This window comes from Flavobacterium sp. J49 (assembly GCF_011742145.1).
Taxonomy (GTDB): Bacteria; Bacteroidota; Bacteroidia; order Flavobacteriales; family Flavobacteriaceae; genus Flavobacterium.
In genome coordinates, this window is the sequence record NZ_JAAQQU010000099.1 from 57672 (window position 1) to 115342 (window position 57671).

At 36.4% G+C, this 57671-nt stretch carries 60 protein-coding genes (2 of these 60 cut by a window edge); 36 read left to right on the forward strand and 24 right to left on the reverse strand.

Annotation, left to right across the window (positions count from 1 at the left end):
* Positions 1-509: the 3' portion of a YihY/virulence factor BrkB family protein gene (locus HA632_RS04490; protein WP_176306016.1), read on the forward strand. The gene continues 448 nt to the left of window position 1, outside the view; 509 of the gene's 957 nt are visible here — the last part of the coding sequence; its start codon lies off the left edge, out of view; it ends in the stop codon at positions 507-509.
* Between the two features lie 111 nt (positions 510-620).
* Positions 621-3071, forward strand: coding sequence for a primosomal protein N' (gene priA, locus HA632_RS04495; RefSeq protein ID WP_176306017.1), 2451 nt, complete (start codon positions 621-623; stop codon positions 3069-3071).
* A 6-nt stretch (positions 3072-3077) separates the two neighbouring features.
* On the opposite strand, the gene HA632_RS04500 is transcribed toward priA, so the two are convergent.
* Entirely contained in the window at positions 3078-3773 is a 696-nt protein-coding gene (locus HA632_RS04500; protein WP_176306018.1) for a LytTR family DNA-binding domain-containing protein, read from the reverse strand.
* 188 nt (positions 3774-3961) lie between these two features.
* Here HA632_RS04500 and rpsF point away from each other — a divergent pair, with 188 nt between their 5' ends.
* The 7 genes from rpsF to HA632_RS04535 all read left to right on the forward strand — a co-directional run bounded on the left by rpsF (position 3962) and on the right by HA632_RS04535 (position 9568).
* A complete protein-coding gene (gene rpsF, locus HA632_RS04505; protein ID WP_176306019.1) occupies positions 3962-4306 on the forward strand; it encodes a 30S ribosomal protein S6 in 345 nt (114 codons plus the stop codon).
* Between the two features lie 5 nt (positions 4307-4311).
* On the forward strand, positions 4312-4608 hold the full coding sequence (rpsR, locus tag HA632_RS04510) for a 30S ribosomal protein S18 (RefSeq protein ID WP_131476582.1): 297 nt from the start codon (positions 4312-4314) through the stop codon (positions 4606-4608).
* 64 nt (positions 4609-4672) lie between these two features.
* On the forward strand, positions 4673-5113 hold the full coding sequence (gene rplI, locus HA632_RS04515; RefSeq protein WP_171223123.1) for a 50S ribosomal protein L9: 441 nt from the start codon (positions 4673-4675) through the stop codon (positions 5111-5113).
* Positions 5114-5182: 69 nt separating this feature from the next.
* Positions 5183-6169, forward strand: a complete 987-nt coding sequence (locus HA632_RS04520) for a hypothetical protein (protein WP_176306020.1) — start codon at positions 5183-5185, stop codon at positions 6167-6169.
* 73 nt (positions 6170-6242) lie between these two features.
* Positions 6243-6716, forward strand: coding sequence for a DUF6495 family protein (locus HA632_RS04525; RefSeq protein WP_176306021.1), 474 nt, complete (start codon positions 6243-6245; stop codon positions 6714-6716).
* 75 nt (positions 6717-6791) lie between these two features.
* Positions 6792-8789 (forward strand): NAD-dependent DNA ligase LigA, encoded by a 1998-nt coding sequence (gene ligA / locus HA632_RS04530; RefSeq protein WP_176306022.1) that lies wholly within the window; start codon positions 6792-6794, stop codon positions 8787-8789.
* Positions 8790-8869: 80 nt separating this feature from the next.
* Positions 8870-9568 carry a hypothetical protein gene (locus tag HA632_RS04535; protein WP_176306023.1) on the forward strand — a complete coding sequence of 233 codons (699 nt, stop codon included), beginning with the start codon at positions 8870-8872 and terminating at the stop codon, positions 9566-9568.
* Here HA632_RS04535 and HA632_RS04540 read toward each other — a convergent pair.
* Positions 9539-10453, reverse strand: coding sequence for a bifunctional UDP-sugar hydrolase/5'-nucleotidase (locus tag HA632_RS04540; RefSeq protein WP_176306024.1), 915 nt, complete (start codon positions 10451-10453; stop codon positions 9539-9541). The two genes, HA632_RS04535 and HA632_RS04540, sit on opposite strands and share 30 nt — an antisense overlap.
* A 1-nt stretch (position 10454) precedes the next feature.
* The gene (locus HA632_RS04545; protein WP_176306025.1) at positions 10455-11234 is read right to left on the reverse strand and encodes a 5'-nucleotidase C-terminal domain-containing protein; all 780 of its coding nucleotides are present in this window, start codon (positions 11232-11234) and stop codon (positions 10455-10457) included.
* A gap of 48 nt (positions 11235-11282) precedes the next feature.
* Here HA632_RS04545 and HA632_RS04550 point away from each other — a divergent pair, with 48 nt between their 5' ends.
* The 13 genes from HA632_RS04550 to HA632_RS04610 all read left to right on the forward strand — a co-directional run bounded on the left by HA632_RS04550 (position 11283) and on the right by HA632_RS04610 (position 25746).
* Entirely contained in the window at positions 11283-11801 is a 519-nt protein-coding gene (locus HA632_RS04550; RefSeq protein WP_176306026.1) for a hypothetical protein, read from the forward strand.
* A gap of 1 nt (position 11802) precedes the next feature.
* The gene (gene dapA, locus HA632_RS04555; protein WP_176306027.1) at positions 11803-12687 is read left to right on the forward strand and encodes a 4-hydroxy-tetrahydrodipicolinate synthase; all 885 of its coding nucleotides are present in this window, start codon (positions 11803-11805) and stop codon (positions 12685-12687) included.
* 109 nt (positions 12688-12796) lie between these two features.
* On the forward strand, positions 12797-13591 hold the full coding sequence (locus tag HA632_RS04560; protein ID WP_176306028.1) for an outer membrane protein assembly factor BamD: 795 nt from the start codon (positions 12797-12799) through the stop codon (positions 13589-13591).
* Between the two features lie 7 nt (positions 13592-13598).
* Positions 13599-13919: a DNA-directed RNA polymerase subunit omega gene (locus HA632_RS04565; RefSeq protein ID WP_121313610.1), complete on the forward strand. Its 321-nt coding sequence runs from the start codon at positions 13599-13601 to the stop codon at positions 13917-13919.
* A gap of 5 nt (positions 13920-13924) precedes the next feature.
* Positions 13925-15142 (forward strand): bifunctional phosphopantothenoylcysteine decarboxylase/phosphopantothenate--cysteine ligase CoaBC, encoded by a 1218-nt coding sequence (gene coaBC, locus HA632_RS04570; protein ID WP_176306029.1) that lies wholly within the window; start codon positions 13925-13927, stop codon positions 15140-15142.
* Complete coding sequence (locus tag HA632_RS04575; protein ID WP_176306030.1) at positions 15126-16013, forward strand: DUF4835 family protein; 888 nt, start codon at positions 15126-15128, stop codon at positions 16011-16013. The genes coaBC and HA632_RS04575 overlap by 17 nt, the downstream gene beginning before the upstream one ends.
* Positions 16014-16054: 41 nt before the next feature.
* Positions 16055-17707, forward strand: a complete 1653-nt coding sequence (gene recN, locus HA632_RS04580) for a DNA repair protein RecN (RefSeq protein ID WP_176306031.1) — start codon at positions 16055-16057, stop codon at positions 17705-17707.
* A gap of 66 nt (positions 17708-17773) precedes the next feature.
* Positions 17774-18967 carry an enoyl-ACP reductase FabV gene (gene fabV / locus HA632_RS04585; protein WP_176306032.1) on the forward strand — a complete coding sequence of 398 codons (1194 nt, stop codon included), beginning with the start codon at positions 17774-17776 and terminating at the stop codon, positions 18965-18967.
* Between the two features lie 105 nt (positions 18968-19072).
* Positions 19073-21709, forward strand: coding sequence for a T9SS type A sorting domain-containing protein (locus tag HA632_RS04590; RefSeq protein ID WP_176306033.1), 2637 nt, complete (start codon positions 19073-19075; stop codon positions 21707-21709).
* 87 nt (positions 21710-21796) lie between these two features.
* Entirely contained in the window at positions 21797-22801 is a 1005-nt protein-coding gene (locus HA632_RS04595; protein WP_176306034.1) for a glycosyltransferase family 2 protein, read from the forward strand.
* Positions 22798-23388: a dephospho-CoA kinase gene (gene coaE / locus HA632_RS04600; RefSeq protein ID WP_176306035.1), complete on the forward strand. Its 591-nt coding sequence runs from the start codon at positions 22798-22800 to the stop codon at positions 23386-23388. Before HA632_RS04595 ends, coaE begins: the two co-directional genes overlap by 4 nt.
* Positions 23389-23452: 64 nt before the next feature.
* Entirely contained in the window at positions 23453-25036 is a 1584-nt protein-coding gene (locus HA632_RS04605; protein WP_176306036.1) for a sensor histidine kinase KdpD, read from the forward strand.
* Positions 25037-25044: 8 nt separating this feature from the next.
* Entirely contained in the window at positions 25045-25746 is a 702-nt protein-coding gene (locus HA632_RS04610) for a response regulator transcription factor (protein ID WP_176306037.1), read from the forward strand.
* A gap of 30 nt (positions 25747-25776) precedes the next feature.
* Here HA632_RS04610 and HA632_RS04615 read toward each other — a convergent pair whose 3' ends face one another.
* The 8 genes from HA632_RS04615 to HA632_RS04650 form a co-directional block, all read right to left on the reverse strand.
* Positions 25777-26514: an acyl-[acyl-carrier-protein] thioesterase gene (locus HA632_RS04615; protein ID WP_176306038.1), complete on the reverse strand. Its 738-nt coding sequence runs from the start codon at positions 26512-26514 to the stop codon at positions 25777-25779.
* Between the two features lie 15 nt (positions 26515-26529).
* A complete protein-coding gene (gene miaA, locus HA632_RS04620) occupies positions 26530-27456 on the reverse strand; it encodes a tRNA (adenosine(37)-N6)-dimethylallyltransferase MiaA (protein WP_176306039.1) in 927 nt (308 codons plus the stop codon).
* Positions 27457-27538: 82 nt separating this feature from the next.
* Positions 27539-28900 carry an exonuclease domain-containing protein gene (locus HA632_RS04625; RefSeq protein WP_176306040.1) on the reverse strand — a complete coding sequence of 454 codons (1362 nt, stop codon included), beginning with the start codon at positions 28898-28900 and terminating at the stop codon, positions 27539-27541.
* A gap of 85 nt (positions 28901-28985) precedes the next feature.
* Positions 28986-29645 (reverse strand): YggS family pyridoxal phosphate-dependent enzyme, encoded by a 660-nt coding sequence (locus HA632_RS04630; RefSeq protein WP_176306041.1) that lies wholly within the window; start codon positions 29643-29645, stop codon positions 28986-28988.
* Between the two features lie 51 nt (positions 29646-29696).
* Positions 29697-30914, reverse strand: a complete 1218-nt coding sequence (locus HA632_RS04635; protein WP_176306042.1) for a DUF1015 domain-containing protein — start codon at positions 30912-30914, stop codon at positions 29697-29699.
* Positions 30915-30958: 44 nt separating this feature from the next.
* Positions 30959-31846 carry a 3-hydroxyacyl-CoA dehydrogenase family protein gene (locus HA632_RS04640; RefSeq protein ID WP_176306043.1) on the reverse strand — a complete coding sequence of 296 codons (888 nt, stop codon included), beginning with the start codon at positions 31844-31846 and terminating at the stop codon, positions 30959-30961.
* A gap of 20 nt (positions 31847-31866) precedes the next feature.
* Positions 31867-32523, reverse strand: coding sequence for a CPBP family intramembrane glutamic endopeptidase (locus tag HA632_RS04645; RefSeq protein WP_176306044.1), 657 nt, complete (start codon positions 32521-32523; stop codon positions 31867-31869).
* A 5-nt stretch (positions 32524-32528) separates the two neighbouring features.
* Positions 32529-33497, reverse strand: coding sequence for a Gfo/Idh/MocA family protein (locus HA632_RS04650; RefSeq protein WP_176306045.1), 969 nt, complete (start codon positions 33495-33497; stop codon positions 32529-32531).
* 134 nt (positions 33498-33631) lie between these two features.
* Between HA632_RS04650 and HA632_RS04655 the strand changes: the two genes are divergently transcribed.
* Complete coding sequence (locus tag HA632_RS04655; RefSeq protein ID WP_176306046.1) at positions 33632-34273, forward strand: protein-L-isoaspartate(D-aspartate) O-methyltransferase; 642 nt, start codon at positions 33632-33634, stop codon at positions 34271-34273.
* Here the strand turns inward: HA632_RS04655 and smpB are convergent.
* Positions 34270-34722: an SsrA-binding protein SmpB gene (smpB, locus tag HA632_RS04660; protein ID WP_176306047.1), complete on the reverse strand. Its 453-nt coding sequence runs from the start codon at positions 34720-34722 to the stop codon at positions 34270-34272. The genes HA632_RS04655 and smpB overlap by 4 nt on opposite strands.
* Before the next feature lie 153 nt (positions 34723-34875).
* Between smpB and HA632_RS04665 the strand changes: the two genes are divergently transcribed.
* Positions 34876-35526: an outer membrane beta-barrel protein gene (locus HA632_RS04665; RefSeq protein WP_176306048.1), complete on the forward strand. Its 651-nt coding sequence runs from the start codon at positions 34876-34878 to the stop codon at positions 35524-35526.
* Positions 35527-35626: 100 nt separating this feature from the next.
* Positions 35627-35860 carry a VF530 family DNA-binding protein gene (locus HA632_RS04670; protein ID WP_176306049.1) on the forward strand — a complete coding sequence of 78 codons (234 nt, stop codon included), beginning with the start codon at positions 35627-35629 and terminating at the stop codon, positions 35858-35860.
* Here the strand turns inward: HA632_RS04670 and HA632_RS04675 are convergent, their stop codons facing one another.
* On the reverse strand, positions 35861-36421 hold the full coding sequence (locus HA632_RS04675) for a GNAT family N-acetyltransferase (RefSeq protein ID WP_176306050.1): 561 nt from the start codon (positions 36419-36421) through the stop codon (positions 35861-35863).
* 19 nt (positions 36422-36440) lie between these two features.
* A complete protein-coding gene (locus HA632_RS04680) occupies positions 36441-37295 on the reverse strand; it encodes an aldose 1-epimerase family protein (RefSeq protein ID WP_176306051.1) in 855 nt (284 codons plus the stop codon).
* A gap of 99 nt (positions 37296-37394) precedes the next feature.
* Here HA632_RS04680 and HA632_RS04685 point away from each other — a divergent pair, with 99 nt between their 5' ends.
* A complete protein-coding gene (locus tag HA632_RS04685) occupies positions 37395-37676 on the forward strand; it encodes a hypothetical protein (protein WP_176306052.1) in 282 nt (93 codons plus the stop codon).
* Positions 37677-37992: 316 nt separating this feature from the next.
* The gene (locus HA632_RS04690) at positions 37993-38490 is read left to right on the forward strand and encodes a CAP domain-containing protein (protein WP_176306053.1); all 498 of its coding nucleotides are present in this window, start codon (positions 37993-37995) and stop codon (positions 38488-38490) included.
* 66 nt (positions 38491-38556) lie between these two features.
* Here the strand turns inward: HA632_RS04690 and HA632_RS04695 are convergent, their stop codons facing one another.
* The 4 genes from HA632_RS04695 to HA632_RS04710 form a co-directional block, all read right to left on the reverse strand.
* Positions 38557-39153, reverse strand: a complete 597-nt coding sequence (locus HA632_RS04695; protein ID WP_176306054.1) for a PolC-type DNA polymerase III — start codon at positions 39151-39153, stop codon at positions 38557-38559.
* A gap of 1 nt (position 39154) precedes the next feature.
* Positions 39155-41071, reverse strand: coding sequence for a DUF294 nucleotidyltransferase-like domain-containing protein (locus HA632_RS04700; RefSeq protein ID WP_176306055.1), 1917 nt, complete (start codon positions 41069-41071; stop codon positions 39155-39157).
* Positions 41072-41318: 247 nt separating this feature from the next.
* Entirely contained in the window at positions 41319-42845 is a 1527-nt protein-coding gene (locus tag HA632_RS04705; RefSeq protein ID WP_176306056.1) for a DEAD/DEAH box helicase, read from the reverse strand.
* Between the two features lie 76 nt (positions 42846-42921).
* On the reverse strand, positions 42922-43437 hold the full coding sequence (locus tag HA632_RS04710; protein ID WP_176306057.1) for a DUF6155 family protein: 516 nt from the start codon (positions 43435-43437) through the stop codon (positions 42922-42924).
* An 84-nt stretch (positions 43438-43521) separates the two neighbouring features.
* On the opposite strand from HA632_RS04710, the gene HA632_RS04715 reads away from it, so the two are divergent.
* Together HA632_RS04715 and HA632_RS04720 are read left to right on the forward strand one after the other, a co-directional pair.
* Entirely contained in the window at positions 43522-43806 is a 285-nt protein-coding gene (locus HA632_RS04715; protein ID WP_176306058.1) for a DUF3817 domain-containing protein, read from the forward strand.
* Positions 43799-45061, forward strand: a complete 1263-nt coding sequence (locus HA632_RS04720) for a mechanosensitive ion channel family protein (RefSeq protein WP_176306059.1) — start codon at positions 43799-43801, stop codon at positions 45059-45061. Before HA632_RS04715 ends, HA632_RS04720 begins: the two co-directional genes overlap by 8 nt.
* On the opposite strand, the gene HA632_RS04725 is transcribed toward HA632_RS04720, so the two are convergent.
* Entirely contained in the window at positions 45055-45447 is a 393-nt protein-coding gene (locus HA632_RS04725) for an acyl-CoA thioesterase (protein ID WP_176306060.1), read from the reverse strand. The two genes, HA632_RS04720 and HA632_RS04725, sit on opposite strands and share 7 nt — an antisense overlap.
* 229 nt (positions 45448-45676) lie before the next feature.
* Between HA632_RS04725 and HA632_RS04730 the strand changes: the two genes are divergently transcribed.
* The 7 genes from HA632_RS04730 (at position 45677) to HA632_RS04760 (ending at position 52858) form a co-directional block, all read left to right on the forward strand.
* The gene (locus HA632_RS04730; protein ID WP_176306061.1) at positions 45677-46996 is read left to right on the forward strand and encodes an OmpA family protein; all 1320 of its coding nucleotides are present in this window, start codon (positions 45677-45679) and stop codon (positions 46994-46996) included.
* A 203-nt stretch (positions 46997-47199) separates the two neighbouring features.
* On the forward strand, positions 47200-47598 hold the full coding sequence (locus HA632_RS04735) for a glyoxalase (protein WP_176306062.1): 399 nt from the start codon (positions 47200-47202) through the stop codon (positions 47596-47598).
* 240 nt (positions 47599-47838) lie between these two features.
* Positions 47839-48552, forward strand: a complete 714-nt coding sequence (locus HA632_RS04740) for an esterase family protein (RefSeq protein ID WP_176306063.1) — start codon at positions 47839-47841, stop codon at positions 48550-48552.
* A gap of 36 nt (positions 48553-48588) precedes the next feature.
* Positions 48589-49536: a RimK family alpha-L-glutamate ligase gene (locus HA632_RS04745; protein ID WP_176306064.1), complete on the forward strand. Its 948-nt coding sequence runs from the start codon at positions 48589-48591 to the stop codon at positions 49534-49536.
* Positions 49537-49563: 27 nt separating this feature from the next.
* Positions 49564-50673: a carboxylate-amine ligase gene (locus tag HA632_RS04750; RefSeq protein ID WP_176306065.1), complete on the forward strand. Its 1110-nt coding sequence runs from the start codon at positions 49564-49566 to the stop codon at positions 50671-50673.
* Positions 50674-50754: 81 nt separating this feature from the next.
* Positions 50755-51579, forward strand: a complete 825-nt coding sequence (locus tag HA632_RS04755; protein WP_176306066.1) for a type 1 glutamine amidotransferase — start codon at positions 50755-50757, stop codon at positions 51577-51579.
* A gap of 88 nt (positions 51580-51667) precedes the next feature.
* A complete protein-coding gene (locus tag HA632_RS04760) occupies positions 51668-52858 on the forward strand; it encodes a hypothetical protein (RefSeq protein ID WP_176306067.1) in 1191 nt (396 codons plus the stop codon).
* Positions 52859-52937: 79 nt separating this feature from the next.
* Here the strand turns inward: HA632_RS04760 and HA632_RS04765 are convergent, their stop codons facing one another.
* The 5 genes from HA632_RS04765 to HA632_RS04785 all read right to left on the reverse strand — a co-directional run.
* Positions 52938-53486: a hypothetical protein gene (locus HA632_RS04765; protein WP_176306068.1), complete on the reverse strand. Its 549-nt coding sequence runs from the start codon at positions 53484-53486 to the stop codon at positions 52938-52940.
* 54 nt (positions 53487-53540) lie between these two features.
* Positions 53541-54758 carry an acetyl-CoA carboxylase biotin carboxylase subunit family protein gene (locus HA632_RS04770; protein WP_176306069.1) on the reverse strand — a complete coding sequence of 406 codons (1218 nt, stop codon included), beginning with the start codon at positions 54756-54758 and terminating at the stop codon, positions 53541-53543.
* 3 nt (positions 54759-54761) lie between these two features.
* On the reverse strand, positions 54762-56183 hold the full coding sequence (locus HA632_RS04775; protein ID WP_176306070.1) for a M17 family metallopeptidase: 1422 nt from the start codon (positions 56181-56183) through the stop codon (positions 54762-54764).
* Positions 56184-56191: 8 nt separating this feature from the next.
* Complete coding sequence (locus HA632_RS04780) at positions 56192-57334, reverse strand: alpha/beta hydrolase (RefSeq protein WP_217902827.1); 1143 nt, start codon at positions 57332-57334, stop codon at positions 56192-56194.
* 186 nt (positions 57335-57520) lie between these two features.
* Positions 57521-57671, reverse strand: the final stretch of a protein-coding gene (locus tag HA632_RS04785; protein WP_176306072.1) for a DUF2231 domain-containing protein. It continues 347 nt past the right edge of the window; the window shows 151 of its 498 coding nt (coding positions 348-498); its start codon lies off the right edge, out of view; its stop codon occupies positions 57521-57523.

The following is a 57671-nucleotide window of genomic DNA, read 5'->3' on the forward strand; positions in this document are numbered from 1 at the left end:
ATATCATGCTGAAAAGAAAGTTTTTCAGGCAATATTTTGTGTCTTTAGGACTTTCAATTTTATTGTCCTTGCTTCTGATAATAACCGTTGCAGCTATAGTGGTGTTTGAAGTTTTGATTCAAAAAACCAAAATTCAAGATGTCTTGTCAGACAATATTCCCTTGATAGAAATGGGACGTTATGCTTTCGTGATTCTAATGATTTTAACCGCGACTTCTTTGTTGTTCAAGTTTGGAATCAAGCGAGAAGCCAACCGTTCCTTTATTTCGATTGGTTCTGTTTTTACGACAATTTTGATTATTATTTCATCCTATTTCTTCGGGATTTGGGTCGTGAAATTTTCCAAATACAATGAGCTTTACGGTTCTATCGGAACTTTACTCGTGGTGATGTTTTACATTTGGATCAACTGTATGGTATTGCTCTTAGGTTTCGATTTAAACGCTTCTATCAATCATATCAAACGTGAAAAACGAAAAGAATTAGAAGCGCAAGAAACCCAACAGTAGGCTTTTTTTAAATGTAATTCCTGCTCTTCGCTCTATCTCGTCCAAAAAGACGAGATGCCGCTGCGATCAGGGTTAAAACTCAAACTGTCCGCCTTTTTTAAATTAGTTGCCATGTCTTTTTTTATTGAAGTTATCATTCCGCTTTCTCTCCCTAAAACCTTTACTTACAAGGTTTCGGATGCTGAATATAATTTTATTAAAAAAGGAATGCGGATTGCAGTGCCTTTTGGTAAAAATAAAATCTATACTGCCATCGCAATCGATTTGCATCAAAATGCACCCACATTATACGAAGCCAAAGAAATCCACCAAATCTTGGATGAAAAACCCATCGTAAACGAATTTCAAATCAATCTTTGGTTTTGGATTGCATCTTACTATATGTGCAATATTGGCGATGTGTATCGCGGTGCTTTGCCGTCAGCCTTGTTGCTGGAAAGCGAAACGATTATTTCCCAACGCAAAGAAACGATTGTAACCGAAGCCGAATTGTCAGACGATGAGTTCCTGATTTATGAAGCCTTGCAACATCAGAGTTCGTTGAAAGTTCAGAATATTATTGATATCCTAAACAAGAAAACGGTCTTGCCGGTTATTCAAAAGTTAATCCACAAAAATATCATTTCGCTTGAAGAGGAAATTCAGGAAGCATACAAACCCAAACTTATCCGTTATATTCGTTTACACCAAGATTATTCGGCTGAAGAAAACTTAATTGCTCTTTTGGACAGTTTAAAATCGGAAAAAAGAAAAAATGTAGTACTTCAATATTTCCAATTGCATGCCCAAGAAAAGAAGCCCATTTCAGTAAAGCAATTGACCGAAATGGCTCAAACTTCCTCCGCTATCGTAAAAGCTTTGGTGGAAAAAGGTGTTTTTGAAGAATACTATATTCAGGAAGACAGAGTCAATTTTGATAAAAACAAAACAGAAAACAAATTGTCTTTGAGTGAAGCGCAACAAAATGCGTTTGATGAAATCGAGAAATCATTTGAAGAAAAAGACGTTTGTTTATTGCACGGCGTAACTTCCAGCGGAAAAACAGAAATCTATACCAAACTCATAGAAAATTATATAGCCGACGGAAAGCAAGTGCTGTATTTGTTGCCTGAAATTGCTTTAACCACACAATTAGTAGGGCGTTTGACGCAGCATTTTGGCAATAAAGTCGCCGTTTTCCATTCAAAGTACAGTAATAATGAAAGGGTAGAAGTTTGGAGCCAAGTTTTAAATCGTTCCGAAAAAGCGCAAGTCGTCATTGGAGCAAGGTCGGCGTTGTTTTTGCCATTCTCCAATTTGGGATTAATTATCGTGGATGAAGAACACGAACCAACTTTTAAACAGCAAGATCCGGCGCCAAGATATCATGCGCGAGATTCGGCTATAGTCTTGGCAAATGCCCATCAATCTAAGGTTCTGTTAGGTTCGGCTACGCCAAGTATTGAAACCTATTATAATGCAACTTCGGGGAAATTTGGTTTGGTGATGTTAAAAGAGCGTTTCGGCAAAGTGCCAATGCCCGAAATTGAATTGGTTGATTTAAAAGACAGTTACTTCCGTAAAAAGATGAAAGGTCATTTCAGTTTGACACTCATCGAGCAAATTACCGAAGCATTTGCTAATAACGAACAGGTTATTTTATTTCAAAACCGTCGTGGTTTTTCTCCGGTTTTAGAATGTATTACTTGTGGTCATGTACCGCAATGTCCGCAATGTGATGTGAGTTTGACGTATCATAAATACAAAAACCAATTGCGTTGTCATTACTGCGGTTACAATATGGCCAAACCTTCTAATTGTCATGTTTGTTCGAGTGTAGACTTGGAAACCAAAGGATTCGGCACCGAACAAATCGAATTGGAATTGGCCGAATTATTTCCGAATAAGAACATCAAACGCATGGACCAAGACACGACTCGTGGGAAATACAGTTTTGAAAAAATCATTGACGGATTTAAAAATCGTGAAATTGATGTTTTAGTCGGAACGCAAATGCTCGCGAAAGGATTAGACTTCGACAATGTATCTTTGGTGGGTATCATGAACGCCGACAATATGTTGTATCATCCCGATTTTCGTGCGTTTGAAAGAAGTTACCAAATGATGACACAGGTTTCCGGGCGATCGGGAAGAAGTGAAAAAAGAGGAAAAGTAATTATCCAAACCTACAACCCGTTGCACAATGTGATTCAGCAAGTCACCAACAACGATTATGAAGGCATGTATAAGGAACAATTGTACGAACGGAAGATTTATCACTATCCGCCATTTTATCGTTTGATAAAGTTAACGTTGAAGCATCGAGATTTTGACAAATTGAAAGAAGGTTCGATGTGGTTGTATCAAGTTTTAAAACAAAACCTATCCATTCCTGTTCTTGGTCCGGAAGAACCGGCTATTAGCCGAATTCGCAATGAATACATTCGTACCATTATGGTCAAAATTCCTGCTGACGCGTCATTACAAAGCACAAAAAAAACTATCCAGAAAGTCCTGAATAGTTTTGAGGTGGTATCGCAATACAGAACCATTAAAGTTACTGTAAATGTCGATTTTTATTGAGTAAATTTAAGCAATAGCTAAAGCTTTAATTAAATCTTCTTTTTTGTTACGGCTCAAAGGAATCTTGGTAACTCCGATTTCGGCAAACTTACTGTTGAAACGTTCCACTTTATCAATATTAATAATGTAAGACTTGTGAACTCTGATGAACTTGTCTTTTGACAAATCCTGTTCGAACGATTTCATAGTAGAAAGTACCAGATTACTGTCTTCTTCCGTTACTACTTTTACATAATCTCCATAAGCTTCAATCCACTTAATTTTATTGGTATAAACTTTAAGTTTTTTCAAGTTACTCTTAATAAAGATGTGTTCTCCTTCTTCTTCTTGATTTTCTTTCTTAAGCATATGGAAATCCATCGCTCTTCGAACAGAAGCATTGAAACGATCTAAAGCTATTGGTTTTTGTAGGTAATCCGTAGCATCATAATCGAACGCTTTCATAGCGTATTCTGCTTTTGACGTGATAAAAATAATTTGGGGTTTTACTTTTAAGCCGTCTAAGAAATCAAAACCACTGATAACCGGCATCTCAATATCGAGGAATATTAGGTCAACAGTATGAACCGACATGCAATTTTTTGCTTCAATTGCATTAGAAAAATCACCTACTAAATGTAGATTCGGGTGATTATTTACTAACTTTGCAATGATCATCCTTTGGATCGAACTATCATCAACAACAACACAATTTAGTTTCATAATATTATTTATTATAGATTTGGTGATGTAAAAGTATATAGTTTTTTTGGAACCACCAAGCATTTTATCGATTTTTTTTGCTTTTAAACGATATTTTTTACTTTTAGACGATTTCGGGGCTGTTGTGATTGTATTTCGAAAAAGATTTTATATCTTCGCGCCCAATTTAAAATTTAACAAAATTTATTATGAATCATTACGAAACTGTTTTCATCTTAAATCCCGTTTTATCTGAAGTTCAGGTAAAGGAAACAGTAAGCAAATTTGAAGATTTTCTTACGTCAAAAGGAGCAAAGATGGTATCCAAAGAGGATTGGGGCTTAAAAAAATTAGCTTACGAAATCCAAAACAAGAAAAGTGGTTTTTACCATTTATTCGAATTCCAAGTATCAGGAGAAGCCTTGATTGCTTTTGAAACTGAGTTCAGACGTGACGAAAGAGTGATGCGTTTCTTGACTGTAAGTTTAGACAAACACGCTATCTCTTGGGCGGAAAGAAGAAGAGCTAAATTAAAAGAAACCTCTAAAGCTTAATCATTATGGCAAATTTGCAACAATCAGCTTCAGGAAAAAAAGACGGAGATATCAGATATTTAACGCCTTTGAACATCGAAACTAACAAAACTAAAAAGTATTGTCGTTTCAAAAAATCAGGAATCAAATATGTAGACTACAAAGATCCTGACTTCTTATTGAAATTCGTAAACGAGCAAGGTAAAATTTTACCAAGACGTTTAACAGGAACTTCATTAAAATACCAAAGAAAAGTGTCAGTAGCTGTTAAAAGAGCTCGTCACTTAGCTTTAATGCCATACGTGGCCGATTTATTAAAATAATAATTAAACAATAGTTGTTGGTTTTCGTAACAGAAACCTAACTTCTCTAATAAAGGACAACAACATGGAATTGATCTTAAAACAAGACGTTCAAAATTTAGGATTTAAAGATGACGTAGTGACAGTAAAAAACGGTTACGGTCGTAATTATTTAATCCCGCAAGGGTTTGCTCAATTGGCAACACCTTCTGCAAAAAAAGTTTTAGCTGAAAACTTAAAACAAAGAGCTTTCAAAGAAGCTAAAATTGTAGACGATGCTAAAAAATTAGCTGAAGCCTTAAAAGCTTTAGAGATTAAAATCACAGCTAAAGCCGGTGGAGAAAAATTATTCGGTTCGATTACAAACATTGACATTGCTGCTGCATTAGAAGCTGCCGGTCAACCAATCGACAGAAAATTCATCACTAGCGGAGTTGTAAAACGTACTGGTAAATATGCTGCTACTGTAAGATTACACAGAGAAGTGGTTATCGAATTGCCATACGAAATTGTAGCTGAGAAATAATATTTCAACATACAAAACTGAAAGTCCCGATGTAAGTCGGGACTTTTTTTTATCTTAGAAAAAGTGACTATGACTACAGCGGTTAAAATTGACTTATTAAATATCGTATTGATTTTTTTGTCATTGTTTGTTTCATTGATTATTCCTTTTGAACTTTTTCTTTTTTCTTATGCGGTTTTAGGACCATTACATTATATGACTGAAATCAATTGGCTTCATCAAAAAGATTATTTTGTCAGAGATAAAAGATACATCTGGATATTGTTGGGCTTTACAGTATCAATAACTGTAATTTCCCTTTTAAAATACTTAAAGATTGAGACTTTTTTTTCAGGGTATTTATTTTCTTATTCTAAATGGTTGATCAATCTCTTAATCGTTTCCAGTTTGTTTTTTTCGATTGGCCTGATTTTGTTTAAAGAGACAAAAAAAATCATTGTATCATTAATTGCTGCTATTGTACTAGGAGGACTTTTTTTAAAGTTTATTCCTTTTTCATTCGTGATGGTTGGTGTTTTTTTACCGACTTTAATCCATGTGTATTTGTTTACTATGTTATTTATGGTCTTTGGGGTTTTAAAAACACCTTCAATTTATGGTGTTGCAGCGATTATAATGTTGGTTTTTGTGCCTTTTTTTATTTTTTATAATCCATTTGTATTTCCATGGCAGATTTCTGAATCGGTTAAAATTATTTTTTTAGAATCTCGATTTAAAAATGTTATTGTTTCGTTTAACCAATTGTGGAATGAAATTCCGATTTCAGAATTCAACTTTAATTCCGGATTAATACTCAAAATCCAATCCTTTATTGCATTTGCTTATACTTATCATTATTTGAATTGGTTTTCGAAAACCTCCATCATAGGTTGGAATAAAAACCTCTCTAAACCTAAGTTTTTATTGATTTTGATTCTTTGGATTGCTTCAATAGCATTGTACACTTACAGCTATAAAGTGGGTATTATCGCCTTGTTTTTTTTAAGTATGTTTCATGTAATTGTTGAGTTTCCATTGAACATTGTTTCCATTAAAGCAATCTTTTTTAAAAAGTAAGTTATTCTATTAATCTCCAAAATAATACATTTGCACCTTTTATTAAAGTCATTAACGTCTGAAAGTTTAAATAATGAAATACAAAAGACTAACCAAAGAACAATTCGAAGCTTTACATCAGGAATTCAGTAACTTCTTAGCCACACAATCCATAGACAAAGCCGAATGGGATTCGATAAAAACCAATAAGCCGGAAGTAGCCGAACAAGAACTGGACGTGTTCTCCGATTTGATTTGGGAAGGCGTTTTAACCAATGCGCAATATTTAGAGCATTTCTCCAAAAATCACATATTCCTTTTTCACTGTCAGGAAAAATTAATTCAGTCTATCGTTTTGAAAGCTTTAGAACCGGATGTCAATTTTATGGAAAAAGAAGGTTTGCAATGGCTAAGTGATAACTTATTCACTGATACCGTTGAAATCCATTTGGGTAAAAAAGAATACGAACAAGAGCGAAACACAGCTATTTTTGATTTGATTAAGCAAGGTGCTATTTTGAGCGACGGACAATTGTATCTGCAAATCAACGGAATAATTCAGTCATAAAAGTTTATTCCTTTTTCAAAAATATTGGCTATTTTAGTGCACACAATTTGCAACTAGTATAGCCAATTTCTTTTTATGGATATTCCCAAAATCATTCAGGATTTACGTGACGAACTCAACCAACACAACCACAATTATTATGTGTTGGACAAACCAACCATTTCCGACTTTGAATTTGATCAAAAACTAAAACAACTCCAGGAACTCGAGAATCAACACCCGGAATACTTCGATGAAAACTCTCCAACACAACGTGTTGGCGGAACGATTACCAAAAATTTCCAAACGGTAGTACACGATTACCGCATGTATTCGTTGGACAATTCCTATTCTACAGAAGATTTAATCGATTGGGAAACCCGAATCCAGAAAGTTTTAGGCAATGTACCCTTGCAATACACTTGCGAATTAAAATACGACGGTGCTTCGATTTCCATTACATATGAAAATGGCAAACTCAAACGAGCCGTAACTCGAGGTGATGGTTTTCAAGGCGATGATGTGACCAATAATATCAAAACCATAAAATCGATTCCGCTTAAATTAAAAGGAAGTTATCCTGACCGATTCGACATTCGCGGCGAAATTATTCTGCCTTTTGAAGGTTTCGAAAAAATGAATCAGGAACTGATTGAAATTGGGGAAACACCTTATTCTAACCCTAGAAATACGGCGTCCGGAAGTCTAAAGTTGCAAGACAGCAGCGAAGTGGCCAAAAGACCTTTAGAATGTTTGTTGTACTTTATTGTGGGCAATAATCTCAACATCAAAACCCAATTTGAAGGTTTGGAGGCCGCACGGAATTGGGGCTTCAAAGTTCCAAAAGAAGCACGGTTAGCCAATAGTTTAGAAGAAGTATTCGAATATATTAATTATTGGGATGAACACCGACATAACTTACCTTATGAAACCGATGGCGTTGTAATTAAGGTGAATAGTTTTCAACATCAAGATGAATTAGGCTATACTGCGAAATCTCCGCGTTGGGCAATGGCTTATAAGTTTAAGGCCGAACAAGTTTCTACTAAATTAAATTCGATTTCGTATCAAGTTGGACGTACCGGTTCGATTACACCTGTGGCCAATTTGGAACCGGTGCAATTGGCCGGAACTATAGTCAAAAGAGCTTCTTTGCACAATGCTGATCAAATAGAAAAATTAGACATTCGCATTGGCGATACCGTTTTTGTGGAAAAAGGAGGCGAAATTATCCCCAAGATTATTGGGGTCGATTTGACGAAAAGAAATCAAAGTTCTGAAGCAACACTGTATATCTCTCATTGTCCAGAATGCCATTCGGAACTGGTCAGAACTGAAGGCGAAGCCAATCATTATTGCCCGAATTTTTATGGTTGTCCACCACAAATTATTGGTAGAATTCAACACTACATTTCGCGCAAAGCTATGGACATTGAAGGTTTGGGAGGAGAAACAGTAGCTTTATTGTACAACAATGGTTTGGTAAAAGATTACGCCGATTTGTACGAACTCACCGTTGAGCAAATTTTACCTTTAGACAGAATGGCTCAAAAATCGGCAGAGAACTTAGTCAATGGTGTTCAAAAATCTAAAGAAGTGCCTTTTGAAAGGGTTTTGTATGCTATCGGAATTCGCTATGTTGGAGAAACCGTGGCCAAGAAATTAGCCAAACATTACAAAACTATTGATGCGCTTCAAAATGCTTCTTTACTCGATTTGATTTTGGTAGATGAAATAGGAGAGAAGATTGCCCAAAGTGTTATTGAGTTTTTTGAAAATGAAGAAAATGTCCGCATCATTGAACGGTTGAAGCAATTTGGCGTTCAAATGGAACTCATAGAAAAGCACAATCCCAATGCTACCGATAAATTAGCTGGCAAAACCTTTGTAGTGTCCGGTGTCTTTGAAAAATTTTCCCGTGACGATTTGAAAAAAGCCATTGAAGATAACGGCGGAAAAGTAGGCAGTTCCATTTCGGCCAAGACTGATTTTGTGGTCGCCGGTGATAATATGGGTCCGGCCAAATTGGAAAAGGCGAACCAACTAAAAGTCCCAATTATATCAGAAGATGACTTTTTAGCAATGATTTCTTAGCAAGGGTAAAGATTAATTTTTAAGTGATTTAATCATTTATTAGTATTTTGTCTTAATTTTAATATTTCTAAATGATTTTCATGTTTAAAAAAGATAACATATTAAAATCACTGACCTTTAGCTATTTTGTCATAGCTTTTTTTGAAATTGTTTCAGAATACTTTGTCTATACACCTTTTATTTGCTCTCTGAAACCATTAATTCCATTAATGTTGGCCGTAATCTACTTGATTCATTCAGACCATAAAAACCCAATATTTGTCATTGCTTTGTTGCTTTCTATGGTGGTTAATATTTTCTTTATACCCGATACGCCAATTTATCTTTATTACGCCTTAATTGTCTTTACAGTTCATAGGATTGTAGTCATTTATCTTATTTTTACGCTGCAAAAAGTAAAAGATTATATTCCACTGATTATAGCCACGACGCCTTTTCTGTTGATTTTTTTCTATTTATTTATAGAAACCAATGAAATTCCGGCCAATAGTTTTTACTTCTTAATTTTTCAAAATATACTCATCGCCATATTTGCCGGCATTGCGCTTTCAAGCTATGTCATGAATGATAACAAGCAAAACTCTGTGCTATTGATATCAGTGTTGCTGTTTGTAATGTTGCAGTTTACGGTCTTTATAGAAAAGTACTTTTTGGTTAACGAGTTTCAAAAACTGTTCAGACCATTAGCCATGACTTTTAATACGCTGGCTTTCTTTTCTCTTTACAAATATGTGGTAATTGCCGAAAAATCAAACCAAGATGGATTTTCCGCTAGTTGACAGAGATTTGTCATCGTCAAAATAGAAATCGATTCTGCCTAAGTTAATCCCGTAACAGCCTACTTGGTTCACTAAAACATCTTTGCCTTCTACATTCTTAAGAACCGTAGGTTTGTCTAAGAAAGTGTGGGTGTGCCCGCCTATGATTAAGTCGATGTCTTTGGTTAAAGTTGCAAGTTTGGTATCGCAAATTTTCTCCGGTTCGTCTTTGTATTTGTAACCAATGTGGGAAAGACAAATGACCAAATCACATTTTTTTTCGAGTTTTAAGATGCGCGCCATATCCTGTGCCACTGCTAATGGATCATTGTAAACGGTTTCCTTGTAGTTTTTTTTATCCACCAAGCCGTCTAGACCTACGCCAAGTCCGAAAACACCAACCTTTATTCCGTCTTTATCTAGCACTTTATAAGGTTTCACATGGCCATGCATCACTGTGTTTTTAAAATCGTAATTGGCCGAAACAAATTCAAAATTGGCATGTGGTAATTGGGCATACAAACCCTCAATTCCATTGTCAAAATCGTGATTTCCAATGGTTGCCAAATCATATTTCATCATGCTCATTAATTTGAATTCCAATTCACCACCATAATAGTTAAAATACGGTGTTCCTTGAAAAATGTCTCCGGCATCCAGCAATAATACATTGGGATTTTCTTTACGTATGCTTTCAATCAAAGCCGCTCTTCTAGCCACGCCTCCTAAATTTGGGTTTTTCGGATGATTGGCCGGAAAAGGATCAATATAACTGTGAACATCGTTCGTATGAAGCACCGTAAGATGTTTGGTACTCAAAGTTTTGAAACTACTCAATGAAAGTCCGCCAAGTCCTAATAAGGTCGAACTAGCCGCAGTTTTTTGGATAAATTCTCTTCTTTTCATCTTACAATTCTTTGTTGATTCTGATGTCTTTATTGGCTATTATCGTTTGGTTGGCTTTGAAATAATCAATAATGATGTTTCTAAGTTTATAGTCTAAGTCATATTTTTCAATACTTTTTTTAAAGAAAAGCATGTTGTCACCACCATTGACCAAATAATCAGAAGTCACGACATAATAGATTTTATCGTTTTCCAAAGCTTTACCGTTGACGGCTATGTTTTTAGGTTGATTGTCTTTGCCAATAGTGAAAGTCAACCCTTTTAACGGATGAGGCTTTTTTTCGGAAATAATATAGTTGGCGATTTCCAGGATTTGTTCTCCCTTTAAACCAACTACAATCGCACTGTTTTCAAAAGGCATAATTTCAAAAGCATTTCTCGCAGTTACATCACCTTTGGAAATAATTGTTCGGATTCCGCCATGATTGAGCAAACAAATGTCTATTGATTTTTTCTCTCTAAGCTGAAAAATGCGATTTGATTTATCAAAAGTAATATCGGATAAAAAATTACCCATAGGCGTTTGCCATTCGCCCGATTTGTCAATGGTTTCCGGAGCTTTGGCCAATACTAAACTCAAGTCTTTGTCGATATTGTCGCGATATGGTTTGATAAAGTTTTCAATTTCAGCGACTTCCGAATTCTTGTCTGTGACCGCAATTTCTTTACCTTCAATACGGGTGATGTGGTATTTTTTTTCCGCACAGGAAATAAGGCTTGTAAATGTTAATAATAAAACAAAAAGTTTTAATACAACGTTATAGTTTTTTAGTTTTACCATCGCTTTTGGCGCTAATTTTAGTAATTTTGTATTTCAAGTAAAAGTAGTATGTTTTTAAATTACTTAAAGGATTTTTCAACAAAAAAAATAGTTAAGAATAGTTTATCAAATGTTAAACATTTGGCTTCTGATGGCGTAATTAAAACTGTCGGGATTGTATTCGATGAAACTTACTTTTACGAAAGAGAAGCTTTAGTTCAAGAACTAATTAAGAACGGAATTGCCGAAAATGACATTAAAGTGCTGGTTTTCAAAAACAAAATTAAAAAGAATGAAGTTTTTGATTATCCTACTTTCAGCCACAAGGATTTGAGTTGGCACGGTACTGTGGATAAAAAAGAAGTTAAAGATTTTATTACTGAGCCGTTTGATTTGTTAATCAATTATTACGATACCGAAAAAGTGGCTCTTTTGTTGGTTTCACATCAGTCAAAAGCCGGCTTTAAAGTAGGTTTTGCTTCCATCGATAAAAGGCTTAATCATTTTATGATTAATACCAATGCAGAAAATTACAAAGTCTTTATGGACGAACTGTTCAAATATTTAAAAATTCTAAACAAAATTTAAAATGCAATCACTAATTGGCACCGGAGTTGCCCTTGTTACCCCATTTAAAAAAGATTTCTCTGTAGATGTTGAGGCGCTCAAAGCGATTGTTAACTTCCAAGTGGATAACGGAATTGACTATTTAGTCGTTCTGGGAACCACAGCTGAAACCGCTACTTTGTCTAAAGACGAAAAGGAATTGGTAATAAAGACAATTGTAGAAGCCAATAAGGGACGATTGCCTTTGATTTTAGGGGTTGGAAGCAACAATACTCAGGAAGTAGTAGCCGAATTAAAATCGAGAGATTTTTCCGATTTTGTGGCCATACTTTCGGTTTCTCCTTATTACAACAAACCAACACAAGAAGGCATTTACCAACATTTCAAAGCGATTGCTGAAGCGTCTCCGCTTCCGATTATTTTGTATAATGTACCAGGAAGAACGGCGAGCAATATGTTGCCGTCAACGATTATTCGTTTGGCCAATGATTTTAAAAATGTAGTGGCTGTAAAAGAAGCGGCAGGTGATATTGTTCAAGCTATGAAATTGATTCAGGGCAAGCCAAAAGATTTCTTAGTGATTTCAGGAGATGATATGATTACGTTGCCAATGGTTTTAGCCGGAGGTTCGGGTGTTATTTCGGTAATTGCAGAAGGTTTTCCAAAGCAATTTTCAGAAATGGTGCATTTAGGTTTGAACAGAAGAGTAGAGGAAGCCTATAAATTGCATTACCTTTTGGCCGATTCAATTGACATGATTTTTGAACAAGGTAATCCGGCCGGAATTAAAGAAGTCTTCAAATCATTGGGCTTATCAGAGAATACCGTTCGCTTGCCCTTGGTAAACGTCGATGAAAACTTAGCCAAACGCTTGCATGATTTTACCAATAAAATTTCAAAAATGTAGTTTTTTCACAGTCGAAAAAAATATTTTGTAGTAAACAATTAATAACTAAATTTGCAGTTGCTTTTTTAATCACAAAATGTCTTTAAAATCAGCAACATTAAACATTATAATGAAGAAATTTTTAGCCCTATTTGCATTCATAGTATTTTTTTCGTCGTGTAGCGAATACCAAAAAGCATTAAAATCGGAAGATATTGCTGTCAAGTTTGATATGGCAACCAAAATGTATGATGCCAAAAAATACGGTAAAGCGATAAGACTTTTTGAACAAATTGCTCCGGCCTACAAAGGCAAACCGCAAGCAGAGAAAATGTTTTACATGTATTCACAATCACTTTATAAAACCAATCAATTTTATTTAGCGGGTTATCAATTTGAAAGTTTTGCTTCAAGTTATCCCAAGAGTGAAAAAATTGAAGAAGCTTTGTTTTTAGGTGCTAAATGTTTTTCAAAATTGTCTCCGGTTTACAGTTTAGACCAGGTTGATACTTATAAAGCGATTGAAAAACTGCAAAATTTTATAGACGTTTATCCTGAATCACAGTATTTGGCAGATGCCAATGCTATAGCCAAAGCATTGAGAGAGAAATTAGAGAAAAAGGCCTACGAAAATGCCAAAATCTACAATACTATTTCTAATTACAAAGCGGCCATAGTTGCTTTTGATAATTTTATTATTAATTATCCGGGTACACCTTACAAAGAAGATGCTTTGTTTTACAAGTTGGATTCGGCTTACAATCTAGCCATCAACAGTGTGCCGTCTAAAATGGAAGAACGTTTGAAAGAGGCCAAAGCAGCTTATGCCGGATTAATTAAGCACAAAGCTGATACAAAATACAAAGCAAAAGCCGACGAAATGTTGGCTAGAATTGATACAGATTTAAAACAATTTACTAAATAAAAAAGTCATGGATTTAAAAAAGACGAATGCACCGGTTAACACAATCACTTACAACAAAACTGTAATTGAAGAGCGTACCGGCAATGTTTACGAGGCAATAACGATAATGGCTAAAAGAGCAAACCAAATCAACTCTGAAATCAAAAAAGAATTGACAGAGAAATTAGAAGAGTTTGCCACTTATAACGATAGTTTGGAAGAAATCTTTGAGAACAAAGAACAAATCGAAGTTTCTAAATACTACGAGAAGTTACCAAAACCACACGCATTGGCTGTTCAAGAATGGCTTGATGACAAAATTTACTACAGAGATACTACAAAAGACTAATTCAGATGTCTGTTTTAAGCGGTAAAAAGATTTTACTCGGCGTTTCGGGAGGAATTGCCGCCTACAAGACAGCCACATTAGTCAGATTATTTATAAAAGCCGGTGCTGATGTCCAAGTGGTCATGACACCGGCTTCTAAGGATTTTGTAACACCGTTAACACTTTCCACACTTTCCAAAAATCCTGTTCATTCCACTTTTTACAATGAAGAAGATGACAATGCCCAATGGAACAACCATGTTGAGTTAGGTCTTTGGGCCGATTTGATGCTGATTGCTCCGGCAACTGCCAATACGCTTTCCAAAATGGCGAATGGCAATTGCGACAACTTATTAATAGCTACTTATTTATCGGCCAAATGCCCGGTTTATTTTGCTCCGGCTATGGATTTGGACATGTACAAACATCCTTCAACGCTTTCGAGTTTTAATTTGTTGAAACAATTTGGCAACATCATGATTCCGGCTGAAAGTGGTGAATTGGCGAGTGGTTTATCCGGTGAAGGCCGAATGGCTGAACCAGAAAATATTATTGCCTTTCTAGAAAATGATTTAGAAAGTCAATTGCCATTGAGAGGAAAAAAAATCATGATTACAGCAGGTCCAACTTACGAAGCTATTGATCCGGTTCGGTTTATTGGAAATCATTCTTCCGGAAAAATGGGCTTTGATATTGCCAAAAGTGCAACCAAACTAGGCGCAGAAGTAATTTTGATTTCGGGGCCAACCGATTTGACGATACAAGATTCTAAAGTTAATTTGGTAAGAGTAACTTCAGCTCAAGAGATGTATGAGGCTTGTCATCAATATTTTAATGGTATTGATGTAGCTATTTGTGCCGCAGCTGTGGCGGATTATAGACCCAAAGTTGTGGCTGACCAAAAGATTAAAAAAACAGAAGTAGCTTTTACCATCGAATTAGAAAAGACCAAAGATATATTGGCGTCTTTGGGTCAAATCAAACAAAAGCAATATTTAATTGGCTTTGCTTTGGAAACCGAAAATGAAATTGAAAATGCGAAGCTGAAAATTCAGAAAAAAAACTTAGATTTGATTGTTTTAAATTCGCTACAAGATAAAGGTGCCGGTTTCGCAACTTCTACAAATAAAGTAACATTTATTGGCAAGGATTTTGTGATTGAACCCATGCCATTAAAATCAAAAGAAGCAGTAGCGGATGATATCATGACTAAAGTAATAACACATTATGAAAAAAATAGCTAGTTTTCTTTTATTGTTTTTGGTTGGCGTAACCCAAGCGCAACAATTGAATTGTTCTGTTCAAGTCAATTCAGATAAAATAGCCAGTACCAACAATCAGATTTTTAAAAATTTAGAGAAATCTATCAGTGAGTTCGTCAATAAGACAGATTGGACTGGGGAAAGCTTCAAGCAAAATGAAAAGATTAACTGCTCTATGGTTATTATCTTAAATACTTATGATTCCAACCAATTTTCGGCTACAATTCAAGTAGAATCTTCCCGACCAATCTTTAATTCAACTTATTCTTCACCGGTTTTTAATTACAACGACAAGGATTTTTCTTTTCGCTATGTAGAGTTTGAAAATTTGCTTTTTAATCCGTCGAATTTTGACTCCAATTTGGTGTCTGTTTTGGCTTTTTACAGCTATATGATCCTTGGTTTTGATGCGGATACATATACGCTTTATGGCGGAAAACCTTGGTTTGATGTGGCCCAACAAATATTAACTGTAGCCCAACAAAGCGGTTATAAAGGTTGGAGCCAAGCCGATGGCAATCAGAATCGGTTCTTTTTGGTTAACGATATGCTTTCCGGAACTTATGATGCTTTCAGAGATGCGATGTACCAATACCACAGAGAAGGTTTGGATAATATGACCAAAGATTTGAAAGCTTCTAAAGAGAAAATTTTGGAATCCATCTCTACTTTAAGCGGAATTTACAAAGTGCGTTCCAATGCTTTTTTGACCAGGGTGTTTTTTGATGCCAAAGGTGATGAAATTGTCTCCATACTTTCCGGCGGCCCTAAAGTTTCAATATCAAGCACTATCGAAACTTTGAATAAAATTTCACCGCTCAATTCAACTAAATGGGCAACTATCAAGTTGTAATTAGTATATTTACTACTTAAACTTTACTTCATTTTTCGCCCATGATTACTTCGCTTTCGATTGAAAATTTTGCCTTAATTGAAAAATTGAACATTGATTTTTCTAAGGGTTTTTCAATTATTACCGGGGAAACAGGAGCCGGAAAATCAATACTTCTCGGCGCTTTGGGATTGGTGCTCGGCAAAAGAGCCGATTTGACTTCTCTTAAAAATAAGGAAGAGAAATGTATTGTTGAAGCCAATTTTGCCCTCGCAAAATACGATTTACAAGCTTTCTTCGACGCCAATGATTTAGATTATGAAGAGGAAACCATCATTAGGAGGGAAATTTTACCTTCAGGAAAATCAAGGGCTTTTGTCAATGACAGTCCGGTGAACTTGCAACAGTTACAAGACTTGAGTTTCTACTTAATCGATGTGCATTCGCAACACCAAACCTTAGAGTTGTCGGAAGAAGAATACCAGTTTAAAATCATTGATGCCATTGCAGATAATCAGCAATTCCGGATAGAATATGCGTTTGTTCTCAAACAATATCGTTCGGCTAAGACAACTTTGGAGACTAAAAAAAGCAGTTTATCAGCCATTCTAAAAGAGAAAGATTATAACGAGTTTTTATTTAACGAATTGCATTCGGCCAACTTAAAACCCGGAGAACTGGAAGAATTGGAAAAGACTTATGAAGCGCTGAACAATGTTGAATTTATCAAGGAAAATCTTTCAACGCTTTTAACTTTGGCCAATGAGGACCAATTTGGTTTGTTGAAAAACCTTAAGGAGTTTAAATCGATATTGCAAAAAAATGCCGGTTTCTCAACCGAATACGAATCGCTTTTCGAACGCGCCAATTCAGTCCTGATTGAGTTTGATGACATAGTCAAAGAACTGAATCGCGAATCGGACTTGGTTTTTAATGATCCTGAAAAATTAGAACTCCTCAACCAAAAACTGCAACTCATTTACGGTTTGCAAAAGAAACACCAAGTACAAACGGTTGAGGAATTGATTGACATTCAAAATGAATTGGAAACTAAAGTGGTTTCTGTAGTGACTTTGGAAGAGGAAATTGTGAAATTGGAAAAAAGTCTCAATGATTTTGAAATTCAATTGGATGCTTTGGCGGTAAAAATATCACAAAGTAGGAGTGAAGCCATTCCGAATCTTAGTCAAAAACTAATCGACATTCTGAATTTATTAGGCATGCCCAATGTTCGATTCAAGATTGATATAACGCCATCGTCAACCTATTATAACAACGGAAAAGACAGTCTGCAGTTCTTGTTTTCCGCCAATAAAGGAACCGATTTTGGATTGCTGAAAAAAGTGGCTTCCGGCGGTGAAATGTCCCGAATCATGTTGGCAGTAAAATCTATTTTATCTCAATATTCCAAATTGCCGACGATTATTTTTGACGAAATAGACACAGGAGTTTCGGGCGAGATTGCTAATAAAATGGGAGAGATTATGCGTGAGATGAGTCAATCAATGCAAGTATTCGCGATTACGCATTTGCCACAAATTGCGGCTAAAGGCAATACACACTATAAGGTTTTCAAAACTGTTTTGGGTGAGAATACAGTTTCTGAATTGAAATTGTTAACCAATGAGGAGCGAATTATTGAGATTGCCGAGATGCTTTCGGGCAAAGATATTTCAGATTCTGCACTGAATCATGCCAAGGCATTACTGAACTAACCGTTTTAATTTATTATTTTTGTACCACTTTAATTTTAATATACAGACAACTTAATTTCACAGAATATGATTATAGAACCAAGAATGCGCGGGTTTATTTGTTTAACGGCTCATCCTGATGGATGTGCTCAAAGCGTTAAAAATCAAATTAGTTATGTAAAATCTAAAGGATCGATTGAGGGAGCTAAAAAAGTATTGGTAATTGGTGCTTCAACCGGTTTTGGTTTGGCGTCAAGAATTACAGCAGCCTTTGGTTCTAATGCCGCGACGATTGGTGTTTTCTTTGAAAAAGAACCTGCTGAAGGAAAAACCGCTACTCCGGGTTGGTACAATTCAGCTGCGTTTGAACAAGAAGCCCAAAAAGCCGGTTTGTATGCCAAAAGTATTAACGGCGACGCTTTTTCAAATGAAGTAAAACAAGCAACAATTGACTTAATCAAAGCCGATTTGGGCCAAGTAGATATGGTAATTTACAGTTTGGCTTCACCGGTTCGCATGCATCCGGTTACCGGTGTTTTGCATCGTTCGGTTTTAAAACCTATTGGCAGTACGTTCACCAACAAAACAGTTGATTTTCATACGGGTAATGTAACTCAAGTTTCAATTGAACCCGCCAATCAAGATGATATCGACAACACTGTTGTTGTTATGGGTGGAGAAGATTGGTCGATGTGGATGGAAGCCTTAAAAAATGCAGGTGTTTTAGCAGAAGGAGCCACAACTATTGCTTATTCTTATATCGGACCGGAAGTGACTGAAGCGGTTTACAGAAAAGGAACAATTGGTAGGGCCAAAGACCACTTAGAAGCCACGGCCTTTGAAATTACAGACAGTTTAAAATCTTTGGGCGGAAAAGCTTATGTTTCTGTAAATAAAGCTTTGGTTACACAAGCAAGTTCGGCTATTCCGGTTATTCCGCTTTATATTTCTTTATTGTATAAAATAATGAAAGCAGAAGGAGTTCATGAAGGTTGTATTGAGCAAATTCAAAGACTTTTTGCAGACAGACTTTATACAAACGCTGCAGTTCCTACCGATGATAAAGGTAGAATCAGAATTGATGACTGGGAAATGCGAGAAGACATTCAAGAAAGAGTAAAGGCATTGTGGGCAACGGCTACTACAGAAAATTTATCGGAAATTGGAGATTTGGCCGGCTATAAACAAGACTTTTTAAATTTATTTGGCTTCGGATTTGACGGCGTTGATTATGCTGCTGAGGCAAATGAGATGACTCAGATTCCAAGTATTGTTAATTAAAATGTGTTAATTATTTTGACGAAAAGATATAAAAACTCACAAATATTTGTGGGTTTTTTTAATTTAATATATCTTTATAGACAATTAACTTTTAATCTTTAACAAATGAAAAAACATTACTTATTGTTATTTGCCTTATTTTCGGTCTGGCAAATAAACGCCCAAGTACTGAACCAAAATGCCGGTTGGCCTAACCCTGCTTGGACAGTTACAGGAACTTACAACAATTCAGCTTTAGCATTTGAAGCTAATCCTACAACTACTGCAAATTTTGCTTTTGATGACGATGATGCCGGTAATCCCAGCGCGGATAATATATCAGCTGAGTCACCGATAATTAATTTAACACCTGCATTTACTGCAGGGGAAACTTTGTTGAAAGTAGATGTTCAGTACGGCTATAGATATTTAGCTCCTGATGTTTTACGTTTTGAATATTGGAATGCAGATACGGCAACATGGGTTGCTTGGGGAGGAAATATACCCGGTAATAACACTATTGTTACCGATAACTTTTGTAGCATTCCAAAGACAAACTATACAACAACCATCCTTAACATAGCGTCTTTTACCCCAACTCAGTTGTCTGGATTCAGATATCGTATTGCTTATGATGATAATCCGGCAGGTGGTTCTTGGAACTGGGGTTTTTGTTTTGACTCACCGGTTATACAATCGATACCACCACCTTGTTTGACCGGATTTAACTTTCCTTCCGGAGTTTTTACTCCGTCTACATGTGATGGTTTAACACCTAATCAAGTGTCTGATGAATCATGGGCAGGGGATTATTTTAATGTAGCAGTAACTAATGGGCAAACATATAAGTTTACCAGTTCAGTAGCTACCGATTATTTTACTATTAGTACTGATAATGGTGCTTCCGCTGCTGCTTTTGGAACACAACCACTTACTTGGGTTTCAACAGTTACCGGAACTATTAGAGTGCATATCAATACTAATCCGGCTTGTGGAACTCAAGACGCCATAAGAACAACCAATGTAATCTGTGGCGTTTTGTGTTTGAACGCAAATTTATACCCAGGAGAAACATTAACAGTTGATACTTGTGATGGTACTACTGTCAATGTGCCTATCGATGATGCATGGGCAGGAGAATATTCAAATGTTCAAGTGTTTTCAGGTAATACCTATACTTTTTCAACTTCTATTGCTACCGATTATATAACAATTTCCTCTGCAGATGGATTAACTGGTTATGCTGTGGGAACGGGAAGTGTAGTTTATACACCGACCGCCAATGGCATAGTAAGATTTTATATTCATACCAATTCAACTTGCGGAACAGAAAATGTATCAAGAGAAAGAAGAATTGTTTGTTCTACAGCTGCTGTTCTTCCGGGTTGTGCCTCGAATCCGGTTCCTGCAAATGGAAGTACTACCGTTCCTGCTTTTGCAACTTTTGATTTATCATGGACAGCACCTACAACCGGTGATCCTGCAACTTCATACGATGTTTATACGGGAACAGCTGCAAATAATTTAATATTTGGAGGAAACTTTACTGCTACTACAATTCCTGCTGTTGGACCTGTTGGACAATACAGTTTTACAATCTATTGGCAAGTTATTGCCAGAAATGCAGCCGGTCAGGCGATCGGGTGTTCAGTTTGGAGTTTTACAACTGAAGCTCAACCAACCGATACTGTTGATTATGCTAACTTACAATGGCCACCAACCGCTACGATTACAGAAGGTGGTAATACAACTGTTTACGGAAGAGTTTATGAGCCAGGTCTAACGGATACTACTTCAGGTCAAGCACCAGGAGTACTTGCTTGGGTTGGAATTAGTCCGGAAGGAGAGAATTCAAATCCAAATACATGGAATACGTGGATTCCTGCTACATTCAATGTTGAAGCAGGTAATGACGACGAGTATCAAGCTGTGATTGGAACTACTTTAGCACCTGGAACATATTACTATGCTACAAGATTTACTTTAAACGGCGGTCCGTTTGTTTATGGTGGAATTAACGCTTCATCTCCATACAATGGTAACTTCTGGGATGGAGCTACTTTTGGTAGTGGTGTTTTGACTGTAACACCTGCTCCGGCTCCGGCTAACGACGAATGTTCGGGAGCTATTGTTTTAACTGCTGGTAACGTGTTTGAAGATTATGATGCTGTTGGAACCAACTTAGGAGCTACTGACTCGAATGTACCAGATCCGGCATGTTCTTTCTATGACGGTAGAGATGTTTGGTTCAGTGTTGTAGTACCTTCTGCGACGTTAACAGTTGAAACACAAACCGATGATGATTCTATTACAGATACCGGTTTAGAAGTGTTCTCAGGAACTTGTCCGGGAGGATTGACTTCAATTGCTTGTAATGATGACGCAGGAATTGGTTTCTTTTCATTGCTTAATTTAACTGGATTGACAGTGGGTGAGACCTTATACTTCCGTATATTCTCTTATGGTAATGATGAAACCGGAACTTTCAGAATTTCAGCTTATGATCCTTCTTTAGCCAGTACAAGTTTTGATAGCTCAAGTTTCTCTTACTATCCTAATCCGGTTAAGAACGTGTTGAATTTGACTTATAGTCAAGCAATCACAAATGTTGAAGTGTATAACTTGCTAGGTCAAAAAATGAGTGCTAATACTATCGGTACCAATCAAGGTCAAGTAGACATGTCTAACTTAGCCAGTGGTGCTTATATGGTAAAAGTAACTGCTAACAATCAAGTTAAAACCATTAAAGTGATTAAAGAGTAAATTTTATTCTTTTATGATAGTTTAAACCACCTAAATTTTAGGTGGTTTTTCTTTTTTATAAAACTTATCTTTGTTAAAATTTAGGCTATGCATTTTTCAATTGTAATTCCGGTTTACAACAGACCTGATGAAATCAAAGAGCTCTTAGAAAGTCTTGTGCTTTCTGACTATTATAAACCCTTCGAAATTGTAATTGTAGAAGACGGTTCCTCCATACCTTGTGATAAGGAAATTGATGCTTTCAGAAACAAACTCAATATTTCCTATTACTTCAAAGAAAATAGCGGTCCCGGTGATTCCAGAAATTTTGGAATGCGTATGGCAAAAGGAGATTACTTTATCATTTTTGATTCAGATTGTATAATTCCAAAACAATACTTAACCGAAGTAGAAAAGGAGTTAACTTTGAATTATGTTGATTGTTTTGGTGGCTCTGATGCTGCCTTAGACTCTTTTTCTAATATCCAAAAAGCCATCAACTTCGCCATGACCTCGTTCTTAACGACCGGTGGTATCCGTGGCGGTTCAGAAAAGCTGAATAAATTTCAACCGAGAAGTTTTAATATGGGAATAGCGAAAATAGCCTTTGAAGCCTCAAACGGATTTGGAAATATACATCCCGGTGAAGATCCTGATTTATCTATACGATTATGGAAATTGGGTTTTGAAACAAGGTTGTTTCCCAAAGCTTTTGTTTATCATAAAAGAAGAATTGATTGGGATAAGTTTTCTGTTCAAGTCAATAAATTTGGTAAAGCAAGGCCCATTTTAGACAGTTGGTATCCCGAATACAGTAAGCTGACTTTTTTCTTCCCAACCATTTTTATTCTCGGATTTTCAATTTCAATTTTTCTTTTTCTGATGGGTGTAACCTTCCCAATTTTGTGTTATGCTTTTTATTATATCCTGATTTTTGTCTTTGCTACATTGCAAACTAAAAATCCCGAAATCGGATTCTTATCTGTAATTGCAGTTACAAAGCAATTTTTTGGTTATGGTAGGGGATTTTTAGAATCATATATTAAGATCAAACTCCAAAAACAAAAGCCTGAAGTGGCTTTTCCTGAGTTGTTTTTTAAAGTAAAATCATGACAAAAGTAATAGGATTAACCGGTGGAATAGGCAGTGGAAAAACTTTGGTAGCCAATTATATCAGGTCAAAAGGAATTCCTGTATACATTGCTGATGAAGAAGCCAAAAAAATAATGGAAACGCAAGAAGTTGTCCAATTGGTTGAAACTGCATTTGGTGATAGTGTCATTTCAGATAAAAAAATTGACAGGACAAAATTGGCCCAACTGGTATTTAACAGTCCCGAAAAACTTCAAAAACTCAATACTATTATTCACCCAATCGTTAAACAAAACTTCGATATTTGGTTGAAAAATCATCAAAATTTTCCTTTTGTAATAAAAGAGGCCGCTATTTTATTTGAAAGTGGAAGCTACAAATATTGTGACAGTATTATTACAATTACCGCGCCTTTTGAGACTCGATTACAGCGGGTTATCGATCGTGATAAAACAGATCGAGAAAGTGTTTTAAGCCGAATGAAAAACCAATGGTCTGAAGAACAAAAAATAGCAAAAAGTCATTTTGTAATTCACAATATCTCGGTGGAAGATACTAAGAATCAAGTGGATAATATTCTTAATTTATTAAAAAATCAACAATATTAACTTGAGATGTTAATGTTTGGTTAATGTATTTATTGTATAAATGTTAAAATACTAAATTTGTTTAATGAATAAATTGTTTTTTCGCTTACTGGTCATTTTGATGAGTTTATCCTTAATCGGTATAATTCTTGTTCAAGTGTATTGGTTTGATAAGTCATTTGAAAACAATGAAGAACAATTCAAGTTTCATGTCAAACAAGTTCTTGGAAATGTTGCCGAAAAATTACAAAAAAATGAAGCCTATACGTATTATGAAAAATATAATAATGTTATAGACAGCACCGGTAAAGCACCGGATAAAAGTGATTTTTTAGAATTTGGTTATTACCAAAGAGATTCCAGAACCAATGAAACCATTATCTATTCTAATAGCATTATATCCGAAGATTACGGAATTACATCATCGTTCTTTGATAAAAAAATCGATAGTTTAAGAGAAATTAAAAACTATACAGCCAAGAGAAAAACTGAGATTTATACAGACGATATTGATAATACATCAATCAAGCAATCGCAATCACCTGACATCAAAATTGAAAAAGAAGGCAGAACCGAATTGTTAGACAATGCGCAATTTGAAATTTTCTACAAAGACATCGCCGCTTTGAGACCAATCCAAGAAAGGGTTAAAAACGAAATGTTGCAAAAGTTATTGTCTGATGAACTCAATCAGTATGGTGTTAAAACACCATTTGAGTACAACATTTACAGCAATGGTTTAGCGACCAAAATAAAGTCGGAGCGGTTCAGATATGAAAAGGCTTCAACTTATTCTATCCCGGTTTTTATTGATAATGACGGTAATAATAAGTACCAATTGTTGATTACTTTTCCACAGAAAAAGAAATTCTTATTCTCAGAATTGATAGGGATTTGCATATTGTCAATTGTATTCACTTTGATTATTATCATCGCCTATTCAAGTGCGTTAAACCAATTGATAAAACAACGTCAGATATCTGAAATCAAAACCGATTTCATCAATAACATGACACACGAGTTTAAAACACCTATTGCCACCATTAATTTGGCTTTAGATGCGATAAAAAACCCTAAAGTCATTGAAGATAAAGAAAAAATCTACCGTTATCTTCAAATGATTAGGGATGAAAATAAAAGGATGCATGCCCAAGTGGAAAATGTATTGCGCATCTCTAAATTGGAAAAAAGAGAGTTAGAAATCAATAAGGAATCCAATGATATCCACAGCATTATAGAAGATGCCATCGATCACGTAAATTTGATTATTGACGATAGAAACGGAAGTATAACAACTCATTTTGACGCCACAAGAACAACGGTTTTACTGAACGATGTTCACTTTACCAATGTTTTTGTTAATATTTTAGACAATGCAATAAAATATTCTCCCGATAATCCCGTTATAGATATATATACGGAAAACGTGAAGGAGTTTGTAATTGTCAAAATTAAAGATCAAGGTGCCGGAATGACAAAAGCAGCACAAAAAAGAATATTTGAAAAATTCTACCGCGAACATACCGGTGATTTGCATAATGTAAAAGGTCACGGATTAGGATTGGCCTATGTTAAACGAATTCTTGACGACCACAATTGTCAAATTTTTGTAGAAAGTGAAAAAGGAAAAGGAAGTACATTTATAATAAAAGTCCCACTCATAAATTAAAAATTACTATGGAAGCAAATAAAAAAATACTTTTAGTCGAGGATGACCAGAACTTCGGAATCGTATTAAGAGAATACCTTACACTCAACGATTTTGATGTTACACTAGCCAAAAACGGTATGGAAGGGTTCGAAAAATTCAAAAAAGACAACTATGATTTGTGCATTTTGGATGTCATGATGCCATACAAAGACGGTTATACTTTGGCAAAAGAAATCAGAGAAAAAAACAAAGACGTCCCTTTAATCTTCTTGACTGCAAAGTCAATGAAAGAAGATGTTATGAAAGGATACAAAGTTGGGGCTGATGATTATTTGAACAAACCTTTCGACTCTGATGTTTTGTTAATGAAAATCAAAGCAATTATCCAAAGAAAATCTGCCGAAACGAAGAATGAACCGGCCAAATTTGAATTCCAAATCGGTAAGTTCCTTTTAAATTCTAAGTTACGCTATTTAAAATTCGGTAATGATGAACCCATTAAATTGTCACCAAAAGAGTCCGATTTGTTAAAAATGATGGCGATTTACGAAAATGATCTTATGCCGAGAGAATTGGCCTTAACCAAAATTTGGAGAGAAGACAATTACTTCACTTCAAGAAGTATGGACGTGTATATTGCCAAATTGCGTAAATACCTAAAAGAAGATCCAGATGTTGAAATCCTTAACATTCACGGAGAAGGTTTCCGATTGGTCGTAAAAAAATAAAGTAAAAAGCTTCGAGAAATCGGAGCTTTTTTATTTTAAGTGCAATTGTAGTGCAAAATTGGCTTTTTCCTCTCGCTGAATGGCAAAAATGATATCGTTATTTGAAACTTTCTTTTTGATTTCAATTGTATCGTTGAGTGAGAGTTCTTTAAGATAGTTCATTTCAAAACTATCGATTTTTTGATTTTGAACAATTGTAAAATCAACGACATCCAAACACCATTCTAAATATTTCACACTATTGGCATGGTTAACAATGTCTAAATCAGACAGCTTCACTTTGTAATGACCAACTGTTTGCATTTCGTGTTGGAAATCTATCTTGCCAAAAGCTTTACTTGTTGCTCTATCAGGATATTTTTCAAAATGTTCATGTGGTAAAGCCAAATTTTCAGGACGTCGGGTTTTAGTGTTAAATACCGCCCAAAATGTTTCACATCCTATAATTTTCTCGTCTCCAATGTACATTTCCAAACAACGAATAGAACGTGAATTTTCCAAAGAGTTGATCCAAGTCTTAACCGTTACCATATCGCGCCATCTAGGCAAACGACTGATTTCAACTCGCATTCTGCTCAAAACCCAAGCCTGATGGTGTACTTGCATATCGCTAAAACTAATGCCACCTAATTCCGCATGCAAACCGGCCGTCAATTGCAGAATGTTGCATAAGTCGGTGTATTTCAAATAACCGTTCGGATAGCATTGCAGAAATGTGATTTCCCAATTCTGTTCCAATTTTGATGTAAAGTTTGGCGCTATGGGCATATAAATAATTATGAATTATGAATTATGAATTATGAATTGTAAATGATTGATTATTTCTTTTGGAGCAGTTTTGTAGTCAAACCACATTGCGTTTTCGGTTCGTTTGAACCAAGTCAGTTGGCGTTTGGCAAAGCGTCTTGTGTTTTTCTTAATTTCTTCTATGGCGAATTCCAACGTGGTTTTTCCGTCAAAGTAATCGAATAATTCTCTGTAACCCACGGTTTGCAAGGCATTCAAGTGTTTGTTTGGATATAATTTTTTGGCTTCCGCCAACAAACCTTCACTAACCATCAGGTCAACCCGTTGGTTGATTCGGTCGTACATAATATCGCGCTCGGCTTCTAAACCGATGACAATAGGAGTGAAGTGACGGCTGTTTTTCTTTTGTCCAATAAAACTCGAATATGGTTTTCCGGTACCTAAACAAACTTCGACAAAGCGTTTCATCCGTTGCGGATTTTGCAATGTTTGTGGGTTTTCTGTAGTTAGTTTTTGGAAATATAGAGGGTCAAATTCTTTTAATTTTTGCTGCAGGTAATCAATTCCAAACTCTTCAAAATCAGCATTTATTTGCGCTCTAAAGGATTCGTCTATGTCTGGAAAATCATCGAATCCTTTTAATACCGCATCCACATACAAACCCGAACCGCCAACCATAATTTGGATATTGTTTTGGGTAAATAAATCGTCCAGTTTAGCAATCGCTTCTTGTTCAAAATCGCCTACCGAATACGATTCAAAAATAGATTTGTTTTGGATAAAATGATGTGTGGCTGATTTTAGTTCTTCCTCATTTGGAACGGCTGTACCAATGCACATTTCTTTAAAAAACTGTCGGCTGTCACAGGATAGAATGTCACAACCGAAATGCCGGGCCAAAGCAATGCTCAGGGAAGTTTTTCCGATGGCTGTTGGTCCTATGATGGTGATTAGGTAATTCAATGCACTTTGTTTTTTTAGCCCCGATAGTAGTGGAAATCCTCGAAGAGATTGCAACGGATAGCGGGAAATAGCTCCTGATAAATTAAAACTTTACAATTCGGATTACTTTGTGACGTCGCAAATAACCTTGGATTATCGTTCTTGTATCGCGGTTGTTTTGCATCGGGATGATTAGGTTTTTCAGTATTTCGATGTTGTTAACTTGGTAATTCAAATCGAAGAAGCAATAGCCTTTGTAAATGCCGTTTTCGATGAGTACTGCGCTACGTTCGTTGGTGTTTCTGCCACGATCAATAATGACCATATTGTTGTTGTCAAACTTCATTTCGTTGATGAACTCTTCTACGCGTTCGTTGTATTCCTCCGGCGGTTCTTGGTTCAAACAAGCGCCTTTACACTCTTTGATTTTCAATTGGAAGCAACCGTTTTTAGTATCGTATAATCCATTTATCTTTTGGCACAACTGGTGTTCTGCGGTGACTTTATGCAACAAATTTTTACCTTCTTGAACCGAAGTAAAAGAAGTAATTTCTTTTTTTCGGCCATCGGCTTTTTGGATTCTCAATGCCAAATAACCGTTTTCGTCTTTTTCGGCATACAAGGCATATTGAAATATAGTTTTGCGTTGCGAACGGTTGTAAATAGGTTTGTTGATTTTAATTTCTTCACTTTCTTTGAGCAAGGCAATCAATTCGCTTCCGGTTTCTTCGTAAGTGACGGCAAAAACTTCACGTTGAATTTTTTTGCATTTGCCGGTTGTTCCGGTGAAATGTTGGTTGATGCGCTTTTTGATGTTTTTGCTTTTGCCGATGTAAATCAAATCGCCTTTTTCGTTGTGGATGTAATAAATACCGGTACGCGTTGGCATACTCTCTACGATATCCAGCAATTTAGGTGATAAACCTTTTTTGATTTCGGCTTTGATTAAACTGATTAGGATTTCTTTTTCGACGTCTTTGTCCAAAATCATTTTGAACAATTTCACAGTCGCCAAAGCATCACCGCTGGCGCGATGTCTGTCGGTAACGGGAATTCCCAGCGAGCGAACCAATTTCCCTAAGCTATAAGAAGCTTGCCCCGGAATTAATTTTTGGGATAATTCAACCGTACAAAGTGTCGGTTTGATATAATCATAACCTAGTCGGCTGAATTCAGTGCGCAAAATTCTATAATCAAATGAGGCGTTGTGGGCGACAACGATACAGTTTTCAGTAATTTCTATGATGCGTTTGGCGACTTCATAAAACTTTGGTGCAGAGCGCAGCATAGCGTTGTTAATCCCGGTTAATTTTACCACAAAGGGCTGAATTGGTTTTTCGGGATTGACCAAGCTGATGAACTGATCCACAATTTCGTGACCGTCAAATTTGTAGATAGCGATTTCAGTAATGCCTTCTTCATTAAATTGACCTCCGGTAGTTTCTATGTCGAGTATGGCGTACAAAATAGTTGTCGGTTGTGTGTTGTCAGTTATCGGTTGTAAGTTGTTTTTAAATCTAATTTAATCTTCAAATTGACACATTTTCAAATTATCTGTTGCCAAAGATACTACTTCCAATCCGAACCATGGTGCTTCCGCAGTCGATTGCCAATTGGTAGTCGCCACTCATGCCCATGGAAAGCGTTGTCAGTTGTCGGTTGTTGGTTGTCGGTTGTTGGTATTTATCAAAAATAGTTTTTAAATGTTCGAATTCTCGTTTGATTTGGTCTTGATTATCGGTGAACGTTGCCATTCCCATTAAACCAACGATTATAATATTTTGAAAGTTCTTGAATTCATCGGAATTCAGTAATTCTTCCAATTCCTTTTCGTCTAAGCCGAATTTGGTTTCTTCTTCGGCGATGTGAATTTGCAGTAAACAATGGATGTTTTTTCTCCAGCGAACGGCTTGGCGGTTGATTTCTTTGAGCAATTTCAAACTGTCAACACCGTGAATCAGTTTCACATAAGGCACCATATACTTCACCTTGTTGGATTGCACATGGCCAATCATATGCCATTCGATGTCCTTTGGCATTTGCTGCCATTTTTCGGTCATTTCCTGGATTTTATTTTCCCCGAAAATGCGTTGGCCGGCATTGTAAGCTTCCATCAAGTCGGCTACGGGTTTGGTTTTAGAAACCGCTACCAAGGTTACATTGTCAGGAAGAGAGGATTTTATTTCGAGAAGGTTTTGCGCTATTGACATTCAATTGTTTTAATTTTTTTTACTTCGTATTTCGTAAATCGTACTTCTAACTTACAATTCATACACCATCAATCCGCTTCTGAACTTCGGTTCTATATATGTACTTTTGGGCGGCATAATCAAATTGTTATCGGCTAAAGCTTTGATTTCAGAGATATCTGATGGGTAAAGCATAAAACCGACTTCAAATTCGCCTTCGTCAACCAATTCTTTTATGGTCAAAATAGATTGTTTACCCGGTATGTATTCGATGCGTTCGTCGTTTCGCAAATCTTCTATGCCTAATAACGGTTGCAGTACTTTGTCATACAAAATCTGTGCATCCAAATTTTCTAAAATGGAAGGTTGGCTTTTCTCTTGCTTGTAAAACAACGCATAAAAACTGCCGTCGAGATACATCCCAAACTCAAACTTGCTTTGCGGTTTCCACAATTCTTGCTCTTTGTCTTTAATGATAAAGTTTTCGGAAAGTTGGGTCATAAAATCTTCTTTAGAAAACCCATTCAAATCACGAATGATTCTATTGTATTCATAGATTTTGACATTGCTTTCAGCAATCAGGAAACTCATAAAATAGTTCAGTTTTTCGTTGCCTAAATGTTTGTCTTCATCATATAACAATTCGGCTGAAGCCGAGCGGTGATGCCCATCGGCAATATATAATTCTTGAATATTTTCAAACTGTTGGGTAAGCCAATGGATTTCTGCTTCGGTTTCAATTTTCCAAAGTTGGTGTTGCTCTTTGTTGGTAGTGGAATAATTGTAGATTGGAGTGCTTTTTTTCTTTTCGGCTATCCAAGCATCCAACGATTCATTGTCGGGATAGGTAATCAAAACCGGTTCGGTATTAAAACCTGTTTGGTGCAAATAATCCTTAAAATATTCCACACGATATTGCAAAGTGTCTTCGTGTTTTTTGATGACGTTATTCTTGTAATCTTCGATTGAAGTTCCGGCAACTATTCCTGTGAATGACTGTGATTTGGTTTTGATTTCATATAAAAAGAAAGCCGCTTGGTCTTCTTCCATAAAAATCCCGTCATCTTTGAAATCTTGGTATTTGTGCGCGACACCTTTAAAGCGTTTGTCCAAAGTAATTTTCTGCGAATACATATAAGCAGGATGAATGACATGCAAAAACGAATACGGATTAAAACTCAACCAAGCGGCAAGCTCGGCCGAACTGTAATCATCGTAGTTTCGGCAAGTGACCAACGCCACTTTATCGGGCGTAGGACGAACGGCTTTGAAAGGGATTATTTTGCTCATTTTTTTGGGCTGTTAGCTCTTAGCTTTTTTGAAATTTGCTGATGCTAAATAAATTGTTTTGATACTTTCTCAGCTTTTTTGGACTCTGAATAATCATAGAAACCTTCTCCTGATTTTACGCCTAATTTTCCGGCCATTACCATATTGACTAATAACGGACAAGGGGCATATTTCGGGTTTTTGAAGCCGTCGTACATCACGTTTAGGATTGAAAGACAAACATCCAATCCGATAAAATCTGCCAGTTGCAATGGCCCCATAGGATGTGCCATTCCGAGTTTCATCACCGTGTCAATTTCGCTTACGCCGGCCACACCATTGTATAAAGTTTCGATGGATTCGTTAATCATTGGCATCAAAATTCTGTTGGCTACAAAACCCGGATAATCGTTGACTTCGGTTGGTGTTTTTCCTAATTTGACCGATAAATCCATGATGATTTTGGTCACTTCATCTGAAGTATTGTATCCTCGGATGATTTCCACCAATTTCATAATCGGCACCGGATTCATAAAGTGCATTCCGATCACTCTTTCCGGATGAACGACTTGTGCTGCGATTTGGGTAATTGAAATGGAGGATGTATTGGTCGCCAAAATTACGTTGTGGTCGCAAATGTCGCTTAGTTGTTTGAAGATATTGAGTTTCAAGCCTACGTTTTCAGTTGCAGCTTCAACCACTAAATCACAACCAACCACACCATCTTTGATATCGGTATAAGTGATGATGTTACCGATAGTTTTGTGTTTATCGTCTTCAGTAATTGTACCTTTGGTTACCATTCGGTCCAAATTGGCAGCAATCGTTGCCATACCTTTTTCCAAAGATTTTTCGGAAACATCAATTAATTTTACGGTAAAACCGCTTTGGGCAAATGTATGGGCAATTCCGTTACCCATGGTTCCTGCGCCTATTACAGCAATTGTTTTCATTATATTGGTTTAGTTTTTGTTTATTTTCCAAGTAAATTATAAAATTCGATATGGCCTGTATAACTCAATGTCAGGAATAAAGTGTCGATAAGACCATGAACAAGAATATTGATCCAAATGTTTCTGTATTTGTTATAAATCAAGGCAAAGGCAATTCCAAAGATAAAAGTCATTACTAACCCTGAAATGCCTTGGTATAAATGTGGTAACGAAAACAAAACCGCGGAAACAAGAATTATGATTGTCTTTTTATTTCCGATAATCCGTTCCAATTGTGCAAAAGCAAATCCCCTAAACAATAATTCCTCTCCAATAGCTGCGCTTAACCACATGTTGAACAACCATTTGACATAAAGTCCCGAATTGCCTTCAATTATAGAAAAAGCACTATAATCTGCAGGTTCGTCAAAAACCCAACTTACCGCGGGTTGAAAAACAAAATCCATCAGTAACTCCAAAACAACATAGCAGATGGCAACAATCCTGAATTCTTTTAGCCCTAGTTTGTTAAAGTTCAAACTTTTTAAATTACTGTCCTGCCAAAAAGTAACCCCAAGTATATAAAGGATAATGACCCCGAAAGTAAAGGGAAACTTAGTTAGCGGATTATAAATCAATCCGAACGCCACTGCCAGAAACAGCAATGAAAACCATTTATTTCGAAGCCAATTATTCATTTAGGTTAGGCATTTTCCATAGAATCAATGATCATATAAGCCACACGCAAGGCTTCGGTTCCGTCTTCTAAAGTGACAATAGGAGTAGTATTGTTATTGATAGCATCAGCAAAAGTTTCCAATTCGTCTAAAATGGCATTGTTGGGAGAAACTTCCGGATTGGCAAAATAAATTTGTTTCTTTTCACCTTCCGCATTTTGCAAAATCATGTCAAAATCGCCCGGTACTTCCGGAGCTTCTTTCATTTTTACAACTTCGCATACTTTGTCTAAATAATCCACCGAAATGTAAGCATCTTTCTGGAAGAAACGCGATTTGCGCATGTTCTTCATCGAAATGCGGCTCGAAGTAATATTAGCCACACAGCCGTTTTCAAATTCGATTCGGGCATTGGCTATATCGGGTGACTGACTCAACACCGAAACGCCGCTGGCATGAACCGCTTTTACTTTAGATTTGACCACACTCAAAATCGCATCGATATCGTGGATCATCAAGTCTAAAACCACCGGAACATCAGTACCGCGCGGATTGAACTCTGCCAAACGATGGGTTTCAATAAACATTGGGTTTTCGATTTGATTTTTCACTGCGGTAAATGCAGGATTGAATCTTTCTACGTGGCCTACTTGCCCTTTGACATTGTATTCTTTGGCCAAGGCTATAATTTCCTCCGCTTCGGCAACAGTTGTAGCAATGGGTTTTTCGATAAACACATGTTTGCCGCTTTTGATGGAGACTTTGGCACATTTATAATGTGAGAGAGTGGGTGTAACGATGTCAATTACATCAACCGCATGGATTAATTTGGCAATAGTATCAAATTGCTTGTATCCAAATTCGGCTTCAATTTTGGCCCCGTTTTCATGGTTTTCATCATAAAAACCTACCAATTCGTATTTTTCAGATTGTTGTAGTAATCGCAAGTGTATTTTTCCGAGGTGACCGGCACCTAAAACGCCAACTTTGAGCATAAAGATAAATTTTATCAAAAGTAGCATTTTAGTTTAAAGTTTAAAAGTTTAAGAGTTTAAAAGTTTATTGGAATTTGGAATTTGTTTATTGGAATTTTTACTTCTATTTTTACCAAAATAAATCTCAACCTACTTTGAAAGATACCAGCAAACATCAAGGACTTCGAAATCAACTGGCTAAGCTGTTGGAAGAAAAAGGAATTACCGATAAAAGTGTTTTAGACGCCATTCGAAAAATTCCCAGACACTTGTTTTTGAATTCGAGTTTTGAAGATTTTGCTTATCAAGATAAAGCCTTTCCTATTGCCGCGGGACAAACCATTTCGCAACCTTATACCGTTGCATTTCAAACAGAATTGTTAAAGGTAAAAAAAGACGATAAAATCCTGGAAATCGGAACCGGATCCGGTTATCAAACAGCGGTTTTAGTGGCTTTGGGAGCCAAAGTATATTCGGTAGAGCGACAAAATGAATTGTTTAAAATCACTTCAGCTTTGCTGCCAAAATTAGGCATTCGCCCAAAACATTTGTCCTTTGGTGACGGTTATAAAGGATTACCCAATCACGCTCCTTTTGATAGTATCATCGTAACTGCCGGCGCACCGATAATTCCGAAACCCTTAATGGCGCAACTGAAAATAGGAGGAAGATTAGTCATTCCGTTAGGCGAAGGTGAACAAGTAATGACCATGTTAATCCGTAAAAACGAGACCCAATTCGAAAAACACGAGTTTGGCGAATTCCGTTTCGTGCCTTTATTAGAAGATAAAAATTAGAATGATTTTTTAATTCGGTCTATATCGCGTTTGACATCTTGTTCTTTAAGGCTTTCGCGTTTGTCATACGTCTTCTTTCCGCGGCAAAGTCCGATATCCAATTTGGCTATACCTTTTTCATTGGTAAACAATTTCAGCGGAATAATAGTCAATCCTTTAGTATCCATTGCTCTTTCGAGCTTTTTTAACTCTCTTTTATTGAGCAACAACTTGCGTTCGCTTTTGGCCTTATGATTGAACTGATTGCCATATAAGTATTCGTCAATTTGGGTATTGATGGCGAATAATTCGTGGTTGTGAAACTCACAAAATCCTTCAGTGATATTGGCTTTACCCAGGCGAATCGATTTGATTTCGGTTCCGGTTAAGACAATACCGGCCGTGTAAGTTTCGATTATCTCGTAATCGAACTTAGCGCGTTTGTTAAGTATGTTTATCGTTTTCAACATTGGATGGCAAATGTACTAAACTAATGCTTAATTCTGAACTCATATTGGGACGAAATTATCAATAAAAAAAATGTTTAAACTATGATTTATATCAGTTTTTCCGCAAAATCTTACCGCTAATTTTGGGGTATAATTTTAAACTAACAAATCAAAATGAAAAAATTATTATTAGTAGCAGGTTTGGCTTTTTTTGGTTTAACTGCTCAAGCACAAGAACAAAGTAAAGGATTACAAGGCGCATGGTTTGCCACATCACAATTTGGTTACCAACAAACAAAATCAGGTGATGTAAAAAGTACTAACCTTATGGTATTACCAATCGTTGGAACCTTTGTAACTCCATCAGTAGCTGTTGGAGCAGGTATAGGTTACCTTAATGTCAAAGCAGATAATGCACCTGTTGGTGGTTCAACCGTAGATTTGAATTCAAAACTATATGTTATCCAACCTTTGGCACGTAAATATTGGAATGTTGCCGGAAACTTCTATTTCTTTGGGCAGGTTGCCACACCAATTATAACCGGTAAAGAAGAAACAACGAATTTAAAAATTAACCAATTTGGCGCAACTATGTCGGGAGGTTTTGATTTCTTTGTTACTAAAAACTTCTCTGTTGAGTTTTCCTATAACCTTGTAAATTTCAGTCAAACTACATTGAAGAATGATGGCGGCGGAAAAACGACAGTGACTGATTTTTCTATAGCTCATGTAGCTAATGTTGAGTCAGCTTACAATAACGCTTTGTACGGAAGTGGTGGAAGTTTGACCACACCTTTATCATTCGGATTTAAGTTTGTGTTTTAATTAAATTAATAGTTATAGATTTTTCCGATTTGCGTCGGAGTTTAAACCGCCATTCTTGATTGATTGGCGGTTTTTATTTTGAAATCTTTACCTTTGCCTCATGGAAAGAGTACCTTCAAAAGATCCGCTTCACGGTGTTACGCTTCAAAAAATAGTGGAGCAATTGGTTGATTATTATGGTTTTGACACTTTGGGTGAACTGATTAAAATTAAGTGTTTTAACAGCAATCCGAGTGTTAAATCGAGCTTGACTTTTTTGCGCAAGACTGATTGGGCTAGGAAAGAAGTGGAAGCATTGTATATCAAGACACTTCCGAAGTTAGATTTAAACTAACTATTTCTTGAAATTTCTTCTCAGTAAAGAATAAATAACGGTGTCCCAAAATTTCCCTTCCCACAATTCGTTCTCTAATATATGGGCTTCTTTGACAAAACCATTTTTTTGTAAAACCTTTTCAGAGGCTGTATTTCCGGGATCGATAACGGCTTCAATGGAATGCAGGTTCATTTGTTCGAAGCCATATTCGACTACAGCTCTAATCGCTTCTGTGATGTAACCTTTGCCGTTGTATTCGGGTAACGACATATAACCGATTTCGGCACGATGATTTTCGGGCTGTATTCTGTAATGGCCTATGATACCAATGATTTTAGGATTTCCTTTGATGGTAATTCCCCAATTGATTCCGGTATTGTTCTCGATTTTTTCATTCATCATGGCAATGTGTCCCAAAGCATCTTCTTTGGTTTTGGCCAAAGGTCTCGGTATGTATTTCATGATATCAGGATTACCGCGAAGGGCTAAAACTTCCTCAACGTCATTTTCGTCAATTCGGCGTAAGAGTAAGCGCTCGGTTTCTATATTTTGAAAGGGATGGAAATTGATGGTTAGCATACATTCGTTTTTTGTAAATTTATATAATTTCAAGGCTAAAACTATATTCCTTGCAAAAATTACTTTCTACAAATTGAATTCCTTCTTTTTCCAAGATATTTCCATTGGCATGTGTAGTATCGGCGTAGCCCAACCAAGGTTCCAGACAAATAAAAGGCGCATTTGTTTTGGTCCAAATACCAAAATTTGGAAAGTCTTTAAACTTGAAATTCAAAATGGGCAGATTGTTTTCAAGAATTTTAATATGTTTTGATTTCAAACACTTGAAGACTAAGGCATCCTTTTCAAATAGGGAATAGGTGAGTGGTAATTGGTTGTTTTTCAGTTCAATATTTTGAGTTGTTTCAGAAAGTAAATCCTCTTCCAGTTGGTAACAAATTAATTTTTCGCCTGCTTCAAATAGCAAACTATAGTTTTCAAATTTGTTTTTTAAAGCAAAAGCCGGATGTCCGCCGATTGAAAAAGGTATCGTTTTTTGGTCTTTATTGATAACTTTATAAGTGACTATTAATTCTGATTTTTTTAAAGTATAAATGAGTTGTAATTCAAAATGAAAAGGAAAAATGTTAAAAGTCAACCCATTGTCTTGTAAAGAAAAAACTACTTTATCTGTTTCTTTCTGAATTAATTGAAACTCAAAATCTCTGGCAAATCCGTGACGATTTAAAGAGAACATTTTGTCTAGGTATTGATACGTATTGTTCTTTAAAGTACCAACAATCGGAAATAGGATAGGAGCGTGTTTTCCCCAAAACTCGGGATTTCCTTCCCAAATGTATTCTCTTTTGGTTTCTATAGATTGTAGTGAAATAAGTTCAGCTCCTTGGTGATTAATTTTGGCTGAGAGTATTGAATTTGAGATAGTTGTCGTCAAAGTAGATTGGGTGTTTTTTTAGTAAAAGTTTGGTTCACAAATATATTTTATTAATTTTATTCCACCCATTAATCTATTTACAAACTTAATCTATGTATTATGAAACCCAACTTTGAAACCATTGAGAAAGAGACGATACAGCTTCTTTCGTTTCCAAAATCGGATGTGTTAGAAACACATGAAGAAATTCAACAGCGTCATTTAGATTTGTACAGAGCGTTGGCCTTAGGTAATTTGGAGCACTCCAAAATCAAAATTTATTTTGAAGACAATCAATCCAAAAAAGTGGTAGAAACTACCGTTTGGGCTTTGACCGATCAAAGGGTTATCTTAAAACAAGGACATTCAATTCCGATAAACCGCATTTATAAATCAGCCTAGTACACCTATTATTTTATGATACAAACCATTCTTCGGAGTGGTTTTTTTGTTTTTTAACATTTATAAAAACAATCGACGAAATGCACAAAAGTAAGAATATATCTTATTAAAAAAACAAAAAGATGTATTTCATCGATTTTATTTGTGTTTTAATCGATGTTTTATCTAATATTGCTTAACCAAATCAAACAATACGTTCTTAAATTAAAAATATATAAAGTGTTTGCCCCACATCTACTTTATTAAAAACTGTCAAATTAATCGAAATAAAGTGTTTGCCCCACATCTACTTTATTAAAAAACTTAACCTACTACTATGAAAGCAAAAATGTTTAGAGCATTGTTGCCGTTAGCAATCGTGTTCACTATGGTATCTTGTTCTTCTGATACAGAAGAAACCACCGCAGCCGACAAACAAGTTGTAACTACTTACAATTACAACGAAACCGAATCAAAATTAGTTGTACTAATCAATGATTATCGCGCAAGTTTGGGACTCAATACCCTTGAAGTAATCAATCATATTTCTTACAAATCGGAAGAGCATAACTTTTATATGATTGATAACAATGTATTTAACCACGATTACTTTCAACAACGTTCTGATAATTTAATCAGAGTTTTAGGCGCTGAAAAAGTGGGCGAGAATATTGCCTACAATTACCAAACGGCTGAAAGTGCATTTGCAGCTTGGTTAAGCAGCCCAGGACACAAAGACAACATTGAAGGTGATTACACGCACTTAGGAATATCAGTTACAACCAATCCGGACACCGGAAGAAAATATTACACCAACATGTTTATAAAAAAATAGTTTGATTATTGTTTTGTTTGATTTTGACAGATCGCTAAAAACCCGCCTCTAAAGCGGGTTTTTTAATTATTTAAAACCTAAGCGATTTTTTAATTTTAAAAATAAAAGAGCAATGGCATATGCATCATCTGACGCCGAACTCTTTTCACTCAAAGGAAGTTTGTAATGCTTAACCAAATCATCAATGGAAAAAGATTTATTGGTAATATCCATTAATTTTTGATGCATAATTTCGATGTCTAAGGCTTCATTTTTCAACTTACCACAATCCATTTTTTCCAAAGCTTCGTTGATGAGTTCTATATCAAAATGAATGCGATGGCCTACCAATACCGCATTGCCTATGTATTCCACTAAAGCTTGAATGGCATTGTACTCCGCTAACTTGGGCAGCTTGCTTTCAATTAGAAATTCATTGGATAAGCCATTATCATGAAGGTATTTATATTGTAGTATGACCACCTCAAAATTATCCCCTATGACCACTACATCATTCACTACTGCAATAGCGCCAAAAGATAAAATCACATCTTTCTTGGGGTTCAAACCGGTAGTTTCAGTACTTAAAATAACATACCGATTGGATTTAGATTCAAACTTTGCCAAGTAAGTTTTCCAAAATTCAGGATGCTCTTTATTGATATTTTTAATCCAATCCAGCATATCAGGAGAATTGTGTTAATTGAAATTTATCTTTAATCAGGTCTTCCAGTTCACGCATAGGAGACAAGGCATTTTTGAGTTTTTCACGGTCAACTTTAGTCAGCTCTTCAATATTGACAAAATCTCCTGAACTGTCATTTTTTAAGCCTTCAAGCGTTCTGAATTTAGACAATATCAGAAAGGCATCGGCACAATTTAAATAGATTTCTGAAAACTTCGGATCAACCAAAGCCAATTGTTTGAAACGAGAATAGGTATTGTTAATGCCGCGCAAGTTCAAACTGACAGCAAATAATCTGGCGCCGTCGACCAAAGGCATGATGGCTCTGTTTTTGATGTCAAATTTACCTTTGTGTTCGCCTTCTTCTTCCAGATTGAATTTTTTAAAGAAATTAAGCGGTGGGTTTTTGCGCAAAGCATCATTACCCAAATAGTCAAAAAACAAGGCGTTATTCTTGGTGTTTTTGAAAATTAAATCGGAAATGGCATCTTCAATTTTGCCTTCACCAAAAGCAATTTCATAGTCAAAAAAGATACTGCTGATATCATTCGATTTTTCACCCGGTGTTTTCATCCAATTGTTGTATTGTTTCATCCAATCACTCAATGACTTACACCAAAGCATATTGCTGGCCATGTGACCATTTGGACAAAATTGATAACCCACTTTTTCCAAAATAACTGTAGTTCTTTTGGCCAATTTTAAGAAGTAATCTTTGACATCTCTATATTTTTCAGGAGCAACATCTTCAAAGACCAAAATACTGTCTTGGTCAGTTAACAACAATTGCTCTTTTCGGCCCTGACTTCCAATGCTTAACCAAGCAAATCTCGATGGAGGAGAACCCAGGTCTAAAATGGCCAGTTCAACAGAGCGTTTGATGATGGCAGTTATAATTTCTCCCGTTATATTGTATATGTGTGGTAATGGAATGTTTTTCGCAATAGAAGTTTGAATCAAATCGGTTAGTTTTTCCCGCACCATTTTTAATTCTTTAGGCGATAAAGAACGTTTGATTTCTTTAATTAAAACTCCGGGGTTATTGGCTTGTGCTACAATCAAATCGTGCTCTGAAATGATTCCTTTTACTTCTGATTTATCAGAACCGTCCAGCGTTACACACAAATGGCTGACATTGTATTTCAACAATAACAACTGAGCCTCAGCTACCGAAACATTTTCGGGTACGGTAATTACCGGTGCCGACATGATTTTGTCAACAGTAGTAGAAATAGGAAAACGTCCGTTGGCAATTTTAGTTCTAAAATCGGTGTCAGTAACTATACCAATAGGGTTATTTTGTTCTAAAATGATAGCACTGTCAATGAGGTTTTCGGTCATTAACTGTGCTGCATCTTTTACTGCGGTATTCAGCGCAATCTTGAGCGGTGTTTTATTGTAAGCCAAAGATTGGAAATATTGAATCTCGTTGGTTTGATTTTCTGTATAAACGTTGTCGGTAATAAGTTTTCCACGATTTTCTTTATCAAAAGGGTTGCGGGTATTGGTGGCAAAACTCTCCAATAAAAAGTCTAAAACCTGCGGATTCTGAGCTACAAAAGGTTTGAATACACTAATTGGAATGGCATATACAATGCTGTCCTCACGAGCTTTGGCAGTCATCATATAGTTGTTTTTAGCAAAAAACGGACGCAATCCGAAAACATCACCGGCATAACACTTGTTGAGTAAGGTTTCCTCAGCATCAGCAACAACAGAAAGATTAATCGCACCGGAAGCCACTACATAAAAACTATCGTGAAGTTTGTCGTCAATTTGAAACAAAACTTTATGCTTGTCTAAGTTAACCACGCCAATGCTGGTCGCAACTTGAATCAGTTCATCATGGCTCAAATAATTAAACGGCGGATATTCTTTTAAAAAGTTGGCAATATTTTCAGCAATAGAATTACTCATGGCAATAATTTAAATAAATCTGTTTGTTTTTGACTTCACAAAAATAGTAAAGGTTTAGGCAAGATAGGGTTGATTGTTAAAAACATTTGAAAACTAAAAACAGTGGATGTGGGTTTTGGTTTTGAAACATTCTATTTTACATAATATAAATTATAGTTCTAAAAGTAACAAAATTACATCTTTCAAAAATAATATCGTAAGTTCTTAATATTCTACAATATAGAATGCCTCATTTAAATTATACATTCTAAAAATTTAGTTCTCTGAATTTCTTTCCTATGGCTAAACTCAGTTTGGCTTTATAATCTTCGATTAACCATTCGCGATAATTCTTGCTGGTTTTGCCCAGACAATTTACAAACCGTTTGACACGACTTTCAATATCATCAGATAATAACTTGGATAACATTCGAGCTCCGTTTAAATCGGTCGAATTCTCAACACACATTACGGCATGTTGGCTAATTGATTTTTCCAACACTTCTTTGGAACGCAAATTCAAAGCCGTATTCTTTTTGAACTCTTCTTCGATATCCATAGACACATCGGCAGTTTTGGCAAACATTTTCCGGATGGCTTCCGGCATCGTATATTTAAAGTTAAACTCAATCTCGGCATCATCACGCAGACTTTCCAAATAATATTCGGGAGACTTAAAAATATGCTGCCAATCAACCGGATCATTCCATAATCCAAATCGCAAAGCATTGTTTCCTAAGTCGATTACAGTAAACTCATCTTTGTGCGGCAGTTTACGCGAACCACGACCAATCATTTGGAAATACAATGTCAATGATTTGGTAGCACGATTCAGAATAATACTTTCTACTGTAGGTTCATCAAATCCGGTGGTTAAGATACCAACCGACGTTAAAATAGCATCCGGTGTCTTTTTAAACCATTGCAAAATATCTTTTCGATCTTCTGCTGACGTAGTATTGTCTAAATGTTTAATGGGAAAACCGGCTTCTTTGAAAGTATCATAAACATATAAGGAAGTATTGATCCCATTGTTAAAAATCAAAGTCTTTTTTCCTAAGGATTTTTCGGTGTAAGCATGCAATAATTTCTCCTGCATCACCATATTCATATACAAATCATCAGAAGATTTTACGGTGTAATCGCCATTGATGCCCACTTTGAGTGAAGTCAGCCCAACATCATAACTGTAAGTCGTTGCTTTGGCCAAAAAACCTTTATCTATAAGCGATTGAATCGTGTCACCCACAATTAATTCGTCATAGTTTTGATGCATTGGCAACTTAATATTCGAACTCAAAGGCGTCGCAGTAACACCTAAAATAAAAGACTTTTTGAATTGACTGAGTAATTTTCGGAAAGAATTGTAATGGGCTTCATCTATAATCACCAAACCAACATTGTCAATCATCAGTTTCTCATCATTTAGACGGTTTTTAAGTGTTTCTACCATGGCCACAAAACAAGAATATTCATCTTGATCCGGCAACTCTTTGATGTTACTGTTGATGATTTTGTTTTTGACATCAAATCCTTTAAGCATTTTAGAAGTTTGCTTGCAAAGCTCAATTCGATGGGTCAATACGACTACTTTTTTATTGTGTTGGGATAAATATCGTCGCACAATTTCAGAGAAAATCACCGTTTTTCCGCCACCGGTTGGCAATTGGTACAGCAAGTGATGATCACTCGGCGCATTGTCCAATCGGTCAAAAATTTTGTCAATATCGCCCTTCTGGTAACTGTAAAGTTCCTTTTTTTCTTCAATTTCGACATTAAAATCTTTCTGAGACATAGCGATTTGTACAATTTTGCAAAAGTACAGCTAAAAAAGAGTTATCCGGCAATTTAATTTTCTAAATAACAAAAAATTAATATTCAAGCCTTTCTACAACGGCCATAAACTCATAATAATTAACCCATTTTTGAGTAATAGTTTCCTCTTTCACAGCCACTACTCTACTTTTAAAATCGGTCAAAATTCCCTTTTCAATCATAAAGCTTACGGCTTGTTGGTAAGATGTCAGCATGCTTTTGAAAAAGAGTTCCTGTTTGACCACTCTTTCCGCCGAAAATGTCTGGGCAATCTCTAGGTTGTAAAGCATTAAATCGGCAATGATAAACGAATCAACACCAAGCGATATAAAGTGTTTGATGAATTTCTGAGCCACAGAACGACGCATTTTGGGTTTTTTCCCTTTTACCGGAAAGTATTCGTTAGAGATTTTGAACTTTGCTTCCCGAACAAGCTTGTCTTCATTGGGATTGAAGGCAAAATCATAATATACTTTTACGCCGCTGAATTTGTCATAAAGCTCAATAATTTGTTCTTCGAGTTGTTCTTTGGAAAGTTCCGTTAGGTATTTTTTTAAATCTCTTTTACTCATGGTGCAATTATATGAACAAAAGTAACCGCTTTTTGGTTGGTTTAGAATGTTATTACTTAATTTTGCGGATAAATTCTGAAAATCATGACCAAGCTTTTTAAACTTACTGCCATTGCAGAAGGCATTTCTTATCTGGTTTTATTCTTTAACATGTTAGTCATCAAACCCTCAAATACGGATTTGTATAAAACTTTGTTATTTCCCATAGGAATGGCGCATGGCTTGTTGTTTATTGGCTATGTAGCCTTGGCTTTTGTCATTTATAAAAGTCAGCATTGGAGTTTAAAAGAATTGGCCATCGTTCAATTGGCTTCCCTATTGCCTTTTGCCACTTTTTATGTGGAAAAAAAATATGTGACAAATGCATAAAATCTTCGAAAAAATATTTGGTTGGAGTTATCCTTTGTTCAAAAGATGGGATTTTGGCGAAACGCTATCTTCTTACTTGAGCTTAGCGATTAACATCCTTATTTTAGGTTTTATCGCCTACACTATCTATTTGGTTTTTAGGTATGCTTTAGTGAGAATCCTAATCATAATTGCCCGAAGAACCAAAACAAGATTTGATGACTTATTAGTTTCCAATAAAACCGCAAAATATACTGCTCATCTGATTCCGTTATTGTTTATCTACAAATCGGTTCCAATCATTTTGGAAAACTTTGTCTATTGGGAAGGCATTTTCGGGAAACTGGTTGGCATTTATATTGTGTTGTTGAGTTTGTGGATTATCAAAACCATACTCAATGCCTTTCGAGATCATTTAAAATCAAACCCTTCTTTTAGCGATAAGCCTATTGACAGTTACATTCAAGTAATTATGATAGTGCTTTGGACTTTTGGTTTCATCATCATAGTCTCCAAAGTTTTTGACATCAGTACCAATGCAATGTTGGGAACTTTTGGAGCCATTTCGGCTATCATTATTTTGATTTTTAGAGACACCATCTTAGGTTTTGTGGCTAGTGTTCAAGTGTCCTTAAATGATATGGTTCGGATTGGTGATTGGATTACATTTGACAAGTTTGGTGCGGATGGCGATGTAATCGAAATCAATTTAGCTACAGTAAAAGTTCGAAATTTTGACAACACTACGACAACGATTCCAACCTACAGCATGATTTCTGATTCCTTCCGAAACTGGCGTGGTATGCTGGATTCCAGTGGAAGAAGAATCAAAAGACACATTCTTATCAAAGCCAAAAGCATTCGTTTTTTGGATGAAAAAGAACTGGAAGAATTAAAACGAATCCAATTGGTAACGCATTACATTGAGCATCGTCAAACCGAGATTGACAAGTTTAATGCAACACGCGGCATTGATAAGTCTTTGTTAATTAACGGTAGAAATATGACCAACTTTGGGTTATTCCGAAAATACATTACCCAATATTTGAGCCAATATCCGGGTTTGAATAAGGATATGATTTTGTTGTGCCGTCAGTTGCAACCTACGGCTCAAGGGATTCCGCTGGAGATTTATACTTTCTCTAACGATAAAAGATTTGAGAACTACGAATATATTATGGCCGATATTTTTGACCATATCTTTGCTTCGATTCCTTATTTTGACCTGGAAATTTACGAAATGCCTTCAGGCAAAAGCGACTTTGTAGATCAATAACCGGTCAATCGGTCCTGTATATACTCGATTTGTGTTTTTCCATGTGGTTTTGGTTTACCGTCTGTTCCCAGACTTACCATAGTAATCGAATCAATAGTAATAATGATTTCTCGAGTCATCATATTTCTGACCTGACAAGTCAATGTCAGCGACGATTTACCGAATTTCACCACATCTATTCCAATTTCTACAATATCACCTTGTTTAGCCGAACTTCTGAAATTGATTTCCGACATGTGTTTGGTTACTATTTTGGGATTTTCGAGTTGGATTATCGAATACAAGGCCAATTCTTCATCAATCCAAGCCAAAAGTCTACCGCCAAATAAAGTACTGTTAGGATTTAAATCTTCGGGTTTTACCCATTTTCTGGTATGAAATCTCATAGGAAATAATTTGTTAAGCAAAATTAATGAATTTCGTTAGTGCTATACCATTTTTGGCAATTCATTAACCGAAAACGTTTTCAGGCATTAAGGTCACATTGATTAATTGTAAAGTTTACTCAAACACCGAAACACTTCTGCCATTAAAGGGGAAAAAAGTTGATTATTAACTGTAAACATTTATATTTGCATACATTTAACATTTAATTGTAAATTAAATTATTCAAGTATGAAAAAAAACCTACTGACCCTATTTGCATTTTTATTCATTTATGCTGCCCATTCACAAGTTGCTGTAGATACAACCGGAATCATCGGTGATAGTTATAATAAGTGGTCCATTGAACTTTCAGTCGGACAAGGAAAAGGTGTTAAGCCATATGCTGATGGCTATTTTTCCAGTAATCCGGACAAAGTTTTCGGAGGATTACAGCTTAATTCCTTTGGGATTGGAGCTCGATACATGATCAGCCCGAAATTTGGTTTAAAATTCGACTTCAACTATGAAAATTTCAAAAACCAAAGCGGTAGCGAAAGCTTAGAGTTTGAAATGGTTCAATACCGAACCGGTATTCAAGGAGTTGTGAATGCTGTTCGTTTATTCGGAATTGAAGAAGCTGCCGGAAGATTTGGTTTGTTATTACATGGTGGACTTAACTTTGCTTACATGCAGCCACAAACAGAAGCTCCGGGTCACAACAAGGGAAGACATGAATGGAATGGTGGTTTAATTGTTGGTTTTTCTCCACAATTCAGATTAACCAATTCGTTAGCTCTTTTTGCCGATTTGAGCACCATGAATAATTACAGACAACATTTTAATTGGGATGGTTCTTATGCTGAAAGCACAAACAACCTTTCAGGACAACAAATATTAATGTCATTTGGCTTGTCATATTCTTTCGGTAGAGAGAAAATCCACGGAGATTGGGCAATTATCCAAGACAAAAAAGACAAAGAAATAGCAGAATTAAACAACAGAATTGGTGAAATCGAAACCTTGATGAACGATAGCGATAAAGACGGTGTGCCTGATTATTTGGATGTTGAAAACAATTCTATTGCCGGAGTGGCTGTTGACACCAAAGGTAGAATGGTTGACAAAAACACTAATGGGGTTCCGGACGAGCTAGAAAAGTATATTGATAGCTCTATCACCAATAATAACAGCAGCAACAATACAGCATTGTCTAAAAACATCTTAGAGCAGTTGATTAACGAAGGTTACATCGCAGTTTATTTTGATAAAAACTATTCACAACCAACACCGGCATCGGCCGATAATATTGGCTTTGTATTAAACTATTTAAGAAACAATCCTTCAGCCTCAGTAGAGATTTCAGGTTATGCTGATGAAGTTGGAAAAAGTGCGAATAACAAGAAGTTAGCATCAGCCAGAGCCGAAAATGTGAAAGCCATTTTGGTTAAAGCCGGTATCAATCCTTCAAGATTAAACGCTAAAGGAGCAGGAATCGACAGTTCGGTTGACAAGAATTCTGAGTACGCCCGACGCTTAGTTCGCAAGGCTGTGTTCAAGATAACTAATTAACAATTAATTATTGATAACTATAAAATGACCTCTGTTTTGCGACAGAGGTTTTTTTATAACTTTAAATAAAAATGGAAGCAGAAGATGTTTCCTTCGGCAGTTGTTTAGCTTGTGTGACATTAAGAGAAAAGCGACCATTGAAATTCAGGTACACAGACTTTAGTTCGCTTCAAACAAATAAAAACCACTAAAAAAATCCCACTATGGAAGCCAGAGACAATAATGTTCTAGAATTAAGAGGAGAATCTTTAGGAACAATCACCAATCAGTCCTCACTCGAGGAAGTTTTTCAGAATAAAACCCTCCGCCCTATTTTAAAGTTACAGAATGATTTATTCATTCAGGTTTTTATCAATTATGCTCTAAAACAAAAAAACGTTTTCTTCTCATTAACACCCGAAAAGAAAATGGCCTACATTGAAAATGTTATCCAAAGAGATATCAAATTCAGAAACTCCTTAAAAGGAATGGTCATCGCCTTTTTTACCTTAGAGGAATATGCAGAATACATTCAAAATTCCTCTAATCTCAACAAACGCATGATGAACATGTTGATTGAAAGATTAAAAAGTCAAATCCAATTAATTGAAATCAATCCCTGACAACTAACGCTAATCATAAAGAATACGCCATTTTAACTATTGTTTACAATGTTTAATGGCGTTATTTTTTTGACTTTTCTTAATGATAATTAAATTCTCTATTTGTATTTCCTTCTTTTTTTGGATAATTTTCAATAACTAAATATCAATAAATATTTTATCGTAAAACTTAATACAATTCAAAGATTTACGTATTATACAACGAATTTTTCATTATAATTGTTAAAAAGAATAACAATTATGAAAGAGGAATATTTTAAGTGGTATTCACCTAATTTAAGCCGTGAAATCCAAATGTTGGTTTTCGGACATGCAGGATATCCGGTTATCCTCTTCCCTACTTCAATGGGAAGTTTCCACGAAAATAAAGACCAAGGATTAATCGAAAGTGCCCGCTGGTATATTGAACAAGGATTGATTCAAATCTTTTGCCCGGACAGTATTGACAAAGACAGTTTTTACAACAAAAATATCCATCCGGTTCATCGCATCCAAAACCACGTTTGGTATGATAAAATGATTTGCCACGAAATTGTAGAACGCGTCAAAAACAATACCTATGCCGGAAAAGTAGCGGTTGCCGGTTGCAGTTTTGGCGGTTATCACGCCGCTAACTTTGCTTTCAAACATCCCGGTTATGTAAGTCATATGTTTTCGCTGAGTGGTGCTTTTTCGATCAAAAGTTTTATGGATGGTCATTGGGATGACAACGTGTTTTATAACAGCCCGGAAGATTATCTTCACGGATTAAACGACGGAGAATTATGGAACATGGATATCATCCTCGGCACTTCAAATTGGGATATCTGTTTTGATGCCAATTTAAAACTGAGTAAAATTCTTTCCCAAAGAGACATTCCCCATTGGCTGGACATTCGACAAGAACGGGAACACGATTGGCCGGTTTGGCGCGAAATGTTTCCGCACTATTTATCCAGAATAAAGTTTTTTTAACAACAAGAAGTAAGTCAAAACATAAAATCAAAACACATGAAAAAGATTGGTATTTTATTCGGAATGGAAGACACTTTCCCCTATGCATTTATAGAAAGAGTCAATTCAAAAAACGAAAAAGGCATCGTAGCCGAAGCGGTAACTATAGACAAAGTAGTGCAAAACAAAGGTGGCGAATATGCAGTGATTATTGATAGAATTTCACAAGATGTTCCTTTCTATAGAGCGTTTTTGAAAAATGCAGCACTAACCGGAACCAATGTTATCAATAATCCGTTTTGGTGGAGTGCTGATGATAAGTTTTTCAACAATTGTTTGGCTGATACTTTGGGCGTTCCGTTACCCAATACAGTTATTCTACCTTCTGCAGAACATCCGACGGATACGACATCCAAATCCTTCAGAAACCTGAAGTATCCAATGGATTGGGAAGGAATCTTTGATTACATAGGCTTTCCTGCTTATATGAAACCTTATGCCGGCGGCGGTTGGAAAAACGTTTACCGATTGGAAAACAAAGAAGAATTCTTTGAAAAACACCGTGAAACAGGACAATTGGTTATGCTTTTACAAGAGGAAATAGTATTCCAAGACTATTATCGCGTGTATTGTTTGGGCGGAAAAGCGGTTAGAATCATGCCTTACGAACCCAGAAATCCACACCATTTAAGATATGTAGTCGAGAATCCAAATACCGATAAGAAACTAATGGCTACGATTAAAGATTACACGCTTCGCCTTTGCAAAGGCTTAGGCTATGATTTTAACACGGTGGAATTTGCGGTGCGTGACGGAATACCATATGCTATCGACTTTGGCAATCCGGCTCCTGATGCTGAGTATACTTCGGTTGGTGCCGAAAACTTCGAATGGGTGGTGGAAGAAGCGGCCAAAATGGCAATAGCTTTCGCCAAAAAACAAAAACCGGGTAAAGTCAACCTAACTTGGGGCGATTTTATCAAAAACGCCGTGAGTGAGAAATAATAACTTTCTTTTAATTAAAAGTAAAAAATGAAGAAGAAATTACCCGTATTTACCCTGGGCGTTGAAGAAGAATACCAAATTATAGATCCGCAAACCCGTGATTTACGCTCTCATTTGTCCAAAATTGTTGATGGCGCCAAAATCATTTTAAACGAACAAGTAAAAGCCGAAATGCACCAGTCTGTGGTGGAAGTCGGAACCAATATTTGTAAAAATGTCAAAGAAGCCAAAGCCGAAATCCGTTTTCTCAGAAGTAAAATAGTAGAACTCGCAGCCAAACAAAACCTAGTAGTTGGTGGCGCCGGAACTCATCCGTTTTCACGTTGGCAAGACCAACCGATTACCGACGATCCAAGATACCATCACATCGTAAACGAATTACAAGATGCCGCGCGCTCCAATTTGATTTTCGGAATGCATTGCCACGTTGGCATTGAAAACCGTGAAATTGGTTTGCAACTCATGAATCAAGCGACTTATTTCTTGCCGCATATTTTTGCGTTGTCCACCAATTCACCGTTTTGGGAAGGCCGTAATACCGGTTATAAATCATTCAGAACCAAAGTTTTTGACAAATTTCCTCGAACCGGCTTACCTGAATATTTTGATAGCGTTCAAGCTTATGACAATTATTTAGAAACTTTGGTCAAAACCAAATGTATTGACAATCCTAAGAAAATTTGGTGGGATTTGCGTTTGCATCCGTTCTATGATACGATTGAATTTCGCATTACCGATATGAGCTTGACGGTAGATGAAGCGATGTGTATCGTAGCAATCATCCAAGCGGTTGTGGCTAAATTATACAAATTGACCATGGCCAATACCAGTTTCAACATCTACCGAATTGCTTTGATTAAAGAGAATAAATTCCGAGCTGCGCGTTACGGCATTGAAGGCAACATGATTGATTTTGGCTTGCAACAAGAAGTAGATACCAAATGTTTGATTCTCGAACTACTCGAGTTTATTGATGATGTGGTTGATGAATTAGGCAGTCGAGACGAAATCAATTATGTTCACACTATTCTAAAAGAAGGCACCGGAGCCGACAAACAATTGGCCGTCTTTAATTATACCCAAGATTTGACCAAAGTAGTAGACATGATTACCAGCGAATTCACCAAAGGATTGTAGTGTTGTTAATGGAATTGTTATTAACTAAAAACGAAACACTGAACACTATTGCTTAAATTTGCCTCATCAAATTGTAAAAAAATGAGTCACCCCATTCGCATAGCGATTTTAGACATGTACAACGGCGAACCCAATCAGGGAATGCGTTGTATCATTGATATTATCAATAGATTTAACCAAATAGCAACGTTCCAAATTTTTGATGTCAGAGGCAAATCGGAGTTTCCGGATATTCAGAAATATGATATTTTTATTTCTACAGGCGGACCGGGAAATCCTCTTGAAGGCGATGGCTGGGATTTGAAATGGTATGATTTTATAGATACATTATGGCATTGGAACAAAGACCAAAAAGTAAAAAAACACATGTTATTTATTTGTCATTCGTTCCAAATGGCTTGTCATCACTTCGGTTTGGCCACGATTAATAAAAGAAAAGCCACTTCTTTTGGCGTGATGACCATTCACAAAACCGAAGCCGGAAGCAATGACCCTATTTTAGAAGGTTTGAATAACCCTTTTTATGCCATCGACAGCCGCGATTATCAAGTTGTTCAGCCTAAGTTGAGTATTTTTAGCAAAAAAGGTGCAATGATTATCGCTTTAGAAAAAATACGAACACATGTAGAATACGAACGTGCCATAATGGGCGTGCGTTTTTCAGATGAGTTTGTCGGTTTACAATTCCATCCCGAAGCAGATGCCCTGAGTTTTGTAGCGAATTTAAAGAACAAAGAAAGACGAGAACACATCATTGCGATGAAAGGCAAAACCAAGTTCCGTGATATGTTAGAAGATTTATTAGATGAAGATAAAATCTATAAAACCAACGAAACCATTATCCCGAATTTTTTGCGCATTGCCATTAATGATTTGATGAAGCACAGAAAATCATTATCAAATTAGTATCAAGTACTGAGTATTAATTATCAAGACATTTTAGTCTTAGATTTTAGATCTTAATACTTAATACTTCAATCTTAATACTTAAAAAATGAATTCTAAATACCGCCAACTTTTCAACGACAACTTTACCGTGGCCAAATATGAAGCCATGCAGGATGATATCACCGCTGATTTCAATTATAAAGTTACGTTCCGAATTGGTGAAACACCTTTCTTTATTTCGAATGAGTTAAAAAATCAATTGTTAGAAGGTTGTCAGGAAGTTATTAATTTCATTCAAAAGGATAATTTCAAGTCGCTTACTAACAAGGCTTTAGAATTAAATAGAAAAGTGCCGAATGAAGACAATCATACCACGTTTTTAGCTATTGATTTCGGGATTTGTGAAGAAGACGGCGAGATTGTTCCCAAGCTAATTGAGGTACAAGGTTTTCCTTCGTTATTCAATTTTCAAAATCATTTGTCTCAAAAATTCGTCAACCACTACCCTTTTCTCTCTGAATTGACGCCATTCCTAAGCGGATTAAATTCTGACAGTTATTTGAAGTTAATGGATGGTGTTATTGGTAATAACTTTCCAAAAGAAAACGTAATTCTCCTTGAAATAGAGCCCGAAAAACAAAATACTAAGATAGATTTCTATTACTGTCAAAGCGATTTGGGTATTCCGATAGTTTGTGTGACTGAGTTGTATGAAAAGGAAAACCAACTTTTCTATAAAAATAAACAAGGCGAAGCCATTCAAGTGAAACGCATTTACAACCGCGTGATTTTTGATGAATTGGATTTGCGCACTGATTTACAGCTGAACTTCGATTTCTCAAAAAGCTACGACGTAGAATGGGCCGGACATCCGAATTGGTTTTTCAGAATCAGTAAATTTATTTTACCTTATTTGAAAGGAAAATATTTTATCGAAACCACTTTGCTTTCCGATTTAAAAGAAATCCCGACTGATTTGGAAAACTATGTTTTAAAACCGCTATTTTCTTTCTCAGGAAGCGGTGTGATTTTCCACGTTAAGCCCGAAGATATTGAAGCCGTTAAAGAAAAAGACTTATACATTCTTCAGAAAAAAGTCAACTACAAACCCATCATACAATCGCCCGACGGTAAGGTAAAAGCTGAAGTTCGCCTCTTAGCCGTTTGGAAAAAAGACGCGCCATCGCCTACTTTGGTTACAAATTTGGTTCGATTAAGCCGAGGCGAAATGATAGGCGTCAAATTCAATAAAGACAAAGATTGGGTTGGCGGCACGGTTGGGATGTTTGAAAAGTAAACTTTTGTTTTGTCATTCTGAACATAGGGAAGAATCTCATTATTGTTTATGTGATTTCTCCTTGGTCGAAATGACAATATTATGATAAATGATTTTTCTTCACCTCTAAAAAGCTCTTGGAAGTATTCACCAATTCGGTTACAATTTCTTTTCTCAAAGCTTCTAAATCCTCGTATTTTAAATACTTTGCCCAATCTTCTTGGGTTAAAACTTCTTTGATGGTTCTGATGGTTTTTGCGGTTTCTTTGGCATTTCTCAGTACAACTTTAGTATTATTTTCTACTGTTAGTTTGTGGTAAAAATTCACTTCTTTGGTTTCCCAATTCACTTTTACAAAAAACAACTTTGAAGTATCATCATTTGAATAGAAGTCAGTCCAATTGGCAAAAGCAACTGTAACATTTTGGTTTTTAAATTCCGTCAAAGGAATCAAACGCCAATGACAATTCGCCACTCTTCCCCAATGGTTGGAAATGCGATACAAACCTTCAGCCGTAAAAATATACTGGCTACCGGATTGACTGGTATAACTGATTTTCATGGCAGCGACTTCTGCAAATGGCACTTCTTTCCAGATACAGAAAGTGTGAGAGTGAAAATTGAGTTTGGTGTAGGTTTTATTAGCCATATTTTTTTACCGCAAATTCGAAAATTATAATTCGTGAGTTTACGGTTGATTTTATTAATGCAATTTCTTAACCGCTTCTTGTTGGGCTACTGTGGCAAAATCTCTTATCAAACGTTCTGCATAATCGTCTAACAACTCGCGAACACGTGTGTGATTATCACTTTTCACTACCAATCCGGCGTGGTACTCTAAAGGAACACGGAAACAAACTTCTCCATCATTAAAACCGGATAAATCAGGATGTTCAAATTTGGATAAGGTCAATACAATTCCCGCATACTCGTTTCTGATGATGGGTAACTTGTATTCTTTGCCTTTGACCAAAGCATCTTCAATTTTGGCCCATTCAGCCCAAAGATTTATACCACACGCAGCTTCTACCATTTCTGCTAAATGTGCTCCGCCAACCCTTGAAGCCGTTTCTAAAAAGTAAATTTTACCATCTTCGTTGCATTTGATAAACTCGGTATGATTGGCACCATGTTGCATACCGAATGCTTTTAAAACTTGCTCGTTTTGCTTCTTAATTTCTTTGTCATCATCAGAATCATAAGGAATATTGGCACTTCTGAAAATACCACCACCTTGGGAGATTTCCATGGGTGTGGCCAAATATTGTGAAGTTATTGAAAACAACGTTTTGCCATGCCAATTCAATCCGTCACAGTGATAGACCGCGCCAGGCTTGAATTGTTCAACCAGATATTTGATTCGATTGTCTCCTAAGCCGTGGATTTTTTCCCAAAGCTCATCTTTGGAATGTACTTTCATAATTCCGGAAGCCGATGCTTCCGAGCGTGGTTTTAAAACCCATGGTGGCGAAACTGTATCGGCAAAATTATTAATCTCGCTATCGTTAAATAGCGGACTAAAAGCCGGAATCGGAATATTGGCATCTTTGGCACGCATTCTCATCGCCAATTTGTCGCGGAAATACCTACCGGTGGTTTGTCCCATTCCGGGCATGCGCAAGTTTTCACGCAAGTACGCTGCTTTTTCCACATCAAAATCATCTAAGGCTACTATACCATCTATCTTTCTTTCTCGCATTAATCCCGCGACACCGGCTAGTAATTCTTCAAGGTTCCAATCAACATCTTGTCCTGGCATAAAATAAATTTCGTCTATATACTCAAACGCCCAAGGTTTGTCTCGCAACTTCTCGGAAGTGATTAAATAGACTTTATTGCCTTGCTTCTTTAAATTAATTAAGAAATCATTCCCTTTAAAGTAATTGGAAATACAGATGAAATTCTTGATTGGATTTTCCATACGCTACAGATTTTCAATAAATTTAGTAATTAAATGCACGCCATAAGCCGTCGCATGTTTGGTTTTGGCAAATTCGCTATCGCCAAAAGCTACACCGGCTATATCCAAATGAGCCCACGATTTGTGGTCTTCGGTAAAATACTCTAAAAACTTCGCTGCCGAAATGGCTCCGGCAACCGGTTTTCCTGAATAGTTTTTCACATCAGCAATTTCGCTGTCGATATCCGGCTTATAGGCATCCCAAAGCGGTAATGGCCACAAACGTTCCCCTATTGCATCACCTGATTGCTGTAGTTTTTTGGACAACTCTTCGTTATTGGTAAACAATCCGGCACATTCATAACCTAAAGTACCCACGACACTTCCGGTTAATGTGGCTAAATCGATTACCGTTTCCGGTTTATAATTTTTGATTAAATAAGACAATCCATCCACCAAAATCAATCGGCCTTCCGCATCAGTATCAATGATTTCTATCGAATGTCCGGCATAGCTTTGAATCACATCGCTTGGCATAAATGAGTGTGCATCGACAGAATTCTCACAAGCGGGAACAATCGCTGTTACCCAATAAGGCAATTGCAAATCGGCTACCAATTGCATCGCCCCTAAAACCGCAGCGGCTCCGGCCATATCGCATTTCATTTGAACCATACCTGCCGTTTTGATATTCAATCCTCCGGTATCAAAGGTGATTCCTTTGCCTACCAAACCGATGTGTTTTTTAGCTTTCTCAGGTTTGTATTCCATGATGATGAATTGCGGTTCATTGGCACTGCCTTTTCCAACAGACAGGAACGAATGCAAACCAACCTCAGTTGCTTTTTCTTTGCCAAAAACGGTGACATCGAAACCGTACTTTTTGCCGGTTTCGGTGGCCCAATCGGCTAAGTATTTCGGATTGACTTTGTTTGGTGGCAAATCGACTAAGTTGAACGTTTCTAATTGGGCTTTGGCTATTTTAATGCCTTTGGTTATGGCTTCTGCCACTTCGGCTTTGGCTAAATATTGTAATTCGAAATTGTCGTTAGAAAAAGGATGTGCTTCACTTTTCTTGTAATGGCCTAAATTGTATGTACCCAAAACCAATCCGGAAACAGTGGCTTCTACATCGTCAGCACTGAATTTATCCGGGAAGACCAAAGCAATATTTTGCCCGAAAACTTCTTTTTGCTTGGCCGCAATTCTTCTGAAAGTAGTTTTCAGTGATTTGTAATCAGTCTCCTTTCCTAAACCGATGAAGACATGAGTACAATCGTATTTTTCGACCAAATAATGCGTGTCCTTTTTGCCGTAGAATACTTTGGCCGGAACGCTAACGCCGTGGTATTCGATGGGAACTATGCTTTTGGAATTGGTTTCGTAAACCGGAATTAAAATGGTTCCTGTAAATCCGTCAAGGGTTTTGATTTGTTTTGTCTTCATAGTGTTGTTTATTCTTCTTTGGTGCTAAAATAGAGCCATTCAATCGCTTTGGGGAATTCGTCACTCCAATATCTTTCGTTGTGTTTGCCTTCCATATTGATGCTCAAGCGAACTTTCATTTTATCGGCAAAGCCTTCTTTTTTTAATAATCTTTTCTTGAAATTCTTTACATGATCTATCATGGTGGCACTTTCATCACCTCCGGCATAGAGGTAAATTCTTGTGTCTTGGGGTTCATCCATGTCTAAGAAAGACAATTTAATTTTTGGCACTACCCAAAGTGATGGTGAAAAAATCATCAGTTTGCCAAAGATTTCCGGATACATAATCCCCGAAAAAATGCTGACCAAACCACCCATAGAACTACCGCCGATACCGGTGTGCTCGCGTTCAGGCTTGGTTCTAAAATTAGCGTCAACAAAGGGTTTTAAAGTTTCCGTCATAAAGCGAATGTACTTTTTGCCTTCTCCGCTTCCGAGGACTGTATTGCCCACATTGTATTCTTTGATGCGTTCCTTTTCGGCGTGTTCAACAGCGATGATGATGATTTTGCTAATTTGGTATTCTGCCATTACGGCTAGTTTTTTATCGATTTCCCAGTTGCCGTATTTGGCTTTTTCATTGAATAAATTCTGAGCGTCCTGTAAATACAACACCGGATACGTTTCAGTTGTTTTTTCGTAGTCATGAGGCAATAGTGCCCATACTCGACGCGTTTTATTCAATTGCGGGATTTCAAATTCTTCGGAAATCAAATGGACTTTGGGTAAAAACTTGGATTTGAAGGGCAACCAATTGTGGCGCCATTTGGCCACGTGTTCTTTGCGGACGCCATTGTGTTGTGTACAACTTCTGTTTTCGGTACGGTTGCCGAATTTGTCTATCTCAACTTCGCTCCAATCGCCGCGGGTAAATTTGTATAACAATTCGTCGGGATACGTGAAATCGTGGGCAAATTTGTAATGGTACAAACCTTGACCTACGCGTTCCATTTCAAAGTTTTTGTCTTGGGTTACCCAATTATTGAAGTTTCCGGAGATATAAACCGGTCTTTCGTCGTCTTCGTCGGTGGTTAAAATAATATTGAGTTGGGGTTCAATAATTTTCTTGATGGGTAAATCTTCCGCTACATGGTCTTCGGCTCTGCGCATGCTAAATTTCATTTTACATAAAACGTAAATATACTTTATTGTCGTTTGCTGACAAAGCGTTTTTTAAAAATTAGCAGATAATTGATAATGCGTATTTTTTATTGAAATATCTCAATTTATATCGCTTTAAAATAAAAAAACCTAACAGAAAACTGTTAGGTTTGGATATGATGACATTCCGTTAATTTAATCTTCTTCGTGTTCTCCTCCGGTTTCCGGGGCTGCGATTTCGGTATTGCCGCCATTGGCTCTGATTTCGGTGTGGCGGACTTCACCACCTGAAGTTCCTACTTCTTTTACCAGTACTGCGGTTACTATGGTTAACAATAAAGTAATC

What these genes read in the sequence shown, in the direction of transcription:
- HA632_RS04525 (WP_176306021.1), top strand. Translation starts at nt 6,243, where the DNA reads ATGAAATACAAAAGACTAACCAAAGAACAATTCGAAGCTTTACATCAG.
- rpsR (WP_131476582.1), top strand. Translation starts at nt 4,312, where the DNA reads ATGGCAAATTTGCAACAATCAGCTTCAGGAAAAAAAGACGGAGATATC.
- HA632_RS04770 (WP_176306069.1), bottom strand. Translation starts at nt 54,758, where the DNA reads ATGGAAAATCCAATCAAGAATTTCATCTGTATTTCCAATTACTTTAAA.
- HA632_RS04575 (WP_176306030.1), top strand. Translation starts at nt 15,126, where the DNA reads ATGAAAAAAATAGCTAGTTTTCTTTTATTGTTTTTGGTTGGCGTAACC.
- smpB (WP_176306047.1), bottom strand. Translation starts at nt 34,722, where the DNA reads ATGTTGAAAACGATAAACATACTTAACAAACGCGCTAAGTTCGATTAC.
- HA632_RS04595 (WP_176306034.1), top strand. Translation starts at nt 21,797, where the DNA reads ATGCATTTTTCAATTGTAATTCCGGTTTACAACAGACCTGATGAAATC.
- HA632_RS04520 (WP_176306020.1), top strand. Translation starts at nt 5,183, where the DNA reads ATGACTACAGCGGTTAAAATTGACTTATTAAATATCGTATTGATTTTT.
- HA632_RS04665 (WP_176306048.1), top strand. Translation starts at nt 34,876, where the DNA reads ATGAAAAAATTATTATTAGTAGCAGGTTTGGCTTTTTTTGGTTTAACT.
- HA632_RS04755 (WP_176306066.1), top strand. Translation starts at nt 50,755, where the DNA reads ATGAGTCACCCCATTCGCATAGCGATTTTAGACATGTACAACGGCGAA.
- HA632_RS04670 (WP_176306049.1), top strand. Translation starts at nt 35,627, where the DNA reads ATGGAAAGAGTACCTTCAAAAGATCCGCTTCACGGTGTTACGCTTCAA.
- HA632_RS04540 (WP_176306024.1), bottom strand. Translation starts at nt 10,453, where the DNA reads ATGAAAAGAAGAGAATTTATCCAAAAAACTGCGGCTAGTTCGACCTTA.
- HA632_RS04735 (WP_176306062.1), top strand. Translation starts at nt 47,200, where the DNA reads ATGGAAGCCAGAGACAATAATGTTCTAGAATTAAGAGGAGAATCTTTA.
- rpsF (WP_176306019.1), top strand. Translation starts at nt 3,962, where the DNA reads ATGAATCATTACGAAACTGTTTTCATCTTAAATCCCGTTTTATCTGAA.
- HA632_RS04605 (WP_176306036.1), top strand. Translation starts at nt 23,453, where the DNA reads ATGAATAAATTGTTTTTTCGCTTACTGGTCATTTTGATGAGTTTATCC.
- HA632_RS04640 (WP_176306043.1), bottom strand. Translation starts at nt 31,846, where the DNA reads ATGAAAACAATTGCTGTAATAGGCGCAGGAACCATGGGTAACGGAATT.
- HA632_RS04705 (WP_176306056.1), bottom strand. Translation starts at nt 42,845, where the DNA reads ATGTCTCAGAAAGATTTTAATGTCGAAATTGAAGAAAAAAAGGAACTT.
- HA632_RS04535 (WP_176306023.1), top strand. Translation starts at nt 8,870, where the DNA reads ATGTTTAAAAAAGATAACATATTAAAATCACTGACCTTTAGCTATTTT.
- HA632_RS04710 (WP_176306057.1), bottom strand. Translation starts at nt 43,437, where the DNA reads ATGAGTAAAAGAGATTTAAAAAAATACCTAACGGAACTTTCCAAAGAA.
- HA632_RS04550 (WP_176306026.1), top strand. Translation starts at nt 11,283, where the DNA reads ATGTTTTTAAATTACTTAAAGGATTTTTCAACAAAAAAAATAGTTAAG.
- HA632_RS04725 (WP_176306060.1), bottom strand. Translation starts at nt 45,447, where the DNA reads ATGAGATTTCATACCAGAAAATGGGTAAAACCCGAAGATTTAAATCCT.
- HA632_RS04780 (WP_217902827.1), bottom strand. Translation starts at nt 57,334, where the DNA reads ATGCGCAGAGCCGAAGACCATGTAGCGGAAGATTTACCCATCAAGAAA.
- HA632_RS04730 (WP_176306061.1), top strand. Translation starts at nt 45,677, where the DNA reads ATGAAAAAAAACCTACTGACCCTATTTGCATTTTTATTCATTTATGCT.
- HA632_RS04545 (WP_176306025.1), bottom strand. Translation starts at nt 11,234, where the DNA reads ATGGTAAAACTAAAAAACTATAACGTTGTATTAAAACTTTTTGTTTTA.
- coaBC (WP_176306029.1), top strand. Translation starts at nt 13,925, where the DNA reads ATGTCTGTTTTAAGCGGTAAAAAGATTTTACTCGGCGTTTCGGGAGGA.
- HA632_RS04675 (WP_176306050.1), bottom strand. Translation starts at nt 36,421, where the DNA reads ATGCTAACCATCAATTTCCATCCCTTTCAAAATATAGAAACCGAGCGC.
- HA632_RS04630 (WP_176306041.1), bottom strand. Translation starts at nt 29,645, where the DNA reads ATGTCAATAGCGCAAAACCTTCTCGAAATAAAATCCTCTCTTCCTGAC.
- recN (WP_176306031.1), top strand. Translation starts at nt 16,055, where the DNA reads ATGATTACTTCGCTTTCGATTGAAAATTTTGCCTTAATTGAAAAATTG.
- HA632_RS04685 (WP_176306052.1), top strand. Translation starts at nt 37,395, where the DNA reads ATGAAACCCAACTTTGAAACCATTGAGAAAGAGACGATACAGCTTCTT.
- HA632_RS04560 (WP_176306028.1), top strand. Translation starts at nt 12,797, where the DNA reads ATGAAGAAATTTTTAGCCCTATTTGCATTCATAGTATTTTTTTCGTCG.
- HA632_RS04765 (WP_176306068.1), bottom strand. Translation starts at nt 53,486, where the DNA reads ATGGCTAATAAAACCTACACCAAACTCAATTTTCACTCTCACACTTTC.
- HA632_RS04615 (WP_176306038.1), bottom strand. Translation starts at nt 26,514, where the DNA reads ATGCCCATAGCGCCAAACTTTACATCAAAATTGGAACAGAATTGGGAA.
- rplI (WP_171223123.1), top strand. Translation starts at nt 4,673, where the DNA reads ATGGAATTGATCTTAAAACAAGACGTTCAAAATTTAGGATTTAAAGAT.
- ligA (WP_176306022.1), top strand. Translation starts at nt 6,792, where the DNA reads ATGGATATTCCCAAAATCATTCAGGATTTACGTGACGAACTCAACCAA.
- HA632_RS04565 (WP_121313610.1), top strand. Translation starts at nt 13,599, where the DNA reads ATGGATTTAAAAAAGACGAATGCACCGGTTAACACAATCACTTACAAC.
- HA632_RS04740 (WP_176306063.1), top strand. Translation starts at nt 47,839, where the DNA reads ATGAAAGAGGAATATTTTAAGTGGTATTCACCTAATTTAAGCCGTGAA.
- HA632_RS04760 (WP_176306067.1), top strand. Translation starts at nt 51,668, where the DNA reads ATGAATTCTAAATACCGCCAACTTTTCAACGACAACTTTACCGTGGCC.
- HA632_RS04715 (WP_176306058.1), top strand. Translation starts at nt 43,522, where the DNA reads ATGACCAAGCTTTTTAAACTTACTGCCATTGCAGAAGGCATTTCTTAT.
- HA632_RS04650 (WP_176306045.1), bottom strand. Translation starts at nt 33,497, where the DNA reads ATGCTCAAAGTTGGCGTTTTAGGTGCCGGTCACCTCGGAAAAATACAC.
- HA632_RS04690 (WP_176306053.1), top strand. Translation starts at nt 37,993, where the DNA reads ATGAAAGCAAAAATGTTTAGAGCATTGTTGCCGTTAGCAATCGTGTTC.
- HA632_RS04645 (WP_176306044.1), bottom strand. Translation starts at nt 32,523, where the DNA reads ATGAATAATTGGCTTCGAAATAAATGGTTTTCATTGCTGTTTCTGGCA.
- fabV (WP_176306032.1), top strand. Translation starts at nt 17,774, where the DNA reads ATGATTATAGAACCAAGAATGCGCGGGTTTATTTGTTTAACGGCTCAT.
- coaE (WP_176306035.1), top strand. Translation starts at nt 22,798, where the DNA reads ATGACAAAAGTAATAGGATTAACCGGTGGAATAGGCAGTGGAAAAACT.
- HA632_RS04775 (WP_176306070.1), bottom strand. Translation starts at nt 56,183, where the DNA reads ATGAAGACAAAACAAATCAAAACCCTTGACGGATTTACAGGAACCATT.
- HA632_RS04695 (WP_176306054.1), bottom strand. Translation starts at nt 39,153, where the DNA reads ATGCTGGATTGGATTAAAAATATCAATAAAGAGCATCCTGAATTTTGG.
- HA632_RS04720 (WP_176306059.1), top strand. Translation starts at nt 43,799, where the DNA reads ATGCATAAAATCTTCGAAAAAATATTTGGTTGGAGTTATCCTTTGTTC.
- HA632_RS04500 (WP_176306018.1), bottom strand. Translation starts at nt 3,773, where the DNA reads ATGAAACTAAATTGTGTTGTTGTTGATGATAGTTCGATCCAAAGGATG.
- HA632_RS04610 (WP_176306037.1), top strand. Translation starts at nt 25,045, where the DNA reads ATGGAAGCAAATAAAAAAATACTTTTAGTCGAGGATGACCAGAACTTC.
- HA632_RS04700 (WP_176306055.1), bottom strand. Translation starts at nt 41,071, where the DNA reads ATGAGTAATTCTATTGCTGAAAATATTGCCAACTTTTTAAAAGAATAT.
- HA632_RS04745 (WP_176306064.1), top strand. Translation starts at nt 48,589, where the DNA reads ATGAAAAAGATTGGTATTTTATTCGGAATGGAAGACACTTTCCCCTAT.
- dapA (WP_176306027.1), top strand. Translation starts at nt 11,803, where the DNA reads ATGCAATCACTAATTGGCACCGGAGTTGCCCTTGTTACCCCATTTAAA.
- HA632_RS04590 (WP_176306033.1), top strand. Translation starts at nt 19,073, where the DNA reads ATGAAAAAACATTACTTATTGTTATTTGCCTTATTTTCGGTCTGGCAA.
- HA632_RS04635 (WP_176306042.1), bottom strand. Translation starts at nt 30,914, where the DNA reads ATGAGCAAAATAATCCCTTTCAAAGCCGTTCGTCCTACGCCCGATAAA.
- HA632_RS04750 (WP_176306065.1), top strand. Translation starts at nt 49,564, where the DNA reads ATGAAGAAGAAATTACCCGTATTTACCCTGGGCGTTGAAGAAGAATAC.
- priA (WP_176306017.1), top strand. Translation starts at nt 621, where the DNA reads ATGTCTTTTTTTATTGAAGTTATCATTCCGCTTTCTCTCCCTAAAACC.